This window comes from Collinsella sp. AM12-1 (assembly GCF_003472325.1).
Classification (GTDB): Bacteria; Actinomycetota; Coriobacteriia; order Coriobacteriales; family Coriobacteriaceae; genus Collinsella.
In genome coordinates, this window is record NZ_QRLS01000001.1 from 57,672 (window position 1) to 115,342 (window position 57,671).

Sequence of the window (57,671 nt, forward strand, 5' to 3'; positions counted from 1 at the left end):
CGTGGCGCAGGCTCATGCCGTGCTGTGAGCGACCGGCGGCGTGGAAGGTGTACTCCACGGGCACGGACATCTTCTCGAGCGTGAGGACCGTGTTACGACGCAGGTCGCGAGCGGCATCGCTCACCGAAAGATCGAAGTAGCCCACGTTGTCGAGCGGCTCGGGCGTGTGCTCGTCGGGGAAGTAGTAATACTCCAGCTCAGCGCCCACGTTGAGCAGATAGCCAGCCTTCTCGGCCTTGCGGAACATGCGGCGCAGGGCATCGCGCGGGTCGCCGGCAAACGGCTTGCGATCGGGAGTGCACACGTCGCAGAACACGCGGGCGACGCCGTTGTGGCTCGGGCGCCACGGCAGAATCTGGAAGGTCGAGGCATCGGGGAACGCCAGCATATCGGCTTCCTCGGGCGTGGCAAAGCCCTCGATGGCCGAGCCGTCAAAGCCAATGCCCTCCTCAAATGCGACCTCGAGGTCCTCGGGGCTAATAGCAAAGTTTTTGAGGCGGCCGAGAATGTCGACAAACCACAGACGCACAAAGCGGATATCACGCTGCTCTACGGAGCGGAGTACGTAATCGATGTTCTGCTGGTTCATGTCGCTCCCCTTTCTTTCGGGCGGGTTTCGACTGGTCTATATCGCAGATACTATCGCAGAAAAATGTTTCCGCAGGGTTAAAGCGTATCAAGCGCTCAAAAAACGTGTGTGAACAGGCTGGTATGACAAGTGATTATCGCTCGGATTCGGAAACAATTTGCCTACACGCTCGTTCCAGCGCCGGAAACTCCATCGTCACCGCATCCCAAACAACCGATCGGTCGACATTGCCGTAATCATGCGCGAGGTAATTTCTCATGCCGATAATTCCACGCCACTCAATTTCGGGATGAAGCCGCTGCGAGCGTTCCGACAACTTGCCCGCTTCTTCCGTCACCCTAAGCGCGCACATCAAAAGGGAGTCCGCCAACGCCCTCGTCCGCACGTCATTCGCATGCAGAAACTGGTCCTCGGTGATATCAAAAGCCTTGATGCGCTCGTTCGTTTCAGCGATGGCCTCCAAGACCTCTTGGGCGCGGAGGCCGTCTGACTTACGCGCGATCATAAAGGATCACTCCTTCGCGCTCGATTACCGCGGCAAGATCGTCATCAAGATAATCGCTCGAGACAAGGTCCACCTGCCTTCCGGTTTCCTTGCGCACTGCCTCGCCAAACGCCGACAACGCAAAAAGACCAAAGCCCTGCTCGCGATCGACTTCGAGGCGCAAGTCGATATCACTATCTGCACGCGCCTCGCCACGGGCATACGATCCAAATAGGATCACGGTTTTGATGGCGGGAATCGGGCTGGCTGCCTCGCGGACGGCGGACTCAATCTGAGCGGTATCCAAAATGCCCGCTGCGGCGCTTTCGCTCGCAGAGCTTTTACCGAGTGAAGGCACAAACGGCAGCGAGCGCTCGCGCAACATCTGCCTCATGAACATATTGACCGCAACGGACGAAGTCATGCCGAGTTCTTCGCACAGCTCGGCAAATGAATCTTTAATTGACGAGTCCACTCGAACACTCAGCACAGACGCAGCCATGGATACCTCCTGTATGACATTGTCTATATAATATCACACAGACTAGCGCGAGGTCGAAGCGCGGTGTTCGATGTGACCGGGGATCTCGATGCGCTTGGGGGCGAGCTTTGCGGCGTCGCCCACCGTAGTGGTAACGACGTCGATGCGCTCGGACAGACGCTCGATTACGCGCTCGGCGATGGTGTGGGTGTCTTGCGCGGCCGTGGTCACACCGCCAAAGAGCACGTGGTTCCAGGGGTAATCGTCAAACGTTGCGATCTTAAGGCCCGCCGGCAGCGAGGGACCCAGCTGCGCCAGTGCCTCGGTCAGGCGCAGGAAGACCAGGCCGTTGACGGCAATGAGGCCGAGCTTTTTACCCGCATAGCCGCGGATGGTCTCGTCCAGGCGACTGACACCCTCGGCACCACCGTCCGCCAAGGTGACGACCTCGCCGGCCAGGCCGCGGCGCGAGAGCTCGTCGGCAAACGCCTCAGCGCGCTCACGACGCACGGGGCTGTCATCGCTTGCCTCGGTAAGCAGGCACAGACGCTCGCTGCCCGCAGCAGCCAAGGCGTCTACCAGGCCGGCGACCAGCTCACGGTTGTTAGATGTCACCAGATCGATGCCGCCATCGGCAACATCGCGGTCGAGCAGCACAACGGGTAGGCGTCCCGCTGCCGCGGCGATCGCCTCGTCATTGCCTCCGCAGGTGTTGACGACCAGGCCGTCCACGCCGGCATCGATAAGTCTGGTGAGCGACTCCGCTTCCTTGGCGGGGTCGTTGCCGCTAATGGCCGTCATGAGCGAGCAGCCGCGCGCGGCGGCGCTGGCGGAAAGCCCTTCGAGCATGGCGCTGGAGAACGGGTTGGCGATGTCGGCCAAGATTACGCCGATGAGGTTGGCGCGCGAGCTGCGCAGATTGCGTGCGGCGGCACGTGGGCGATAGCCGGTGCGCTCGATAACCGCCGCGATGCGGGCGCGGGTCTCCTCGGTCATCTGCCCGGGGCGGTTATTGAGATAGCGCGAGACCGTGGCCGGGCTCACGCCCGCCTCGGCGGCAATGTCCTTAATCCTCATCTGCGCCATAGCGCACCCCGTTTCCCAATTGTCAGCAATCTGAGCCATTTTAGGCATTTTTTAAAAATCTCGGTTGCAAAACGCTGTAGGTGAGCAGCATCGTTTTTGTGTCTCGAGCAGATGCGGCGATGGGCTAGATTGACGAGTCTTTCGACAGCTCAAAGTAGTCGGGATGCAAGGCGATAACCGGGCCCTGTTCCTCGGGCATCAGATGCAGGTGCGTCTCTGCCAGGTAGCTCGCCGCGTCGGTATCGCCCTTCTTAATGGCCTCGAGAATTCGGCGATGCTGCCGACGAATCGGCTCCCAATCCAGATCCTGCGACACCATACGCAACCAGTTGTATCGCTCAAAATGTGTGTTGACGCTCTTCATCCAATCCCACAACATGTGGCGGCCGGCAATCTCAAAACACGTCTCATGGAACAGGTTGTCCAGATCGAAAAAGCGACGCGTTTCGCTATGGTCGAGCGACTCGGACTCGGCAAGAATCCGCTCGAGCCGCTGCTTTTGCTCGGGCGTGACGGCAGAGCAGCATTTAATGAGCACGCTTCTCTCGAGTTTCTCGCGCAAGAAACAGGCGTTCTCGGCGCGCTCCATGCTGATTTTTGAGACATAGGTGCCGCTTTTGGGACGCGTTTCCACCAGCTCCTGCTCACGCAAGCGCACAAAAGACTCGCGAATGGGCGTGCGCCCGATTCCCGTCTCCTTTTCCAGACCAATCGCCGAAAGGCGCGTGCCGGGCTTGAGCTCGGCATAGATGATCTTGGAGCGCAATGCGTTGTATGCCTGATCTTGCAGGCTCTGATTATGCTGGTGTTGTTCCATAAAGCCCTCGGATGAAGCTCACGGTTTGTCGAATTTCACCACGTAATACTATCGCATCGACACGCCCCAGCTCCCAATCAGTCTTTTTGGGACGGGGCTCTTTTAGCTACCCTGGCCCGCAGATCGGCCCCCCTTGCCACAAAAGTGGCCCATCTATTACGTTAACACGGATAGCCTCGGCCATACCGAAAACCGTGAAAACAAAACCGCAGGTAGACAGCTTGTCGATTTTCGAAAAAACCGACTATGGTTGACCCCTGCGGCTTAAACGTAGTAGATAGGCCCTTTTCGTGGCGCAGCACTACTGCACCCCAAATTGGCACCCCGAGCCTGTTATAAGTTGCTGTGAAATACGGACGGTTGATAATCAAGGGTTGAAAATCAAGGCGCGCTATACGGCTTGCTATATCTCACTATACTTTGCTGTACGTCGCTGTACTTTGCTATAACTTGACAATAATCGGCCCATTACCATCCGGGATATAACGGACCCCAAGCCAACGCTGGCTTGGGGTCCGTCTTGTACCATGGCTCTTTTGGACTATGAGCGCTCGTATTTCGTGGCCCGCCCGGTTCCCTGCCTTACGATTGCATTCCGTTCAAGCAGAGATTCGAGTGCCGCCAACGTCCGCATGCGGCTCAGCCCCGTCTGTTTTTCAATCTCGCTTCGCGACATAATTCGCCCGCCCGACAAGGCCTTGAGAACCTGGACCTCTTCCTCGGACCCTTCAAAGGCATCGGTAACGGGCAATGTGACGGCCACCATGCCGCCGCGAACATCAAAAATTGGTTGATTGATCGAATCGCGATAGGCACGTCTAATGCGCGCAATTCCCGTACCAAATTTCTCGATGTAATCCAGCTTTAAGAAGGCCTCTGCAACGATGGGGTTTCTGAGCACGGATATCTGCCCATACAGGTATTGTTCCGTCGTCAAACCGGCGGGCAGCGATCCGGGGGAGGTCACAACGACGCGATCATCGTACAGGGCAATTTGAACGTTCGCTCGAACGTCCCACGTCCGATGCACTAAAGCGTTTGCAACAGCTTCGCGGAATGCCTCAAGAGGAATTCGATCGGTTTGGACGCGCTCCATCCCTTCGATACGCTCATAACGGTAGTAGCGTGCAAACATAGCCACCGCCCTGTCCGCCTGCTCAATTGCGGATACATTTGTCGCCGCCTCGCGATCCAAGATCACATCCTCGGTATCGCCAAAACGGACGCAGTCGATGCCTGGAAAATCATTCTTATCCGCTAAAATCGCCGCGGCATTGGTATAGCCATCCTTGCCGAGCAAGCGGAGCGTACGCAAGATATCCGACGTTAGCTCGGAAATGCCGAGGTGTTCAACACACTTATGCTCGAGCGTATGAAAGCTCAAGTCCTGGCGAGCCGACGTGAGCGCGTCGAACGTTACGTTGCTGCCTTCGAGCGTCAGCCTGCCATACTCAAACCGGTCGACCTCCACCGTTGCCGAATCGTTTCGCCTGTAGGCCTTTCCCTTGCTTCGATAGGGTTTGTCCTGTCCCTCATAAACCGTAAGGATTACGGTCCCGTGTTTCTCATCGGGCTCGAGCGTGTAACGGGGAGCGGGGTCCAAGCTGTCATTAATCATGTTCTCGATGCGGAGACACTCTGCGACCGGATCTGCAAGGCCGACAACCACGCCCTCGTCATCAACGCCAAACTCAATCTTGCCCGTCCCATAGTTTGCATAGGCGCTCACCGTTTTAAGAAACGTCGGCGTAACGCTTTCCTTGTATTCGACTGTAGGGCTCTCTCTAACAACCATATGCACAACCCCCTCGTTTCGTACCATTCATAACCGTATTATAAGACGAAAACCGTTTGCGTACTGATTTATATAAGACGCAAACTGTTTTCGTCTTGATTTGCGTACGGAATTAAGACGCATAATTTCGCTTTCGTATGGCTCAATACCGGACGCAGACTGTTTTCGTCTGTCAATACGTCTGAAATCCAAACGAAAAGAGCCCCGAGCTCGTATGAACTCGGGGCTCTTTGTGCCGCACATCTATGAGAGGAAAAATTCGATGCGTACGGGCGCTACCCCATGAAGCCGCCCTGGGATGGCGGCAACCTCGCCGTTACCCGTCTGATGGGTGTGCTCAAGGCATCCGTTCCCCTCTTTATCGACGTAACGGGCAAAAAAGTTCGTCGAGGAGACCATCCGCACGCACCACGGTGTGGCCGACGCCATTGAGACGCGCAACCCCACCGCCGCTCACGATGCGATGTATCTGCACCTGGTCTACAACCGCAATATGATTGCGGAAGGCACACAAACAAAAGGCATTTAAGGCTCGACAATAATCTTTCTTTGATAAAACGCAGGCAGCGAGCGCTTGCGTTTTATCAAATGGTGCAATGGGGTCAGGTTTACATGCATCAACTTAGCGCAAAGTAACCTGGCCCCCACGCAACAAAGGGTTAACTAGAGCTCACAGGCAACCTTGTAGCCATCGCCGATGGCGTCGCGAATGTTACCGCACTTGTTGGCATCGCCCAGCACGTGGGTGGCAACACCGGCTGCAGCCAGGTCGTCTGCCAGCTTGGTATTGGGACGATAGCCCATGGCAAGCACCAGCGTATCGGCACCGGTGATGGTGTGGACCTCGCCGTCCTTCTCGTAGCTGATAGCATCCTCGGTAATCTCGGTCACCTTGGCCTCAGTCAGCACGTGGACACCCTTGGAGAGCATGCGCGTGATGAGCACCGCGCGGCCGGCACCGCCCTCGTTGGCGGCGAGCGTCTTGGTCATCTCGATGACGGTGACATCGCGATTGGCCGGCGACAGGTCGTTGACCAACGGGGCCAGGTAATCGGCCGTCTCGCAGCCGACGGTGCCGCCGCCCACGATGACGATCTTCTTGCCCGGAAAAGCCTTGCCGCCCAACAGGTCGTCAGCCGTCATAACCTGCTTAAAGCCCTGCATGAAGGCCGGAGCGATGGGCTCGGCGCCATAAGCTAGGACGACCTCGTAGCCGGCGTAGTCACGCTGAATGTCCTCGGCAGTAAGCTCAGTGCCAAATACGCACGTGACGCCGGCCTCGGCCAGGCGACGGTACTGGTACTTGATCACACGAGTGAGCTCCTGCTTTGCCGGCGGAACGGCCGCGATGCGCATCTCGCCGCCCGGTTCGTCCTGCTTATCCACGAGCACCACGTTATGGCCGCGCTTGGCGGCAATGTAGGCCGCCTCCATGCCAGCGGGACCGGCGCCCACGACGAGCACGTTCTTGGCCTCGGCGGCAGGCTCGTAGCCGGCCTCGTCGCGCTCGACGTCCGGGTTGACGGTGCAGGAGATGCGCTTGCCAAACATGATGCCGTTCAGGCAGCGCAGGCAGCCGATGCAGGGACGGATCTCGTCGGCGTTGCCGGCAGCCGCCTTATTGCAGAACTCGGCATCGCACAGATTGGCGCGGCCCATCATGCAGATGTCGGCGGCGCCGTCCTCGATCAGCTCCTCGGCGATCCAGGCCTCGTTGATGCGGCCGACCGTGGCAACGGGAATGTTGACGTGCTTCTTAATCTCGCGCGAGCAGGCGGCATGCGAGGCCTGCTGCGTACCGGCGGCGGGAATTGCGGAGCCACGCTTGATGGTGGTGCCGCCCGACACATGAATCATGTCGACGCCGGCCTTCTCCAGGCGACGCGAGACGTAGATCATGTCGTTGAGGGTCAGGCCGCCATCGGTGTACTCGTCGCCCGAGATACGGACGTCGATAATGAAGTCCTTGCCGCAGCGCTCGCGAATCTCGGCGATGACCTCGAGCAGGAAGCGCATGCGGGCGTCGAGCGAGCCGCCGTACTCGTCGGTACGCTTGTTGTAGAGCGGAGTCAAAAAGCCGCCGAGCATACCGTGGGCGTGCGCCGCATGGACCTCGACGCCATCGACGCCGGCCTTCTGCATACGCACGGCAGCGTCGCCGAACTGATGCGTGAGCTCGTGGATCTCGTCAACCGTGATGGGACGCGGTGCCTCGCGGGCATAGGACGGGCCCACAAAGGACGGGGCGATCAGGCGCGGCGTGCCTGGAATGTTAAAGGCCATGTAGGCGGGGTGGAAGAGCTGCGGCATGATCTTGCAGCCGTACTCGTGGACGGCCGCGGCGAGCTTTTCCCAGCCGGGGATAAACGTGTCGTCGTAGCAGCACATGTCACCCGGCAGATAGGTATAGGTGGGCTCGACCGTCACGACCTCGGTGATGATGAGGCCCACGCCGCCCTTGGCGCGGGCGCGGTAATGATCGACCAAGTCGTCGGTCACATAGCCATGATCGGCCAGGTTGGTTGACACTGGCGGCATAAAGACGCGGTTCTTGACCTCGGTCGTACCGACCTTGATCGGGCTAAAGAGCATTGGATAGGCAGAAGACTCCATGCAGGCTTCCTTTCGTTTGAGCCGCTCGGCGGCAGTTACTAACGTACTTATCGTATCAGTATCCGCCGCATTCGCACTCGCTCGCACTCCCCACCTTCAATCCCGACCCTCACAAAAAAGTTGCGGTGGAATACGGAGTAGATGAGACTTTTGACAGCCAAAACAGTCCGTATTTCACCGCAACCGATGGGCGGGGTGGAATTGAGGGCTCAGATAGTCAGTCATGCCCTCATCCGCCACTCCCTCACTTACAGCGCGCCGTCCAGCATAAGGTTCACCTTGAGCACGTTAACCGTGGGCTCGCCGAACACGCCGAGGAAACGGCCCTTGGTGCACTGGGCGATGATCTCGCGCACCTCGTCTTCGCTCTTGCCCGTGGCCTTGGCAAGGCGCGGGACCTGGTACTCGGCGGCATCCGGAGAGATCTCCGGGTCGAGGCCGGACCCCGAACACGTCACCAGGTCGACGGGCACAGCGTCCATATCGGCATCGGAGTTGGCGGCGCGAATCTTCTTCACGCGCGCATCCACAAGCTGCCGATACTTCTCACTCGCCGGGGACAGGTTGGACGGGGCACCATACGCCATGAGCTCGCCGTCTTCGCCTTCGACAATTGACACGTTCTGGATACGACCCCACATGTGGGCTTCGTCATCGAAGTTCTGGCCGATGAGCTCGGAACCCACAACCTTGCCGTCGACCGTAATAAGCGATCCGTTCGCCTGGTACGGAAACGCAAGCTGCACGACGCCGGTCACCACGAGCGTGTATCCCAGGCCGCAGACGATGGTAAACAGCGCGAACACGCCAAGTGCGCGCGATGCGATACCTTTGAACATACAAACCTCCGTCTACATCATGCCAATGCCGAACAAGGCCAGCAGCATGTCGATAATCTTGATGAATACGAACGGCGCCACGATGCCGCCCAGACCCCACACCAGCAGGTTATGGGTCAACAGCTGGCCGGATGGAACCTCGCGGTACTTGACGCCCTTGAGAGCCGCCGGAATTAGCGCGACGATGACCAGCGCGTTGTAGATGATGGCGGACAGCACGGCCGTCAACGGGTTGGTGAGGCTCAGGATGTTGAGGGCGCCCAGTCCCGAATAGATCGGCGAGAACAGGGCCGGGATGATAGCGAAGTACTTCGCCACGTCGTTGGCCACCGAGAAGGTCGTGAGCGAGCCGCGGGTCATGAGCAGCTGCTTGCCAATACGCACGACCTCGATGAGCTTGGTGGGGCTGGAGTCGAGGTCGACCATGTTGCCGGCCTCCTTGGCAGCCTGGGTGCCCGTGTTCATGGCCACGGCGACGTCGGCCTGGGCCAGAGCGGGCGCGTCGTTGGTGCCGTCGCCGGTCATGGCGACCAGGTGACCCTCACGCTGGAACTCGCGGATCTTCTCGAGTTTGCCTTCAGGGGTGGCCTCGGCCAGGAAGTCGTCAACGCCGGCCTCGGCGGCGATTGCCGCGGCGGTGAGCGGATTGTCGCCCGTCACCATGATGGTCTTGATGCCCATCTTGCGCAGGTCGGCGAACTTCTCCTTAACGCCGGACTTGATGATGTCCTTGAGGTACACAACGCCCAGCACGCGGCAGTTCTTGGTCACGACCAGCGGGGTGCCGCCGGCCTTGGCGATGCGTTCGACGGCCTCTTCGCACTCCTGGGAGAACACGCCGCCGGCTGCCTCCAGATAGGTGCGCACGGAATCGGCAGCGCCCTTGCGGATCTCATTGCCCTCGTAGTTCACGCCGGACATACGCGTTGCCGCGGTGAACGGGATGAACTCCATGCCCTTATCCTCGAGCGTGCGGCCGCGCAGACCGAACTGCTCCTTGGCGAGCACGACGATGGAACGGCCCTCGGGGGTCTCGTCGGCCAGCGAGGAAAGCTGGGCGGCATCGGCCAGCTCCGCGGGATCGACGCCGTCGACCGGGATGAACTCGGCGGCTTGGCGGTTACCCAGGGTGATGGTGCCGGTCTTGTCGAGCATGAGGATGTCGACGTCGCCGGCGGCCTCGATGGCGCGGCCGGACATGGCCAGCACGTTGGCCTCGTTCAGACGGCTCATGCCGGCGATGCCGATGGCGGACAGAAGGGCGCCGATGGTAGTGGGAGCCAGGCACACGAGCAGCGCCACGAGCGTGGTCACGGCCGTGGGGTTGACCATGTCGTTAAGACCGACCGAGAAGCAGGAGTAACAATACAGGGCCAGCGTGACCAGAATAAAGACGATGGAAAGGGCCACCAGGAAGATCTCCAGAGCGATCTCGTTAGGGGTCTTCTTGCGCGCGGCACCCTCGACCATCGCGATCATCTTGTCCAGGAAGCTCTGGCCGGGCTCACTGGAGATCTTGACGATGATCCAGTCGGACAGCACCGTGGTACCGCCGGTAACGGCAGAGCGGTCGCCGCCGGCCTCGCGGACCACGGGGGCGGACTCGCCGGTGATGGCGGACTCGTCAACGGAGGCAGCGCCCTCGATGACGTCGCCGTCGCCGGGAATCTGCTCGCCGGCGCGTACGATCACCAGGTCGCCGCGCGTGAGCTCGGTGCCGGGAACGACGGTGAAGTGCTCCTTGTCCTCAACGGACTCGATGCGATGGGCCTCGACATCCTTCTTGGCCGCACGCAGAGAATCAGCCTGAGCCTTACCGCGGCCCTCGGCAAGCGCCTCGGCGAAGTTCGAGAACAGGTCGGTGAGCCACAGGATGACCGCGATGGCGACCACATAGTAGGTGGGCACACCCGCGTCCCGCACACCGAAGATGGAAGCGACGACCAGGACGGAGGTCATGACGGCTGAAAGCCACACCAGGAACATGACCGGGTTTTGAATCTGGACGCGAGGGTCCAGCTTGGCAAACGAGTCGCGGACCGCGCGGCCCATCATGTCTTTTTGCATAGTCATAAATCTGCGCCCTCCTTTACGCAATCATCTGGAAGAACTCGGCAACGGGGCCAAGCGCCAGGGCCGGGAAGAAGCTCAGGGCACCGATCAGCAGAACGATGAACACGAGCAGGAATACGAACATGCCGTTGGTGGTAGACAGGGTACCGGCGCTCTCGGCGACCTTACCCTTCTTGGCCAGCGAGCCGGCGATAGCCAGCGTACCGATGATGGGCATGAAGCGGGCGAACAGCATCTCGAGGCCGAGCATGACGTTGATCCAGGGAATGTTGCAGTTCATACCTGCAAACGCCGAGCCGTTGTTGCCGCCGCATGAGGTGAAGGCATACAGCACCTCGGAGAAGCCGTGCGCGCCACCATTGTTGAGCTGGTCGGCAAGACCGGGCACCATGCAGGCGATGGCCGAGCACACCAGAATGGCAAACGGAGTTGCCAGGCACAGGACAACTGCCCAGCGCATCTCGCCCGGCTCGATCTTCTTGCCCAGGAACTCGGGCGTGCGGCCGACCATAAGGCCGGCGATGAACACTGTGAGGATGGCGAAGCCGATCATGCCGTACAGGCCGCAGCCCACGCCGCCGAAGACAACCTCGCCCAGAGCCATCTGGAGCATCTGGACAAAACCGCCCAGCGGGGTGTAGGAGTCGTGCATGGAGTTAACCGAGCCGTTGGAAGCGGCGGTGGTGTAAGCCGACCACGTGGAGGAGGTGACGATACCGAAGCGGCTCTCCTTGCCCTCCATGTTGCCGCCGGCTTGGCCGTCGGTCATCTCGATATTGACCGCTCCGCCATCGGCCAGCTGCGGGGTGCCCGCATGCTCGTTGACGGCGATGATGCCGGTGAAGATCACCAGCAGGATGAACATGGCGGCAAAGATGGCCTTGCCCTGCTTGGTGTTCTTGACGCCGATACCGAAGGTGAAGCAGCAGGCAGCCGGGATCAGCAGCAGGCTGGTCATCTCGATGATGTTGGTGAAGGCACTGGGGTTCTCATACGGATGGGCGGAGTTCACGCCGAAGAAGCCGCCGCCGTTGGTTCCGGACTGCTTGATGGCGACCTGAGGAGCCGCAGGACCCTGGGGCAGGAACTGCTCGGTGACCACGCGCGCGCCCTCGACAACCTTGCCGTCGACCTTGACCGTGTCGCCCTCGATCTGGGCGCCGTCGAGGACGCTCCAGCCGCCGTCTGCATTAGGCTGGACGGCGACGGGCTCTACGAGCTCAGCCTTCTGAGCCGGCTGGAAGTTGGAGATGACGCCACCGGCAGCCAGGCAGATGCCGAACACGAGGTTCAGCGGGATGAGCACATACAGGACGGTGCGGGTGAGGTCGACCCAGAAGGAACCCAAGCTCTGCTCCTTGACCTGACGGAAGCCACGAATCAGCGCGAACATGACCGCGATACCGGTGCCAGCGGAAACGAAGTTCTGCACGGTGAGACCCATGAACTGCACAAGGTAGGACAGGGTGGTCTCGCCGGAGTAGGACTGCCAGTTGGTGTTGGTTATGAAGGAAGCAGCCGTATTGAACGACAGGTCCCATGGCACACCCGGCAGGTGCTGGGGATTGCCTGGCAAGAAGGACTGAAGCGCTTGAAGTGCCACAAGGACCACGAGGCCGATCCCCGAAAAGACCAGCACGCTCGCCAGGTAGCGCCTACACCCCATCTGCTCTGCCGCGTCGATGCGAAGCAGACGATAGACGCCACGCTCCACAGGAGCAATCACAGGCGACAGGAACGTATGCTCACCATCCATGATATGGGCCATGAACCGACCGAGCGGAACGGCCAGGACGACGAGCACGGCAAAGTACAAGATGTACTGAATCGCAGCGTCCATAGTTTACGAATCACTCCTCATCAGAATGTAGATGTAATAGATAAGGAGTCCAATGCAGACGACTCCGATGATGGGAATGAGGATGTTCATTTACCGCCCCTTTCACGCGCGGTCCGATGTCTCGGACGCCTGCTCTCGCAAGCGCCTGGGGACAGTAAACGCTTCTAGAGATTAAAGAGGCGTGAGGGCCGGGGCTCACGACCTTAAGATGCCGTAAAGATGCAGGTAGAAAGCACTATTGCGGCTGCAGTGCGCCTATACTCGACCTCGCGAGCATACAGTGGCGTCCTCACCGCGTATGCACGCATGGGCAACGTTTCAGAAAGGCTACGCTATGCAGCGCGACGCATCGGACACTCGCGTCAATCCAGACCTCATCCTCAAGGCAATTGAGAAAGACGAGGCCGCCGATGACGCTCGAACCAGCCGGGGACACCTCAAGATTTTCTTTGGCTACGCTGCTGGTGCAGGCAAAACCTATGCGATGCTTCAAGCCGCCCACGCCGCCAAGCGGCGAGGTGTCGACGTCGTCGCGGGATACATCGAGCCGCACGAACGTCCGGCAACTGCCCATCTTGCACAAGGGCTTGAGAACGTGCCCTGTAAACTCGCTGAGCACAACGGCATTGCGCTCAGCGAGTTCGATCTAGATGCGGCTATCGAACGCGCCCCTCAGCTCATCCTTGTCGACGAGCTCGCCCATACGAATGCGCCGGGGTCTCGCCACGACAAACGTTATCAAGACGTCGAGGAACTTCTACATGCAGGCATCGACGTCTATACGACTGTGAACGTTCAGCATATCGAGAGCCTAAACGACATGGTTGCATCCATCACCGGCGTTGTCGTGAGCGAACGAATCCCCGACCGCATCTTCGATGATGCCGACCAGGTCGAGCTCGTTGACATAGAGCCCGAAGACCTACTTGAGCGCCTTCGCGCCGGCCTCGTCTACCGTCCCGCACAAGCCGAGCGAGCGCAACAGCATTTTTTTACCGTCGAGAACCTCACCGCACTCCGAGAAATCGCGCTGCGCCGCTGCGCCGATCGCACCGGCCACCTCACAGACGCCGCACGCGTGCTGGGAAACCGTGACTACTACACCAGGGAGCGTATCTTAGTCTGTGTCTCCCCGGCGCCGACCAATCCCCGCATCGTCCGTGCCGCCGCACGCATGGCGAAAGCGTTTCGCAGCGAGCTCGTCGCCCTGTTCGTAGAGAGCCCGCGCACGCAAGCCATGAGCGATGATGAGCGCGCCAAGCTTGCAGACAATATCGCCCTAGCCGAGCAGCTCGGAGCACATATGGAAACCGTCTATGGCGACGACGTCGCGTTTCAGATCTCCGAGTTCGCACGCCTGTCGGGTATTTCGAAGATCGTCATGGGGCGCACGGGCGAGCACAGCAGCGTCCGTCAGGCCCTCTTTGGCCGCAAATCTCTCGTAGAACAGCTCATAACATTCGCCCCGAACCTCGACATTTACATCATTCCAGACCAGTCGACTCCGCCCTCCCGACCCAAAGGACGCCGCCATGCGCTCGCCCTGCAGCCGCCCAGCAGCCGAAACGTGCTTCGCACGCTGGCCCTCTCTCTTGTCGCCACAGCGATCGGCACGGCTTTCCGCCATCTGGGATTTGCCGATTCCAGCATCATATCCCTCTATATCCTCACGGCCCTGCTGACCGCCGTCACCACGACGGGGCGTATCTGCACGATCGTATCGAGCGTGCTCTCTGTAGTGCTTTACAACTTCTGCTTCGTAACGCCTCTGTTTTCGCTCGCCAGCTACGACCGAAGCTATCTGGTCACGTTCGGCATCATGTTCGCTACCGCTATGGTCGCCGGCGAGTTAACTGCGCGCATCGCCGACAACGCCCGTACCTCCGCCGAGAACGCATTCAAAACGCGCGTACTCCTCGAAACGAACCAGCTCTTGCAGCAAGCCCATAGCGCGGAGGAGTGTGCCCGCGTCGCCATGAACCAACTCATCAAACTGCTAAAACTCGACGTGGTCTTCTACACCGCCGAACACGGCACGCTCGGCAAGACGCTCTATGAGTCCGCTGGCACCGAAAACCGATCCGCGTCGCTGCTCACCGACTACGAGCGCGCTGTTGCAACCTGGACCTACACCAACAACAAACGCGCGGGCGCAAGCACGCGGACCCTGCCCGAGGCGCGCTGCCTCTACCTCGCGGTTCGCACCGGCGACAAGGTATTCGGTGTCATCGGCATCGACCTGGAGGGGCGCGAGATCGAAGCCTTCGAGCATTCGATCGTCCTATCTATCGTAGGCGAATGCGCCTTGGCGCTCGAAAGCGACCGGGCGGCGCAAGAGCGCGAAGAGGCTGCGGTCTTGGCGAAAAACGAGCAGCTGCGCGCCAACCTTTTGCGCTCCATCGGCCACGATTTGAGGACACCACTCACGGCTATATCCGGATCTGCGGCAATCCTTCGGAAGAGCGACGAGAAGCTCAGCCTCGAACAACGCTGCGATCTTGCCGATGCCATCTACGACGACTCCCTCTGGCTTATCGATACCGTGGAGAACCTCCTCGCCATCACACGCGTCGAGGATGGCACCATTTGCCTCAACTTCACATCCGAGCTCATCGACGAGGTCATCGAGGCCGCCCTCAGCCATGTCGCCCAAGCATCGCATGGACGTACCGTCACCATCGAGCACACTGACGACATCCTGCTGGTACGCATCGACGTCCATCTCATCATGCAGGTGCTTACGAATCTCATCATGAACGCCTTCAAATACACGCCCGAGGACTCGACTGTCACCATCAGCGCACGTCGCGAGGGTGCGTTCGTCGTGGTGGACGTCGCAGACGATGGGCCGGGTGTGGCAGACTGCGACAAGCCTCATATCTTTGAGCGCTTCTTCACCTCACGCAATACGCGGCCCGTGGATTCGCGTCGAAGCATCGGCCTTGGGCTGTCGCTCTGCCGCTCCATCGTGGAGGCGCATGGCGGCGTCATCGAAGCTCGCGACAACCACCCCCATGGGGCCGTCTTCCGTTTTACCCTGCCCGCCGAGGAGATCGAGATTCATGAATAATGCCGCTAAGCCACGCATCCTCCTGGTCGAAGATGACCTGACCGTTCAAAACCTCGTTTCGACCGCGCTTGACCTCCACGGCTATGTCGTGAGCAAGGTTTGCAACGGCCAGGCCGCCATCATGGATGCGGTGTCGCACGGCCCCAGCCTCATCATGCTCGACCTCGGCCTTCCCGACATTGACGGTATCGAGGTCATCACGAAGATCCGAAGCTGGTCGGCAGTCCCCATTATCGTCATTTCGGCGCGCACCGAAGATTCCGACAAGATTGCAGCACTTGACGCAGGGGCAGACGACTACCTCACCAAGCCCTTTTCTGTGGATGAGTTGCTCGCGCGCGTCCGTGCGAATTTGAGGCGCTCCTCGATGGCGTCAAGCGAATCGACAGAAGCGAGCACGTTCGACAACGGTCCGCTGCATATCGACTACGCCGCGGGATACGCGACGAAAGACGGACGCGAGCTCTCGCTCACCCCAACCGAGTACAAATTGCTCGTCCTTCTGGCGAAAAACGTCGACAAGGTGCTCACCCACACCTTCATCACCCGCGAGATATGGGGCACGAGCTGGGACAGCGATCTGGCGAGCCTGCGCGTGTTCATGCGCACCCTGCGCAAGAAGATCGAGGCAGACCCCTCTCACCCCAAGATGATTCAGACGCACATGGGTGTCGGGTACCGCATGCAGCGTCTCTAGCCCACCCCACAAAAAAGTTGCGGTGGAATACGGAGTAGATAAGGCCTTTGACGGCCAAAACAGTCTGTATTTCACCGCAACTGATGGGCGGGATGGAGTTAGAGGCCCAGGTAGTTGGTCATGCCTTCGACGGCGAGATTGGCGCTCGCTACGGCATGGACCACGGTGAGCGGGCCGTTGACCACATAGTTAGCGATACCCAAAAATACTCTTCAACTCGCCACACTCTCCCCCAAATGTGCAAAGCGCCCCGCGAACGGATGCTCGCGAGGCGCTTGGGTGCCTGGACCTTTATTTGATACCGCGGCCCAAGTCTTCGGCGATTTTGTCTACGCCCTTAAGTGCGGCGCAGGTCTTTTTGTTGGAGCAATGCCCCGTACAAACGCCACCCTGGGCGCAGTCGGCGCAGGTGCCCTTTCGGTAGATACGCACGCACACGGCGACAAACGCAATGCCGATAACAGCCAACACAACAATATCGATAGGTGCCATAGTAAGCCTCCTCTAGTTAACCACCACTTACTTTACCCCATCTTCCACCTGCCAAAAAGGGACAGGTTTGTTTTGGTCGGTTTTATCTGCGGAAACGCCACATCTTACTTCTGGAGCAAAGCAATCTGTCCCCCATTGCACCAAAAAGCCCGAGTGTCGCTGGGACACCCGGGCTCATGGAAAGGGGCTAATCCTTATTCGGACTTAAGCGGAAACTGCGGCGGAAGCAGTGTTGGTCTCGTCCTCGTCGGTCCAAGCATGTTTAGGCATGGGACGGAAGATCTGGAAGAGCATCGCAACCAGCAGCACGATGGCCACAACCGTCCAGATACCAAACTGTCCAAGAACGAACAGGTTGTAGAACTGGTTGATGAACAGACCAATGACCCAAGCAAAGGCGCACTCGTAACCGATCGCGATGGCGGTCCACTTGCCGGAATCCATCTGGTTGCGGATAGTGCCCATGGCGGCAAAGCACGGAGCGCACAGCAGGTTGAACGCACCAAAGGCAACGCAAGCGCCCATAGTCGGGAACATGCCGGCGAACGCGGTCCACAGGCTCGGGTCGGTCTCGCCGGCGTCGGCGACGGACAGCAGCGAACCGGCGGTGGCGACGACGTTCTCCTTAGCGACAAGGCCCGAGACGGTCAGCGCAGTTGCCTGCCAGGTGCTAAAGCCGAGCGGGGCGAAGATCCAGGCGACCAGGTTGCCCAGCATGGCAAGCACGGAGTAGTCCATGAACTCCTCGGGGATGCCCTCCATAGCAGGCAGGAAGCCAAACGTGCCGTTGTAGCTACCAAAGTTGGACAGGAACCAAACAACGACGGTGGACGCGAAGATGACCGTGCCGGCCTTCTTGATAAAGGCCCAGCAGCGCTCCCACACGTGCAGCGCCCAAGAGCGGATCGCCGGGAAGTGGTAGGCGGGAAGCTCCATAACGAACGGCGTCGGGCGGCCGGCGAAGAGCTTGGTCTTCTTGAGCATGAGGCCCGAAGCGATGACGGCAAAGACGCCCAGGAAGTAGAAGAGCGGGCTGATCCACGCGGCGGTGGTGGAAGAATCGCCGATGATGGAACCCATGAGCAGGGCGATGATCGGCAGCTTAGCGCCACAGGGAATAAACGTGGTGGTCATGACCGTCATGCGGCGGTCCTTCTCGTTCTCGATGGTCTTGGTGGCCATGACGCCGGGGACGCCGCAGCCCGAGGATACGAGCATGGGGATGAACGACTTACCGGACAGGCCAAAGCGACGGAACACGCGGTCCATGATGAAGGCGACGCGGGCCATATAGCCGCAGTCCTCCAGGAAGGACAGCATGACGAACAGCAGGAACATCTGCGGGACAAAGCCGAAGATGGCGCCCAGGCCGCCGACGATGCCGTCGCAGACCAGCGAATCGACCAGGCCACCGTCCTCGGTGCCGCCCGCCACAAGGGCGTCGTGGACCATGGTGGTAATACCAGGAACATAGGGGCCGTACTGTGCCGGGTCGACCGAGTCGGCATTGTCGCCCGCAGCCTCGACGGCCGCGTCGTAGGCGTCGCGGCCCTGACCGAGCACGTACCAACCGTCGGTACCGAAGAGCTGGTCGTTGGTGAAGTCGGTCACCGTGCCGCCCAAGGTAGAAACGGCGATGTAGTACACGCAGAACATGATGACCACAAAGATCGGCAGGCCCAGGATACGGTTGGTAACCACGCGGTCGATCTTCTCGGAGGTGCTCATCTTTGCCGGAGCCTTGGTGAGGCACTCGTCAATGATGTGGGCAATCACGCCGTAACGCTCGCCGGTGATGATGGACTCGGCGTCATCGTCGCAGTCCTGCTCGCACTGAGCGACCAGACCTTCGACGCGAGCGGCCTTCTCCTTGGTGAGGTTGATGAGCTTGCAGGCGTCCGCATCGCGCTCGAACAGCTTGACAGCGTAGTAGCGGCGCTTGTTGGCGGGAACGCTCGCCGGCAGATTGTTCTCGATGTGGTCCAGAACGTCCTCGATGGAGGAATCGAACTTGTGCTCCGGCACCTGGCCCTTGGAAGCAGCGGACTTCTTGACCTGCTCGAACAGCTCCTTGATGCCCTTGTTCTTAAGGGCCGAGATCATCATGACCGGACAACCGAGCTTCTTGGAGAGCTTGTCCGTGTCGATCTTATCGCCGTTCTTCTCGACCAGGTCGGCCATGTTGAGGGCAACGACCACGGGCAGGCCGGTCTCGATAACCTGAAGCGCCAGGTACAGGTTACGCTCGAGGTTGGTGGCGTCGACCACCTGGACGACGACATCGGGCTCGCCGCTCATGAGGTAATCGCGCGAGCACTGCTCCTCAGGGCTGTAGGGGGAAAGCGAGTAGATGCCAGGGAGGTCCGTGATGGTAACGTTCTTGTCGCTTAGGAGCTTGGCCTCCTTTTTCTCAACCGTGACGCCGGGCCAGTTGCCAACGTAGCCGTTGGCGCCGGTGATCAGGTTGAAAAGCGTGGTCTTGCCGCAGTTGGGGTTACCCGCCAGCGCGACATGGATCTGAGAATCCGCCATTCAATCCTTCTTCCTTGTGTGCCTGCGCTGCTTTCTCCGCGCAGGCTGGATAATGTGCTTCAAAGATGCTGCATTAAGTTAGAAAAACCTAACTTTATCTGCAGATATATGCGCCGCGAGCCCTTACTGGACCTCGACGACGGCAGCCTCCTCCTTGCGGATGGAAAGCTCGTAGCCGCGCACGTTGATCTCGACCGGATCACCGAGCGGTGCAACCTTCACGACCTTGAACGAAGTGCCCTTGATGAGCCCCAGGTCCATAAGGTGACGGCGAAGCGCACCCTCACCGTGAAGCTTGACGATGGTAGAGCTCTCGCCCACCTTAACGTCACCCAACGTCTTCATCCTCTTGTCCCCCTTTCAGTTTTTATGAAATGCTGCGGACTAACCGACGGTCATGATGTGCATGGCAACCTTGGAATCGATGCCAAAGCGTGCGCCCAGCACCGTGACGATGATATTGGCGCCACTCGAGCTCACCACGTGGATTTCGTTGCCCTCGACAAAGCCGAGGTCCTTGAGGTGGTGCTTCATGTCCTCATTGCCCTTTACACGAGACACGCGCACGGTTTCGCCCGCTTTTACCATCGAAAGCGGCATGGCCGGCATCTGCGGTCCGCAAGACATGAGTGGCTCCTAACGTCAGTTCGTCCTCAACATCGACGCGATAAAAGTTAACCACGTCTATGTTCGCTTTAGTAAACTAGCACGTGGTTAACTTTTTGGAAAGGGTCCCTATTCAGATTTCGAAAAAGTTTCCTATATGAAACAAAAAGGCGCGGCAAAGAGCTGTCCTTTGCCGCGCCCTGTCATGCTTAGAGCGAGAGGTTTCTGATCGACGTAACGCAGGAAGCCTCGTCTACGCCCGAAACGCGAAAGATGATGTCCTCGCCGCACTCGCCGTAGAGAGCCATGAGGCCCATGACATCGCGACCGTCGGTATGGCGGTCGCCGATGCTGACCGACACGTCGCTACGGTGCTTGGCAATGATGTCATAGAGCAGCGCAACCGGGCGGGCGTGTAGTCCCAACGGATCTTTAATCGTCTTTGTAAACTCGACCATGTCCCCTCCCACGACATCACACATTCGGCCGGCAAACCCAGCCACGTGGTAGTTATTGTAGCGTTAGATGCTTATCGAGGGCCCCTCCGGATACCCCGTGGTCAAAAAGTGGCAAATATGAGTACTGTCACAAATTTAGTAGCAGCAAAATCGAGAGCAAATTGCCTAGCTTGAGCGATTCGAAGAGGTTGAAAGCCGTCAAACGCCCTTTAAAGGGAGTTAGATAAATCGATTTTGAGCCCATTTTCGCTCAGAGCAGGCCGAAAAATATGGCACTTCTTTTGCAACAGTACTCATATTTGGCATTTTTTGACCACGGGGGCCAAAACCATGCCCCAAAACACAAAAGGAGGGGCCTCGTAAGGCCCCTCCTTAGGAAAGGGAATCGATTTATTCCACAGCCGTAGATTAATCCTAGCCGCTACTCCATCATATCGAGGACGGAAGGGCGAAGCTCGTTCTCGGCGGCCTCGGGATCGGTCTCGCGCAGGCGGTTGATGTAGCGGTTGTACCACATCACGGCAAGGCCCAAGAAGACAACCACGCCGCCAACGTTGTAGACCAGCGTCAGCCACAGCGGCTGATCGAGCGGAATGGTGCCGCAGATAAGCACGAAGCAGAAGACCACAAGCAGGAATGCGGCAACGACCAGGCCAAAGCGGCGCGAACCCATGCGGAAGCCACGGGGAGCGGCGTCAAAGTTCTTGCGCAGCATAAAGTAGGCAAGCAAAATCAGCAGCGGTGGGAGCAGAGCGGTGGCAGCAGTCATGTTGGTAACGATCATGAGCAGGTCGTCGAGGTTACCGGAGCCCAGGGCCGGAATGATCAGGATGGGGACGACGATGGCGAACTGCAGCCAAGCAGCGCGGGCAGGAATGCCATGCTCGTTGAGCTCGACGATCTTGCTACCAAAGACGCCCTTGGGGATCTCGGTGAAGAAAACCTTGATGGGAGCAGAGGTCCACATCATGAGGGAGCCCAGCGTGGCGGCGAGAAGGATCAAGCCGATGGCGCGCGTAGACACTTCCATGGGAATGCCAAAGTGGGCAAAGACAGCGCCGAATACGTCGAAGATACCGGTGGAGATGGCAACGCCGCCCTCGGGGATGAACAGGTTAACCAGCAGCGAAGCGCCTGCATACAGAAGGCCGATGGTCAGGCCGGCGATAACGACGGTGCGCACGAAGGCCTTGACGCCACCCTTAAGGTCGTTAAGGAACACGCCGACAGACTCAGCGCCGCCAACGCCCTGGATGATCCAGGCAAGCGTACCGAAGAAGCCCCACGCAGTTGCGAAGTTGCTCATGTCGGGAGCCATGTTAGCGGGAGTAGGAGCCGTAGCGAACTCAACGCCGCCAAAGGCAGCAGCCAGGGACAGCAGGATGAACACGGCGGTCAGGCCGAGAGCCGCGGTCGAACCGAAGGAGGAAATGGAGCCGATCCACTTAGCGCCCTTGGTCGAAACCCACGTGGCGATAGCAAAGACGACGATCTCGATAATGGTGATCCACAGCTGCGAAAGCTCGGCGTTGGCACCAAAGAACACGTAGCTCGCGTAGATGATGACGTTGGGCAGGACGGACGCAAAGAAGAACAGGTTAACGAACCAGTAGCTAAATGCCGTCAGGAACGCCCAGCGACCACCCATCGAGGTCTTAACCCATGCGTACACGCCAGACTCGGAGTCCTTGTTGAGGCCGACGAACTCGGCGGTAACCAGGGTATAGGGGACAAAGTACAAAAGCGTGGCGAAGAAGAACGACGGCGCAGCTGCCAAGCCGATGGCCGCGTTGTTGTTGATGATGTTCTTGATACCGAACACGGCGGCGACCGTCATGCCCAGCAGAGCGAACGAACCAATCGTTCCTCGTTTTTCAGAGCTCATAAGCCCTCCCAATCATCTGTTAAATGTCATCTAAAACCGTCCGAGCTGCAAGTGCAAACACGGACGGCGCACCTGCTAAGGGGAATGGGGAAAAGGGAGTCAACAAAGCCATCCCCCTTAACGGCGCGAAGCAAACGTCCAGGCGGACGAATACTACTTGTTGGGGAAGGAATAACCTTCGACTGTCACGTGCAGCACCACGACGCGGGGATCCGCGGCATCGGCCACGACACGGTAGGCCTCGTCAATTTCGACGACGGCAACGCCGCCGGTGGGAATCGTCACGGTCTCCCCCGTACCCTCAAAGCGCTCGCGATCATCGATATCGCTGTAGGCGCGCGTACAGGTAAGATCGGCCTTGGAAGCCACCTCAACGGTCAGATTGCCGTCGAGCGGGGCGAGCACGGCATGGTAGCGACGGTGACCGACCAGATCGGCAGTAGCCGCCTCGTGGGCGTTCACCCACCAATACACCAGCGAGTCGCCGATAGAGTACGCCACATCGTGCTGCAGTTCAGAAACGCCGTCGAGTGCCTGACCGGTACGCATCCACTTCTTGACGGACTTCATCTGGGCGTCGAAATCGGCACGCGAGTTAAAGATATGCATGACTTATGCCTCCTTAATGGGTGCCAGCGCCTGAGCCAGATCGGCAGACGTCAGCGGTCGCAGGGACACCTCAAAGCTGAAGCTCTCAAAACGGGTGCGATAGGAATCGAGCACCTCGGAACCCCAAGAGTTCGAGCCAAGGCCGAGCAGCTGGTCGTTGATGTTGACCGTAACCGTGTCGCCCGGGACAAGATCGTAGACATGCTTGGCATTATCGATAGCCTCGCAGCTATAGGGCCATGCGGAGAACGAGAACGGATTGGAAGCGGCGTCGCTCGGACGCGTCACGACCAGACCGTCACCGTGGCTGGAGCGCAGGGCGACCCAGCGGGTACCCTCGCGGTTGGCGCAGTCCTGGGGCATAACGTAGGGCGTGAACATGTCGTCGACCGTAGTGCGGTAATGACCGACCGGGTTGGCGCGCAGCGAGTCCGGATAGTTCTCGCCCGGGCCGTGGCCATACCACTCGACGGCACGATCACAACCGGGGACCTCGAAGGAGATGCCGATGCGCGGGATAATGTCCGAATAGTCGCCGTAGGGCTCGCCGGAAACCTTGAGGTCGACGCGGCCACTCGGAAGCACGGTATAGACGAGCTCGACGCGCATGCCGAACGCGCGGACGGGAGGAGCGATACGCTGGCTCACGGTAACGACAACCGCATTGTCGTCCTGCTTCCAAGAAACATTGCGGGTAGACGTCTGCATCACATCGATGAAGTTATCCTTCCACAGGGAGTCGTACTCCTGGGCGTGGTTATCGACGAGCGGATGCCAAAAACCAACCTGGGGACCGGAGGTCATGACGTCGCGACCGGATGCCTTCCACTCGCTCACGGTACCGTTGACCTTGCTGAAGGTCAGCTCGCCGTTGAGGGAGCGAATACGAATCTCCTGCTCGGTCTCCTCGACCGTAAGCTCAGGACGAGTGGGGGCGGCAATTGCCGGCGCCGGATGGTTTGCGATGGCAAACTGGCTTGCACCCAGTTGGAACATCGGCTCGCACCAGGCGTGAGCCGCCATGGTGTAGGCGTGCACGGTCAGCAGGGTCTCGCCCACTGCGGCCTCGCGAATCACCAGCGGAAGCTGGACGGACTCGCCGGGGGCAACCGCACCGGGCATGAGCGTCTTGCGGCAGACCACGTCGCCGTCCACCAGGGTCTCCGCCGACAGGCAGACATCCTCGAGGGTGGTAAACCAACGCTTGTTGGTGACGGTCAGCTCGCCCGCCTCGGCATCGTAGGCCATGCGAACCGGGCAGATGACCTGGCCGTACTCGGTAAGGCCCGGGCTCGGCTGCTGCCAGGGGAACACCATGCCGTCGATGCAGAAGTTGCTGTTGTTGGGGTAATCGCCGTTGTCGCCGCCATACATGTCGTAGGCAACGCCGTCCTCGGTCACAGCAGCCAAACCGTGGTCGCACCATTCCCAAATAAACTGGCCTTGGATGCAATCCCAGCGATCGAAGACCTCCTGGTACTCGGACAGGCCTCCGGGACCATTACCCATGGAGTGGCCGTACTCGCAGTTGATGCGCGGCTTGGGGAACGGATGCTCGCCAAAGTCGTTCATCTGCGACACGCGGGAGTACATGGTGGAAATGACGTCGACGGTATCGGCGTTGCGATCCTCCTCGTAGTGGACCGGACGACCGTCGAGCTCGTGAGCTTTGGCGTACATCGCGCGGATGTTGCAGCCATAGCCGCTCTCGTTGCCCATCGACCACATGATGATGCACGCGTGGTTGCGTTCCTGCATCACCAGGCGCTCAACACGGTCAACGTAAGCCGGCTCCCAGGCAGGGTCGTCGGTGACCAGGGCGATATTGCCGATATTCTCGAAGCCGTGGCTCTCCATATCGGTCTCGGCGACCAGCATGATGCCGTACTCGTCGCACAGCTCGTAGAAGCGCGGATCGTTGGCGTAGTGGGACGTGCGCACCGCGTTGATGTTGTGCTGCTTCATGAGCTCCAGGTCGCGGCGCATGCGCTCGAGACCCACGGCGCGGCCCTTGTGATCGTCGTGGTCGTGGCGGTTGACGCCATGCATCTTAAAGTAGGTGCCGTTGAGGTAGATATGATTGCCCTCGACCGTCACCTCGGCAAGGCCTTGGCGATGCGGAACGTACTCGCTGACCTCGTCGCCGTCGTAGACCTCAAGCGTAAGGTCATAGAGGAAGGGGTCCTCGGGGTTCCAGAAGTGGGCATCGGCAACGCTGCACTCGGCATGGCCGTCGACGCACTCGCCCGTAGCGACCACATTCTGGCCATCGCTGAGCGTATACACGACGCGACTTGCGCCCTCGGCAACCGTATCGAGCGTGATCAGAGCGGCATCGCCCTCGCGGTGCGTGCGGAACCTAAAGTCGACCAGATGCGCGGCGGGACGCTGCATGAGGTACACATCGCGGAAGATGCCCGATGCCCACCACATGTCCTGGTCCTCGATGTAGCTACCATCGCTGTACTGCAGAACCTTGACCGCAAACAGGTTGTCGCCCTCGACGAGCGCGTCGGTCACGTCAAACTCGGCGGACAGGCGCGAACCCTTGGTCATGCCGATAAACTTGCCGTTGACATACAGCTCGCCGTAGCTCTCGATACCGTCGAAGCGAATAATCTCGCGAGCGCCGGCAGGCACGGCGGGAAGTTTGACGATGCGCTGGTAGACGCCCGTAGGGTCGTCGGAGGGAACGAACGGCTGATCCACCGGGAACGGAAAACCCTCGTCGGTGTAGGCAAGGTTGCCATAGCCGTCTACCTGCCACAGGTGCGGAACCTCCACGTGATCCCACTCGGGCTTGTACGTGCAAAGTGCTTCGTTGGAGACGGCCGCGGGGCCCTCAAAAAGGCGGAACTGCCACGAGCCGGACAGCTGGACAAATCCGCGCGACAGCTCGCGGCTGTACGTAGCGGCGAGATCGGCGGCCTCATAACCCATAAAGTACGCATGGGGTGCCAGGCGGTTCCTGTGGGTGAGCGCTTGGTTTTCCCAATCGTTAATGGCGTCCATGGTGATGCTCCTTCGTCATCGTAGTGCTTCTTTGTGCAACCGGTTGTCCTTATCTTACGGGCGGTACAAAAATCTGTGCAACCGGTTGTCCGCCGAACGGTCGATTTTGTCGGATTAACGGTGCAACCGGTTGTACAACCACGACACTTATGTCACCCTGAGTATCGAAACTCAGCGCAAAACAGCATTCCCAGGCGGCTGACAACGGCCGCGCCCATCTATGCCCCACCCGTGCAAGCCATGTTCAACAGCAGCTTGAACGTGAAATGCCACCAGTGGCCGGATATCATGAACGCTGTTCAGGCGCACTATAGTAAGCTGTATCCGCACCAGCCCGTATCAATGACAACATCGACCGCATTTTCCAGGAGACGCCATGACCCAACCAGTTCGCACCGCACCTACGCTTGCCGAGGTTGCCGCAGCTGCCGGCGTGTCGCGCTCCACGGCATCGCGCGCCCTCAACGATTCGCCCCGCATTAGCGAGGAAACCAAAAAGCGCGTCCGCGCAGCGGCCAAGGAAGTCAATTTTGTCCCCAACGCTCGTGGCCGAGCGCTCGCTGTCGGACGCACGGAAATCATCGCCGTGCTCGTGACCGAGCCCCTGAGTGAACTCTTCAGCGACCCCACCTATAGCGAGTTTTTGAGCGGCATTACCGAAGAACTGTCGGAGTCATCCTATCTGCCCGTTATCTTGCAGGCGTCTTCTACGCATGAGCGCAACCGCGCACGCGAGCACTTTGAGCGCCGCTCGTTCGACGCCGTAATCAACGTCTCCCCCTACAAGGGCAGCGAACTGCTCGAGGTACTGCGCGAGCTGGGCGTGCCCACCGTGTTGTGCGGCCAGCTCGAGGGTCACCCCTATCGCGATGTGTTCTCGACGGTCTACTCTGACGACGAAGAGGGCGGACGCTTTGCGGCACTCGCCATGAAGGAGCGCGGGCGCAAAGATATCGTCGCCGTGTTGGGACCGCAAGACAACCCCGCTGTTGTCGACCGCCTGCGCGGCTACCGCGCCGTCTTGGGCGAAGACCTCCCAGACGCAAACGTTATCTATACCGGCTGGAACAGCGGAGACGGCTATCAGGCCATGCACCAGATCCTCGCGCGCGAGATTGCTTTCGATGGCGTGCTCTGCGGATCGGACCGTATCGCGGCTGGCGTCATCACCGCACTCAACGAGGCAGGCCTATCCGTTCCGGCGGACGTTTCTGTCGTCGGCTTCGACGATCACGAGATTGCGGCGCGCTGCGTCCCCGCACTCACGACCGTCCGCCAGCCCCTGCGCGAAGAAGGCCACATGGCCGCCAACATTGCGCTCGACATGATCAAGGGCGCCGAGCCCACCACCTCCGTGATGCACATGCAGCTCGTTCAGAGAGACTCGCTGTAGGAAACTGGGCCGGGCTTTTCGCCAGACAGTTGTTGCGGAAAGCCTGCCCCGTTTTGAGCGCTCATTCTGGGGCACAGTTTCCGTTAGACCGCTCAAGCGGAAACTGTGCCCCATTATTTTGCCGAATTCTGGGTCGCGCTTTCCCAGAGGACCCCCTTTGGGAAAGCGCGACCCGTTCTGGACGCAGATTCCGGGACGCACTTTCCGCAACGCCCGGTCATCCCATGCCCTCACAATCTCGACGTATAAAAAACGAGGGAAGGCACGTGTCCTTCCCTCGTTACGGGCAATATGTAGCCGCTTGCCTACATCAGGCGCAGGCTGACGTCCTTGAGCTGGGCGCCGGAAACGGCACTCGGGGCGCCCGACATGAGGTCGGAGCCGCTGGCCGTCTTGGGGAACGCCATGACGTCGCGGATGGAGTCGGAGCCGGTGAGCAGCATGCACACGCGGTCCAGGCCCAGGGCGAAGCCGCCCATCGGGGGCGCACCAAACTTGAGAGCCTCCATGAGGAAGCCGAACTGCGACTCGGCGCGCTCCTCGGTAAAGCCCAGGAGCTTGAGCATGGACATCTGCATTTCGGCGTTGTGGATACGCATACCGCCGCCGCCGGCCTCAAAGCCGTCCATGACAAAGTCGTAGGTGCAGGAACCGGCTGCCAGCGGGTCGGCCTCGATCTTGGCGATGTCGGTCTCGGTCGGCAGGGTGAAGGGCTGGTGCTCGGCAGCGTAAGCCTTGCGGTCCTCGTCCCAGTGGAACAGCGGGAAGTTGACGACCCACAAGAAGTCGTGGCCCTCGCGCTTGATCTCGAGCGCGTTAGCCATGTGGGAACGCATGCCGCCCAGGATCTCGTCGGAGAGCAGGCGCGGGCCGGCGGCGAACATCACAAGGTCGCCGGGCTCGACGTCCATGCGCTCGCGCAGGGCAGCCATCTCCTCGTCCGAGAAGAACTTGACGATGGGGCTGTTGATGGAGCCGTCCTCGCGGAAGGCGATCCAGGCAAGGCCCTTGGCGCCAAACGTGGAAGCCACGCCGGCAAGCTTATCGATCTTGGCGCGAGCCCAGGCACCGGCGCCCTTGGCGTTGATGGCCTTGACGACAGAGCCCTCCTCGTTCGCGGCAGTCGCAAAGACCTTGAACTTGGAGTTGGCGAAGATGTCGGTCAGGTCGACCAAGTGCATGCCATAGCGGGTATCGGGCTTGTCGGAGCCATAGGTGTCCATGGCCTCCCAGTAGTTCATGCGACGCAGCGGCGTGGGCATCTCGACACCCATGCGGCCGAAGGCATCGGCAAGAACCTCTTCGAGCGCGCTCATAACGTCGTTCTGGTCCACGAAGGACATCTCGATATCGACCTGGGTGAACTCGGGCTGACGGTCGGCACGCAAGTCCTCGTCGCGGAAGCACTTGGCAACCTGATAGTAGCGCTCGACGCCACCGACCATAAGCAGCTGCTTCAGGAGCTGCGGGGACTGCGGCAGGGCGTAGAAGTTGCCCGGCTGGATGCGGCTGGGGACGATGAAGTCGCGGGCGCCCTCGGGCGTGGACTTGAACAGGGAGGGCGTCTCGACCTCCATGAACTCACGGTTGTGCAGCGCCTCGCGAATGGCAAAGGTAAAGTCGGAGCGCAGCTTGAGGTTGGCCATCATCTCGGGACGACGAAGGTCCAGATAGCGATAGCGCAGGCGGGTGTCCTCGCTGGTCTCGATGCCGTCCTCGATCTGGAACGGCGGGGTGACGGACGTGTTGAGCACCTCGGCGTGGTCGGTCAGGACCTCGATCTCGCCAGTCGCGAGCTTGGTGTTGGTGGTCTCCTCGCCACGGGCGCGCACGACGCCGTGAATCTTGATGGGCCACTCGGGACGCATGGTCTCGGCGATCTTAAAGGCGTCGCCGTCGGAGTGCTCGGGGTCGAAGGTGAGCTGCGTGATGCCCTCACGGTCGCGAAGGTCGCAGAAGATAAGGCCGCCGTGGTCGCGGCGACGGCTCACCCAACCGGTGAGGGTGACCTCTTCGCCCACGTTCTCGAAGCGAAGCTCGCCGCAGGTACGGGTGTGCATGGAATGCTCATCGATGGGACGGGTCTGGCTCATACCAGTGATCCTCCTTTATGGATCTGTGCCGCCCCGTGTCGTTCCGGGCGGCGTCGTACAGATTTGCCCAGCCTGCGTAAACCGCGCAGCCAGACATGGCGTTCTATCTTATCGCACTCGCGTCGATGTGCCGCGAAAAAGTGGCTCCTGCCCAAAGACTTGACGGAGACGAAACAATTGACGCGCCGTGACACCCGCCCGCGCTCGTCACGTGCGACAATGTGCCCCAATACAACTGCACTTGGAAAGGCCCGCCATGACTGCACGCCTCATCGTTATGGATATCGACTCCACGCTCATCAACCAGGAGGTCATCGACCTGTTGGGCGAGGAAGCCGGCGTGGGCAAGCAAGTGGCGCAGATCACCGAGCGCGCCATGCGCGGCGAGCTTGACTTTAAGCAAGCGCTCGAGGAGCGCGTGGGGCTGCTTGCCGGCTTGGACGAGAGCGTGTTCGAGCGCACCTTTGAGCGCGTGACGTTTACCCCCGGCGCGCTGGAGCTTGTGCGCTCGGCGCACAGCAAGGGCTGGAAGGTCGGCGTCGTAAGTGGCGGCTTCCACGAGGTTGCCGACAAGATCGTGGCCGCCGCGGGAATCGACTTTTGCCTGGCCAACCGTCTGGAGGTCGTAGGCGGCAAGCTCACCGGTAAGTTGGCTGCCGACATTGTGACCAAGGAGTCCAAGCTCATCCAGCTGCTGGACTGGGCAGTTGAGTGCGGCGTCGACATGGCCCACACCGTCGCGATCGGCGACGGTGCCAACGACATCCCCATGATTCAGGCCGCGGGCACGGGCATCGCGTTTTGTGCCAAGCCCAAGACGCGCGAGGCCGCCCCGTTTGCCATCGACGAGCGCAATCTGATGCTCGCCATGGACATCATCCTGCGTGACTAGTCGATCCGTCTAACAATTGAATCAGTCTGTCCTATAGTTTCCGAACAATTTTGTCTTAATGTTCGGAAACATACCCTTTGAGTGCTAGACTTTGCGCCGTCGAAGGGAACATATATGGATAAGCGAGATCTTGAGCAGTTACTGAGCGATGTTGCCGGCGGGGCAGTCACCCCGGCCGTCGCCCTCACGCGCATCCAGACGGCTCCGACCGCCGATTTGGGCTTTGCGCAGCTCGATCTTTCGCGCGGGGTGCGCCAGGGAGCCGGCGAGGTTGTCTACGGTGCCGGTAAAACCGCCGATCAGATTGCCGCCATTATCAAAGCGCTGCGCGATGCCGGCCAGGAGCGCATCCTGGTCACGCGCCTGGACGCCAAAAAGGCCGCCCGCACCTCGGAGCTTCTCGGCAACGGCATCGACCTGGGATATGTCCCGGACGCGCAGCTCGCCCTCGTGGGCGGCAAGCCCTCCCCTACCGGCAACGGACGCATCGTTGTCGCCTGCGCCGGCACGAGCGACCTGCCCGTCGCCGAGGAAGCCGCGTTGACGGCCGAGTTCTATGGCAACGAAGTCGATCGCCTTTACGACGTGGGCGTCGCCGGGCTGCACCGCCTGCTTGCGCATGCCGAGGAACTTGCCCAGGCGCAGGTGGTCATCGCCATCGCCGGCATGGAAGGCGCCCTGGCGAGCGTCATCGGCGGCCTGGTGAGTTGCCCGGTCATCGCCGTTCCCACCAGCGTGGGCTACGGCGCGAACTTTGGTGGCGTGGCCGCGCTGCTCGCCATGCTCAACTCCTGCGCCAGCGGCGTCTCGGTCGTCAATATCGACAACGGCTTTGGTGCCGCCTACCAGGCAAGTCTTATCAATCATCTGAGCGCCGGCACGCCCTGCGCCCGCTAAGGAGCATCCCATGTCCAACCATCAGCACACGCTTATCATCGACGGCACCTCGGGCATCAGCGGCGATATGACCGTTGCGGCCCTGCTCGACCTGGATGCCAGTGAGGAGCAGCTGCGCGAACAGCTCGCCACGCTGCCGGTCGATGGCTTTTCGATCGCCGTCACGCGCGTAAACAAGCACGGCATCGACGCCTGCGACTTTGACGTTCAGCTGGCAGAGGAGCTCGAGAACCACGACCACGATATGGCCTGGCTCTACGGCAACGAAGCAGCTGTCGAGCATATGCATGAGCATGAGCACCACCATCATCATGACCATGACGAGCATGAGCACGAGCACACACACGACCATGACCATGAGATCCACGGCCATGGCCACGAGGGGCATCATCACGCCCACCACCATCACCACCGGTCTTTGGCGGACGTCACCGCCATTATCGATGGCTCGCAGCTAAGCGATGGCGCCAAGCGTCGCGCCCTCGCCATCTTTACCGCACTCGCCGCTGCCGAGGCCAAGGCTCACGGCAAAACGCCCGAGACCGTCATGTTCCACGAGGTGGGCGCCATCGACTCCATCGTCGACGTCTGCTCTGTCGCCATCTGCCTCGATGACCTGGGCATTGAGGACATCGTGGTCGAGTCGCTCTCCGAGGGCCACGGAACCATCCGCTGTGCACACGGCCTCATGCCCATTCCCGTCCCCGCTGTCGTCAACCTGTGCCAGGCGGGCAATATCGCTCTCACGCCTGCACCGGTCGCTGGCGAGCTCGTAACGCCCACAGGCGCCGCCATCGTCACCGCCCTGCGTACGTCCGACCAACTGCCCTCACGCTACCGCATCGAAGCTGTCGGCTACGGCGCCGGCAAACGCCCCTACGAGGGTTGCTCCGGCACGCTCCGCTGCCTGCTCGTTCACGCGGACGCATAGCCATGGATGCCCGCAAGGCAAAAAGCCGCGCCGCCATCGTTGCGGCGTTCTCCGAGCTCCTGCGCGAGGAAGATTACGGCAAGATCACCGTCGGCGACATCATCGCTCGCGCTCACGTAGGCCGCGCGACATTCTACGGTCTCTTTAAGAGCAAAGACGACCTACTGTCCGAACTCGTGAGCGACATCTGCACCCACGCTCTTGACGACGATGGCACACCGCTCGACGACCCACTCGTGCAGGTCGAGCATATCCTCAACAATCTCTGGGAACGCCGCCAGGGCGTTCGAGCCCTCGTAGCCGGCGCCGGCTCACGCGTCTTCGCCGACTGTCTCCGCAAGACCATCATGTCGCGCGCAGCCGAAACCGTCCCCGTCGACCCCGCAGGCCCCGCCGGCACCATGGACCGCAGTTTCCTACTACACCACATAGCCTCAAGCTTCGTAGGAATGGTCCAATGGTGGGCCTGGCACAACTTCCAAGCAGACAAAGCCGACGTAGCCAAAGACTACCTATCAGCCATACAGCCCCTCTTCACCTAAGTTAGCCTCTCATTCCAAAGTCTCGCCCCCATCTCAGGGCACTAAAAAGCAAAGTGCCCATCCCATCCCCAAGTCACGCTTTCTTGTAAGGGCACCCAAAAACAAAGCGCCCCTCACATCCAAATTCAGATATATATGTTGGGTTGCTTGTTCGAACACAGCCAAGAATGCCCAGGGCTCGGCAAGGGTTTACTTTCCAACGCATTCCGCAGGACGCAAAAAGGCTCGCCGCACAAAGTGCGCAGCGAGCCTTTTTGCATGTCCGAGGACGCGTTGGAAAGTAAACCCTTGCCGAGCCCGAACCTTATAGAGCCGTCCTTCGACTAGAACATGCCCAAGAAACCGTGCACAAACAGCGCGGCGACAATAGCACCGACAAACGGCGCGATGCCAGGAACAAGCAGACCATACTTCCAGTTGTTGTCAGCCTTGTTCTTAATCGGCAGCACCTGATAAGCAAGGCGGGGACCAAGGTCACGTGCCTGGTTCATAGCGAAGCCGGTGATGCCGCCCATGCCCATGCCAACGGCCCAGACAATCAGGCCGACGCAGATGGCGAGCATCAAAACGTCCTCACCAGCACGGCTAGCAGCAGCAAGGATGGCGCTAATGAACACAAAGGTGCAGATTGCCTCGCAGAAGAAGTTGCGGGCATAGTTCGTACCCTCGGTGGTGGGGTTGGTCGAGAAGATGTTGCGCTGGGCAATGGGATCGACGACACCCTCGGAAGCCTTGAACTCATCGGCATACATAAACCAAGCGATCACGGCACCCACAAAGCCGCCGAGCATATCGGCAAGCATGAAGGGGATGCAGTTGCCCCACGGCACCAGACCGACGATGCACTGGGCAAGCACCATAGCGGGGTTCATGCACACGGCGCCGCCAAAGACAAACAGGCAGACCGAGATGCCAAAAGACCAGGTGGTGATGGCAAACATATGGCCGGAGCCCTGATACTTGGTGCCTTTGAGCACGGTATCGCAGTGCACGCCCACGCCAAAGACGATCATGAGGGCCGTCGCGCCGAATTCGCAGAGGAGTTTGGTAAGCATAAAACCTTATCTTTCTTGTCGGTTATAAACGATTCGTTTAAGCCGCGCACTAGTGCTGCGCGACGACAACACCCAGGCCATCGGGGATGACGGCGACCTTGGCGTCGGCACCCTTCATCTCAAAGGCGAGCTTGAGCGCCTCCTCGAGGGTGTTGACCGGCGTCATGTGCATATCCTTGAGCATCTGGTGATCGCACAGGTCGGTGACCATGATCACGGGGTGATGCGCCAGGATGCGGGCAAAGATCTGGCTCGTCCACTGATCGGGCAGGGTCTCGTCCTTAGGACGATCGATACAGGCGCGCTCAAACTCTGCCGGATCGTTGTCGGCGATGTTGTGATAGAAGCCCTCGCCGCCGTGACCGTCGGCACAACCGGCGACGTCGATGATCACGCCGCCCTCGGGAAGCGTGGCCTCGGCAGCGCACATGCCCTTCACAGCCTGATAGATGTTCTGATCGAGGGGGTAGCCGCCGTTAGTGGTAATGGCGATCTCGCACTCGACGGGCTCAACGCCGGCAAGGCTCTTCACGAACTCGCAGCCAGCCTCGTGCGCCTTGTGGATGTCGCCGGCAAAGGAGCCAATGACCTCGTGCTTGCCGTTGAGCACCACGTTGAGCACAAAGGCAAGGTGAGCCATCTCGGCGGCGGCAAACATGTCCTCGCTCACGTGGTTGTGGCACAGGTTGCCGGCACGCGAGTGGGAATCGTTCACAAACTGACCGTTGTGGTTGTACATGATGGTCTTGTAGCTGGCGATGCCAGGCAGGACGGACTTGCGGCTACCAGAGAAACCGGCAAAGAAGTGCGGCTCAATAAAGCCCTCGGCAAGCAGCAGATCGCAATCGGCCGCAATCTTGTTGATGATGCACTCGCCACCAGAAGGCAGGGTGCCGATCTTTTTCATCATGCTGTCGTCGGTCGCGACATGCATAACGATTTCCTCGTTGGCAACGATGTCCTCGCCATACTTATTGACGAGCTCCTCGTGCGTCGACGGACGGTGCATACCCGTAGCAACCAAAATACGCACACGGGCCTCGGGCGCAGCGGCATGAATGTGATGCAGCAGAATAGGCATCGTCACACGCGAAGGAACGGGACGCGTATGGTCAGAGCTGATAATTACGATATCCTTTTTGCCAGCACAAAGCTCCTCGAGCGAAGGCGAGCCATAAGGGTTGGCAAGCGACTCCTCTACCAGCTCTTCCTGCGATTTTGTAGTCTTAAACTCGTTTTGATGACCTTCCATCACACCCGCGAAGTTCTTGTCCTCGAGCTCCAGATGCAACGTCTTGTGGTCAAACGGTAGTTCACATTCAAACATTGACGAGCGCCCTCTTCCTTTCAACTGACACACTAGTCAAACCGTTGGAAGGATACGCCGCTCACCGAAAAACACCACCGTCCACCGACTCATTAACACAACGTTCATATTTGACCCATAACAAAACGGCCGTGGTCCCAATGAGGACCGCGGGCGCTACAGTCGCAAGGCGAGAAGCGCCAAACGCGCCGCCGAGACAGACCCCATCCAAAACGCGCGAAGCGCGCTATCTTTTCCCCAGCAGTAATCCGCCGAAGACCGGACATCGTAGGGCCCCATCAGTTTACTTTTAGGCACACTCCGCAGGACGCAAGAAGCCCTCGCCGCACGAAGTGCGCAGCGAGGGCTTCTTGCATGTCCGAGGACGTGCCTAAAAGTAAACTGATGGCGGACCCGGACGACTACAGGGTTATCGATTACCCCGTGTTCTGCAATCCTGCCGAGACGCCGGTCACAGTCGAAAGAATCAGGCTCATGTACTCGGCCTTCTTCTCCTCGGCCATCTCGTCCTGGTTCATACGCACCTCGCGAAGGGCGCGGACCTGAGCGATGGACAGGGCGTCGACATAGGGGTTACGCACGCGAACGGCGCAGCCAAGCACGCGACGGCGCTGTAGCGGCCACTCGTCACCGACGATGGCAAGGACCCACTTACGCGTGAGCTGCATCTCGGTGAAGACCTTCTTGGACAGATCCTGGCGATCGCCCAGGTGCAGATACATCTTGGCGATGCGCTGGTCGGTCTTAGCGATCGACATCTCGATGTTGTCGATGAACGTGCGGAAGAACGGCCACTCCTGGTAGGCAGCCTTGAGCTGGTCAAGATCGCCCAGCTGCTCGCAGGCGGTACCCAGACCGTACCAAGCGGCCAGGTTAATGCGAGCCTGGCTCCAGCTGAAAATCCACGGAATGGTACGCAGGTCGTCGAGCGACTTGGCACCCAGACCGCGCTTGGCCGGGCGCGAGCCGATCGGCAGCAGACCGACCTCGGTCAGCGGCGTCACGGTCGAGAACCACGGTGTAAAGTCCTCGGTGTTCAGCAGATCCAGATAGCGCTCGTGGCTTGCAGCGTTGAGCTTCTCGGCCATATCCCAGAACTTCTGCGTGGTCTCGGTGTTGGTCTTCTCGACGCTCGGGGCCGACTGCAAAAGCGTTGCAGCGGCAACGGACTCAACATGGCGCTGAGCCAGCGTGCGGTTACCGTAACGGGCAAAGATGACCTCGCCCTGCTCGGTGAGCTTAAAGAAGCAGTTGACCGAACCCTTGGGCTGCGCCAGCACGGCCTTGTTGGCCGGGCCGCCACCACGGCCCACGGCACCGCCGCGACCGTGCATGAGCACCAGATCGATATCGTTCTTCTCGGCCCACTTGGCAATACGCTCCTGTGCGGAGTGCAGCGCGAGCATAGCCGTGGTAGGACCGGCATCCTTGGAGGAGTCGGAATAGCCCAGCATGACCTCCATGCGACGGTTGGTCTGGGCAAGGCGCTTTTGCACCACGGGCAGCGTAAGCATCTGGTCGAGCACGTCGACGCAGCCCTCGAGGTCCTCGAGCTGCTCGAACAGCGGGATCACGTCGAGCTCGGGGACATCCTCCTCATGCGCAAAGGACAGGTGGGCAAGCTCAAAGACGTCGGCCACATGCTGGGCGCTCTTGGTGAACGAGATGATGTAGCGGTGCGCCATCTTCTTGCCGTAACGCTTTTGGATGGAGCCGATAGCGCGGAAGGTATCGATGACCTCGCGCGTCATGGGCTGCAGATCACCATGGATACCGTTCTCGTGGATATCCTTGAGGGCGCGGGCGTGCACCACGGAGTGCTGACGGAACTCCATCTCGACCATGTGGAAGCCGAAGGACTCGACCTGCCAGATGATGGTCTGGACCGGGCCGTAGGCAGCACGGACGGCACCGCAGGCGGCCAGCGAGCGCTGGACGACGCGCAGGTCCTCCAGGAACTCATCGGCGCTGTGGTACATGGTGTCGGTGATGCGACGCACGGTGGCGTTGAGTCGGTCGGCCATGACGAGCATGACGGCGCGATGCGGCTCGTGCTCGGAGATTAGTTCAGCACGTGCGGTGTACTGAGTGCTCATCTCGACCTGATGGTTCCACAGGTTGATGAGCTCGGCAGACGGCTTGCTGTAGGTGGCCTCGAGCGTGAGGTTGCGGCCGATGCGGCGGCACTTGTCCTCGAGCTTGAGCACCATATGGGTGAAATACTTGGCAGCGACCTCGCGGCTCACCTTGGCGGTGACGTTGGGGTTACCGTCGCGGTCGGAACCGATCCAGCTGCCGGGGTGGAAGAACGCCGGGCACAGCGGCGGCACGGTGCCGGCCTTATCGCCCAGCACCCAGTCATCAAAACGACGATAGATGACGGGAATAACGTCGAACAGCGTGTTATCGAAGATGTCGATGATGGTATCGGCTTCCTCGACCGGCGTGGGTTTCTTGAGCGCGATGGGGCTCGTACGCACCAGGGCGTCGATCTCCTGCAGCATATGGCGCTCGTTCTCCACCAGGTCGGAACCGCCCAGACGCGGACGCTCCTCCAGCAGGTTGGAGATACGGCGAATCTTGCCCTCGACGGCCTTACGACGGGCCTCGGTGGGATGTGCGGTAAAGACAGGGTGGAACTCGAGCTTGCCGAGCAGCTCGTTGGCGCCCTCGACACCCATCTCGTTTACCAACTGGTGATAGGCGACGGTGAGTTCGTTGGCAGGATCGACCTCGGTATCGGTCGATGCGCCGGCCTCGCGCTCGCGCAGCTGCGCCACACGGTAATTCTCCTCCGACAGGTTTGCCAGATGGAAGAAGCTCGTAAAGGCGCGGACGATAACCTGCTGTTTATCGAGCGGCAGGCTGTCGATCATATCGACAACCTCGCGAAACGCCACGGCGGTGGGCTCGTCGGCAGTGGGCACGCCCTGCTCGTCGACGGACTCGTCGGCAGCACGGCTACCGGGGTTGCCGGCATTGGCCACAATCTCGGCTGTCAAAATCTTGTCGAACAGGTCCGCGATCTCGGGATCATACTCGCTAAGCACACGGCGCTCCAGGCGCAAGAACAGCGCCAGATTGTCGCGCAGCTCCTCGGGGATCTCGATCTCGGCGAGACGCTCCTTGGACTCGGCATTCAAGCCGATTCGGTTAACGAGGCGGTTGACCACGGCAGCGACACGCGCCGCGGCTTCGGGTACAGACTGGTTGCTTGGGTTCTCAGCCACGTTTCCTCCCATTCCTCCTTCTATGCACGTAACATGCGGTATCCATTATAGGCACTCGGCAAAAACTTTCGACGCTGATTGCGCTTTACCACACAAAAGTATTTTCTGCATTGCAAGGGTTTTTGCCCTAAATGGTCGTATTTCTCGGTAGGCGGCATATACAAACGGGGGCATTCCGCATAAAAGCGAAACACCCCCGTAACAATCGTTCTCCATGAGCAGGGCACGTTAGCAGGCCCGCAGCTCAAAAAGATGCGCTACAGGCGCTCGCGAACCGCCTCGACCACATTGGCCAAATCGACGAGAACCTCGTCATGGCTCTGCATGTCGCGCACCTTAACCTTGCCGGCAGCAAGCTCGTCGCCGCCCAAGACCAAAATGAGCTTGGCGCCCACCTTGTCGGCCTGCTTAAACTGGGCCTTGAGCGAACGGCCCTGATAGTCTGCCTCGGTCACGATACCTGCGGCGCGAAGCTGCTGCGTAATGGCAAACACGTTCTGGCGCAGTTCCTTGCCGGCATTGGCGACGTAGACACACGGGGCCTCATCGGCGCCCAGGTCGCTGCCAAAGGCCTGCAGGGCCAACAGGGCGCGCTCAAAACCGACGGCGAAGCCGACGCCGGCCGTGGGCTTGCCGCCCTCGAGCTCAACCAGGCCATCGTAGCGACCGCCGCCACCGATGGAACCGACGCCGGCGCCGGGAGCCTCGACCTCAAAGACGGTACGGGTGTAGTAGTCCAGGCCGCGCACCAGGGTGGGGTCCTCGACATACTCGATGCCAGCGGCATCCAGATAGCGCTTGACCTGCTCGTAGTGCTCGCGACACTCGTCGCACAGGTTGTCACCCATCAACGGGGCCTCGGCCATGATCTCGCGGCAATGGTCGTTCTTGCAGTCGAAGGCGCGCAGCGGATTAAGCTCGGCGCGCTCGCGGCACTCGTCGCACATCTCGTCGGCGTGGTCGAGAATGAACTGCTTAACCTGCTCGCGATAGGCCGGACGGCACTGGGCATCGCCCATCGAGTTAATGAGCAGACGGAGCTTGGAAAGATCGAAGCCCAGGCGCTTGTAGAACTCCATGAGCATAATGATGCACTCGGCGTCTGCCGCCGGATCGGGAGCACCGAGCCACTCGATGCCCACCTGGTGGAACTGACGCAGGCGACCCTTCTGAGGACGCTCGCCGCGGAACATGGCCTCGGCATAGTAGGCCTTAAACGGCGTGGAGCCCTGAGGCACCAAGTTGTTCTCCACGACGGCGCGCACCACGCCGGCCGTGCCCTCGGGACGAAGCGCCAGGCGCTGCTTGGGCTTGAGCTTGCTATCGGTACCCTCGGTAAAGACGCGCTCCAGGTTGGCGCCGCTAAACACGCGGAACATCTCCTTGCGCACGACGTCGGTCGACTGGCCGATGCCGTGGACAAACACGTCCACCTGCTCGATGGCGGGCGTCTCGATGGGCTTAAAGCCAAACGGCTCGAATACGCCGGCCGCAATCTGCTGCATTTTTTGCCAAGCGCGCATCTCGGCGCCGATAAGGTCGCGGGTTCCCTCCGCCTTCTGTGCCTGCATGGGCAAACACCTTTCTTTTGTATCGCGTCATAGGTACAGGACATTATACGGCACAAAGCAGCAACGCGGCGGCGCGTCTGACCGAACGAGGGTATGGGGACTCGTTCGGCCAGACGCGCCGCCGCTGTTTGTGATCCGTTTTCCTCCGTCCCCTTCGGATCACGTGATCTGTTGGGGACGGAGGAAAACGGATCATTTCGTAGGCCCGTGGCGACCTTGGAAACCGAATGATGGTACGAGCATCCATTCGGCTCCCAAGACCGCCGCGGACAGAGCAGGGTGAGCCGGCAAACGCGGCAGCGTGCTTACTCCCCCGCCACGCTCGCGCGCAGCTTGGCGGCGATGGGCTCGGATGCCAGCAGGAACACGAGCATGACCACGGAGCACGCCAGGCACACAATCCAGGTGCTCGCAAAAGAGCCCGTGGCATCGAACAGCACGCCCGAAACGATGGCGCCCACGGTGCCGCCGACCATCTCGAGCGAGGTAATGGTGCCCGTGACCTTGCCGAGGTCGGCCATGCCAAACTGCTTTGACGCGGCAATGGTGGGCGTGATGGTGCCCATGCACGTTCCGATACCAAAGCTCACAGCGGCCACAATAGGACCAAGGTCCGTCGTCGGGAAGCACAGCGCCACACAGGCGACAATACACGCAACGGAACCCAGCACGTTGCCAAAGCGCAAACCAAAGCGATCGTAGATGGCGCCGAGCGAAATCTTGGCGATAACAACCGTGACCATGTAGGCAGAAAGCACCGTACCGGCCCACATGGGGTCGTGGCCGCCCGTAACGATCTTGGCGCCGTTGACGGTAACGCTCGTCATGTTGGTGACCTGGTTGGGCAAGATGGCGCCGTTAACGAGTCCCATAAAGAGGAAGGCGACGACAAGCAGCCAAAACGCCGGGCTCTTCTTGATGCGAGACCAGCCAACGTTAACCTCAGGCGCCGTGTGCTCATCCTTGTCGCCAGCCGTCGAGACGGACGGATCGCCCGGGTTCTCGCCGAGCGGCTTAAGGCCGATCTCGGAAGGCTTGGTGCGGAAGGAATAGGCCGTGATGGGCAGCGCCGCCACCATGCAGATAGCCGCGAGCACTAGGAAGGCGGAACGCCAGCCAACGCTCACGATAAGCGAGCTCACGATGGGAGACAGAATAGCGCCGCCAAAGCCCGAGCCCGAAAGTGCGATGGAGATGGCAAGGCCTCGCTTGGCCGTAAACCAGTTGGCGGTCACAAGGCTAATGAGCAGGCGGGTCGAGGCGACGGCAAAGCAGCCCGAGACGGCAAAGAGCACGTAGACCTGCCACAGCTCACCGACAAAACTCATGCCGGCAAGAACGGCAGAGGTGGCGATAACAGTGAGGGAGCCCAAAACGCGACCGCTCACTTTATCGGCCACATGACCGATCACAAGTGAGCCGATAACGCTCACCACGGTGGAGATGGCGTTGGAGATGTTGTACTGCGCAAGAGAAATGCCCAAGTCGCTGACGATGAGCGGCTGGAACAGACTCATGCAGTTAACGAAAATCGTGTAGCACGTGGCCATGATGACAAAGCCGGAGGCCACGACGAGCCAACCGGGGAAGAATTTATGCTGCCGGGACATACTGCTCCTTTTTAACGAACGAGTAGCAAGATTGGGTGCTACCGGTGGTCGGCGATGTAGCCCAAAGCGACGGCGGCATAAGCCGCGGCGCCAAGGGGAAGCTCGGCATCGCTAAAACGTGCCTTGGGATGATGCTGAGCAAAGTGCTCGTCCGTATCAGTCACGGCAGCGCCCACGGTAAAGTACGCACTCGGGATCTCGCTCGAGATCAACGCGAAGTCCTCGCTCGCCATGGCGTGGAACAGCGGCAGGAAGGCAGCCTTGGGCAGCACCGCGCCCACGTAGCCAAGCGACGCCTGCGTCATGCCGTCGTCGAGTACCAGCGGCGGAACATCCGAAAGCGTCTCGATAGTCGCCGGCGTGCGATACGTTGCGGCCACGCCGTTGACGACCTCGGCGATGCGGGTCTTGAGGTGCTCCATGAGCTCGACGTCGAAGCCACGCAGCGTTCCCTCAAGCACACAAGTGTCGGGAATGACATTTGCGGCCTGACCGCCGGCGAACTTGCCAATGGTAAGCGCGACCTCCTTGGCCGCCGGCACCTCGCGGGAGATGAGCTCCTGAAGCGCCAGATGCACATGGACGCCGGCCGTGATGGGGTCGATGCAGATCTCGGGGCTCGAGCCATGGCCGCCCTTGCCCTGAAGCGTGATGCGAAAACCGTACACGCCCGAGAGCGCCGGGCTGCCGTAGAGCACCAGGCCAAGCGGCGACTGGCTATTGACATGTATGGCGAAGGCGGCCTGGGGACGCGGGTTCTGCAGCAGACCGTCGGCGATGGCGGCGCGGGCACCCTCAAAGGTTTCCTCGCCCGGTTGGAACAGCAACTTAATCGTGGCGTTGGCGTCGACAAGCTCGGACTCGCGGGCCTTGAGCAGGCGCGCCGCACCAAGCAGCGCCGTCGCGTGCATATCGTGTCCGCATGCGTGCATGCAGCCGTTCGTAGAGGCGAAAGGCTCGCCTGACTCTTCAGCAACAGGTAGGGCATCCATGTCGCCACGGAGCATGATGACCGTACCGGCCTGTTTGTCCGTGCACGTACCGTTACCCCGAGCAGCAGCTGCCGCGCCGGCACCGATTAGGCCAACGACACAGGAGCCGTCAACAAGCACGGCATAGGGAATATCCATCTCGTCCAGACGCGCCTGGATAAAGGCGGACGTCTGCGGAAGGTTGTTACCGAGCTCAGGCGTTTGATGGAGATCATGGCGCCATGTGGCAAGCTCGTTGGCAAACGCCTGAGCTTCTGCAACAAGACCGTCACCGATAGCGGCCTGCGCCGCCATGGTGGCCTTGGACGCTGATTGCGGTTGAAGATCGGACTGAGCTAGTGCCATAAATGCCCTCCAGTAACGTTTTTGCAGTAAGCACTTTGATAGCGTAAAGCGCAAGGTACAACTTTAAGGGCGAGGCATAAAAAATGCCGCCCCAGGAGGGCGGCGCAACAAGTTGTTTACAATTGCGGGCGCGGCTTTCGACGCAAAAAATCGAAGTGAGTCTCGCTCAAGATAATCGACAGGAAGATAAGCACAAAGCCGGCGAGCAGGCGCGAGGTGAGCGCCTCCCCCATCAGCAGCACCGAAAACAACACGCCCGAAGGCGACTCCATCGAAAGGAGCAGCGAGCCCGTCGAAGCCGGGACATGCGCCAGGCCGACGTTTTGGATGAGCAGAGCCACGCATGTGCAGCCCACCGAGAGAAACGCCATCACACAGATAAAATTCGGCGTCCACACGGACAGAGGCGCCTGGGTCTCGAATAGCAGCGACGAGATCAGGCTCAGCACGCCATTGCCCACAAACATCCAAAACGTGATGACGTTGATGTCCATTTTGCGACCGTACTTGGCGGTCACCGCCATCTGGATGGCGAAGAAAACCGCGCCGCCCAGCGTAATGGCATCGCCGATGTTGAACTCGACGCTATCAAGCGCCACCAGGCCAATGCCCGCCAAGCACAGCAGTGCCGCGCCCAGATTATAGCGGGTGAGTTTTTCGCCGCTCAGAAAATAGCTCGCAAAGGGCACGAGGATGCAGTACGTACCCGTCAAAAACGCGTTCTTGCCCGCCGTGGTGTGCGCCAGACCGACCGTCTGCAGGACGTAGGCGGCCCACATAAGTGTGCCCATTCCAAGTCCGACGATAAGATTGCGGGCGTTGAGGTGCGCGATGATGCGCTTGTGGAAGATGACAAACATGACCAACGCCGCAGGCAGAAAGCGCACGTAGAGCAGTTCAAACACCGGAATGGTGTCGAGCGCGTCCTTCATAGTGGTAAAGGAGTAACCCCAGATAATCGCCACCGAAAGCAGTAGAACTTTCCAGAACAACGGCGAACGAGCACCGGCACCACGGGAGGTGCCGCCCGCACCCAGGTCCTCGCGAGCCACAGGGCCATCGGGCATCATTTCGATATTGTCAGTGACATGCTGGGGCATAGGGCATCCTCGCGCTCAATCTGGGCGTGGTGTCCGCACGCGCGTGACCGCATGCCGCCTCATGGTCAAATAAAAACAGGGCGCACCGGACCCCCGGCACGCCCCGCTACTGTAGCAACAACCAAGCAGCCCATGCAATTCACTCAACTAAAGCGTCGGAACAGAAATCCTCGATGTTCCGACGGCGTTTACGTTGCTGTATTAAATCAATTTGGTCGACTCCAGCTTTTCGATAATCCAGTCGTTGGCTTTGATGACCGGGCGGCGGAAGACGACGCCCAGTGCCAGCGATGGAATCAGATAGCTCGCCAGAATGCCTAGCTCAATCCAGTACTCCATATGGTAGGCGCCAGCCATGGCGGCATGCATGGCGTTGATGCCGTGGGTGAACGGCAGGAACGGATAGATCGCCTGGAACACAGGGCCGGTCATCTCGATGGGGAACGTACCGCCCGAACCGCCGACCTGCATAACCAACAGCACGACGGCGAGCGCCTTGCCGATATCGCCAAACGAAACCGTAAGCGTGTAGACGATATTGGAGAACACGAGACTCGCGACCCAACCCGCCAGCACAAATTGCAGCGGGTTGTCGCACTGAATGCCAAAGAACAGGATGTCGCCCGCGCACACGAGTGTCGCCTGCAGCAGGGCCAGACCTCCAAAGAACAGGTAGCGGCCCAGGTAGATCTCGTGCAGGCGCACGGGGATCAGCTCGTTGATGAGCTCATCGTCAACCGAGACCTTCATCATGGCCGCCAGTACAATCGAGCCCACCCACAGCGACAGAATCGTGTAGAACGGTGCCATGGCCGAACCGTAGTTGCGGATCGGATAGACCGGTTTGCGGTCGAGCGCGACGGGGCCGGAAAGCGACACGGCGAGGCCCTCGGGGTCGTTGCCAATCATTGTCTTAATCATGGCCAGGTCACCCGACATCAGAGCGCTATCAAGCTCGTCCTTAAAAGCGCTGATCTTGTCCGACGCCTCGCCCAACTGATCAGAAGCCTTGTTGACCAGCGTCGCAGCCTTGGAGAGGCCCTTTGCGAGCGAGCCAGAGGCGTCGGTCAGACCGCTCACAGCGCTATCCAAGTCACCCGAGATACCGTTCAGGGAATCCAGAACGCCCGAAATGGTCTTCTTGAGCTCCTTGGCCTTAATCGAGAACGTGGAATCGTAGTCGGACTTGGCTCCCGAGATACCCGCCTTGGCATCGGCGATGGCCTGGTCGACCTCGGCACGCGAGTTGTTGACCTCCGCCATGCCGTCCGAAAGGGACTTTGCGGTCGCCGTCAGGTCCTTCGCATTGTTGCGGTACTCCACGGCAATTCTGCCCAGCGACGTCGCAGCGGACTCGAGACCGTCTTTGAGCTTGTCATCACTCACCTGGTCGGCAAGGTTGCGGAGCTGATCGGCCATCGCATCGATATCGTCAGCACGCGTATTGAGCGCCGCTGCGGCTTCGTTGAGCTGAGACACCGTAAGGTAAACATGCTGATTCGCGGCATCGAATGCCTTCGCAAGCTCGGCGGACACGTTGTCGAACGAGCCCGCGCTTCCGTCAATCGCCGCGTCAACGGCATCGTTGGCGGCCTTGAGCGCTTCCTTGGAATCATTGATGCCGCTCTTGGCGTGCTCCATCAGCTGCTTCGTCGACTCATCAACGGTGCCCGTCTGCTTGAGCATGCCGCCCGCCGATGTCAGTGAATCGGACGTGGAGCTCAAAATGCCCGCGAGCGACGTCGCACTCGCCTGAACGTCCTGCAGGTCCTCGACCGAATCGCCCAGCGTCGAGGACAGATTGGCGATAAAGTTGCTCACCTGGTCGGTACTCATATAGTCGAGCAGGCTGGACACGGTCTTAAGGCCGATGGTCGTGATGGTCTTGGTAAAGGTCTCGTTGACCTGACTCTGGACGGCGCTCGAGCCCTTTTCAGTCACGATCTGTGCGATGGCGTTAGCCTTCTGGTTCTCGTAGAACTCGATATCGGCGTGCTTCACCTCGGTCGAGAAAAGCGTCATCATGTCGGCGCTAAACGTTTTAGGGATAACGACGGCAGCGTAGTACGCGCCCGACTTGACGCCATCGATGGCCTTATCGCGATCGTTGAGCACAACCCAGTCGAAGTTCTCGTTGCCGCGCAGGGTGGCGGTTACGTTTTCGCCCACGTTGACCTCGACGGGAATCAGATCGCTCTCGTAACCCTCATCAGTGTTGACCACGGCGATCTTAAGGTTGCCGGTGTTGCCGTACGGATCCCAGCTTCCGGCGATGTTAAACCATGCATAGAGACATGGCACGATGATCAGGCCCATCACGACGACCATGCCGATCACGGAGCGAGACACGTTTTGGACATCGCGCTTAAACAGGTGCAGGATGTTTTTCATTTATGCCTCACCTCCTTTAGAGTGCTTGCCAAGCGAGGTGGTGTCCCCGTCGTTTCCGTTTACGTTGTCAGCGCCGTCGGCATCTTGAGCCTTACGATGCGCACCGATATGCGACAGACGGCTCGTAGGCTGTTCGCCTCCCTTGGCGCCACGCTCGCTGGCGTTGAGACCAAACATGCGACGGGCGGCAGGGATGGCAGCCGTGTGCTCGCGCATCTCGCGGCGAAGGTCCTCGTCCGAAAGCGCCGAGATACGCATCTGGGTATTGAGGCTCGCACGGATGTATTCGATGTTGATGAGCCAGCCGCAGATGGCGATAACCGAAATGATCCAGATAACGAGCAGGATGATCTTGCCGTTATTGTCGATATCGAGCACCGTCGAAAGCACAAAGAGCAGAACCTGCACGCCTACCACGGCGGCAAAACCGCCCTTGATGTAGTACGGGTAGCGATGCTCAAACGCCACGGCATGATCGAGCAGCTCGCGACGGTACGAATCCGAATCGAGCATGACGCGCATGGCCGTGCGCAGCGAATAGCGCTGGCGCGGCAGGTCGTTGGACTCGCAGATCATGAGGCCCGTCGTGGAAAGCTGCTTGTCAAAGAGCAGGTTGAGGTTGAGCAGCAGCGGACGCAGCTGCAAGCCAATAAAGAGTGCGATGGCAAGGAACACGCCCAGGATGCACAGGTTGAACAGGTAGTTGAACGAATACATGCCACCGACGGTCTCGCGCAGCAGGTTGATGCCATAGGTGAAGGGCAGCAGCGGATGCAGCCATTGGAAGAAGCCGGGCATCATCTCGATGGGATACATGCCCGACGAGCCGGGGATCTGCACAATGACGAGGATGACACCAATGGCTTTACCGATATGCTTAAAGGTGGTGGACAGCGCATAGATGATGTTGACGTAGGTGAACGAGATAGCGATGCCGCCCAGCACGAACAGCAGCGGGTTAACGCACTGTACGCCAATGACCAGATCTCCCACCGTAACGATGATGGCCTGCAACGCACCCAGGATCACCAGGAGCAACCAGCGGCCAAAGTAGCCCTGACGCGCCGTAAAGCTACCGATGCCCTCGCGGTCGACCTCGAGTTTATAGATAGCGATGAGCACATAGCCGCCTACCCACAGCGCCAGATTGGTGTAGAAGGGCGCGATGCCCGAGCCAAAGCTCTTGACCGGATAGATTGACTTGGACGTCAGCTCAACCGGAGATGCCATGAAATCTGCCACGTCATTGACGTCGACGTCCATGAGGTCGGCTAACTCGCCCATAGACTCAGAGGTCTGCAGCGCCGCAATGTCATTGGCGGCGGTCGCGAGCTTGTCCTGAACCTTGGCAAGGGAGGCGTCGGTTTGGGACAGCGTGATCTTTGCCTGCTTGAGCGTGGCGTCGAGCTGCGCCAGCGTGCCGCGCGCGCTCGCTATCGTGGGGGTCATACCCGACACAATGCCGGTCAAATCGCCCGAAACGGCGGCAAAGGAGTCAAGCGCGCTCGAAGCCTTCGGAAGTGCGTTCTGACCCAGATCGGTCTGAGCCTGACCGAGGCTAGCCGTACCGGTCTGAATTGCCGCGTTGAGTGCGTTGCTCGCGTTCGAGATTGCCGTAGCGTCGTTTGCCATGGCGCTCGACTGTGCAGAAAGGCCATCCTTGATGCTCTGCAGCTTCTGGTTTTGCTCGCGAAGCGAATCGATGGTCGATACAATGCGCGCGTCAATTTCCTCGGAACCTGTCGACGTGTCATTAACGAGAATCTCCAAGTGCCCGATAACGGCCTTATTGTGATCGATCGTCGCCTGGAAAGACTCGAGCGAGTTGTCGATGCGGGTGGTCGTAGATGTGACCGTACCCGTTAGCTTGCCAATCGCAGCGTTCGCGGAGGCTGACGTCTTGGTGAGTGCAAGGCTACCTTCCGAGAGTGCCTTGGAGAGCGAGGTGATAGAGTTGCCCGCCGTGGCGCGAGCCTCGCCCAGCAGGTCGTTGCCCTGGGAGATTGCCTGCGTCAGCGACGGTGCCTGACCTTGCAAGCCGGCAAGCGCCGCATCAGCCGAGGCGATAGCGCCACTCGTCTTATCAATGGCGGCATTCATGTCGCCAATCGAATCACGCACCTCGCCCAAGGTATCGGATGCCTCGGACACCGAGGCTGCCAACGAATCCTGAGTCTGGGTTGCCTTGTCCTTAAGATCGACTCCGGCATCCTTGGCAATACCCGCGACGGTCTCGCCCACCGTGGAGACAAACTCCGAGTTTATCTGCTCCTCGATGGTATTTGCACCGGTATCGGTAACCTTGGGCGCAATAGCGCTCTTCTTCTCGTTGACGTAATAGGTGAGCTTCGGCTGATGGTAATTGCCATCGAGCATCGAAACAAGATTGTCGGAGAAGTTCTTGGGGATTACGATGGCCGCATAGTACTCACCACTCTCGACGCCCTCTTTGGCATCGGCGGCCGAATCGACGAAGGTCCAGCCCAGCTGATCGTTCTCCTTGAGCTGATCGACGACCTGGTCGCCCGCGTTGAGCTCGCCCACCAAGTCATTCTGAGTGCCCTGATCGTTGTTGGCGATGGCAATCTTGATACCTTGGGTGTTTCCGTACGGATCCCAGTTTGCCACGATGTTGTACCAGGCATACAGCGAGGGGATAACGCACACGCCCAGGGTAACCACCAAGGCGACGGGGTTCACAAGCAGTCGCTTAATGTCGCGCTTGAATATCGCAAAGGAGACCTTTGCGTTGGATAGTTTGCTGCCGAGACTCACGCTTGGACCATCCATCCTGTCGTTGAATCGAATCGTACTATCGACAACCATTGTACGTAGGCGCTTTAGTGCCTCGCGGCACAATGGTGCTGAGTTTTGCGGGTAGCAATATACTACGAAGATGAGTTAGTGTACAGTTGTACAGTATCTTTAATTTCAGCAGGTCACAAAACCACAGCCCGCACAAATTAGCAGTCCGAATAAATAGTCATTGGAACTAGTCATATGGGGACGTTCTTAAACGACTACTCAAACAAGAACGTCCCCAACGACTAATTTAAGAACGTCCCCAATGACTACTTTGGACCACGAAAGCGTCGCAGGTTGAGCATAAGTCAGCGAAAACGCCCCTAAGCGAGCAAGGTGACGTGAAAGAGGAGGGAAGCGTACTTCGGTACGCGACCGACGATTGAACGTCAGATTGCCGCTTAGGGGCGTTTGCAGCGTCGAGTAGTTACGCGGTTCGTAGAACCGCGTAACTACCAAACTACATCAAGTTGCAAACAGCTGCCGCGAAGGCAACGGGGTCCTCGGGCAAAATGCCCTCGACCAGCAGGGCCTGATCGTAGAGCAGACCGGAGTACTGCTTGATCTTGTCGGCGTCGCCTGCCTTCTGGGCAGCGACAAGCTTGGCAAAGACCGGGTGCTTGGCGTTGAGCTCGAGCACGCGCTGGCTCTTGGGCATACCATCGGGCGCTCCCTCGGGACCCTTCTGGAGCACCTTCTCCATCTCGAGCGAAAGCGGGCCCTCGGTGGTGATGCACGCGGGAGCATCGGTCAGGCGCGCAGAGACGGCGACCTTCTCGACCTTGTCGCCGAGCGCCTCCTTCATGGCGCTAAAGAGGTCCTCGTTCTCCTTGGTGGCGTCCTCGGCCTCCTTCTTTTCGTCCTCGGTCGCCAGGTCAAGATCACCGGTCGCGACGTTCTTGAGCTCCAGATGACGATCCTCGACCTCGGGCTCGGCACCGTCGGCCACAGCCTTCTCGGCAGCCTCGCGGGCAGCGTCGTCCTCGTAAATCTTGGGCATATCGGCGGCAATGTACTCACGCATGGCCTGGAAGGTGAACTCATCCACATCCTGCGTCAGTAGCAGCACGTCATAGCCGCGGTCGAGCACGCCCTTTACCACGGGCATCTTGGCCAAGCGCTCACGCGAGTCGCCGGCGGCGTAGTAGATGGCCTTCTGATCCTCGGGCATGCCCTTGGCATACTCGGCTAGGGTAATCATCTTCTGCTCCTTGGCAGACCAGAACAGCAGCAGGTCGGCGAGCTCATCGGCCTTCATGCCATAGCTCGAGTAGATGCCGTACTTAAGGCCGCGGCCAAAGTTCTCAAAGAACTTCTCGTAGGCCTCGCGGTCGTTGTCACGCATATCCTCAAGGTCAGCGGTGATCTTCTTTTCCACACGCTTGGCGATGGCCTTGAGCTGACGGTTCTGCTGCAGCGTCTCGCGCGAGATGTTGAGCGACACGTCGGCGGAATCCACGACGCCGTGGACAAAGTTGTAGTAGTCGGGCAGAAGGTCGTCGCACTTCTCCATAATCAGGACGTTGGAGCTGTAGAGCGCCAGGCCCTTCTCGTAGTCCTTGCTGTACAGATCGAACGGGGCGCGGCCCGGCACAAACAGCAGGGCGTCGTACTCGAGCGTGCCCTCGGCATGGAAGCTGATGGTGCGCGCCGGATCCTCAAAGTCGTGGAATGTGGACTTGTAGAACTCGTCGTAGTCCTTCTGCTCGACATCGGAGCTGCGTTTCTTCCAGATCGGTGTCATGGAATTGACGGTCTCGAGCTCCTGGTAGTCCTCGTACTCGGGCGTGTAATCATCGCCTGCGTCCTCGGGCTTGGGCTTTTGACGGCTCTTGGACACCATCATCTGGATCGGGTAACGCACATAGTTGCTGTACTGCTGAATCAGGCTCTTGAGACCCCACTCGGTCAGGAAGCGATCGTAGGTCTCGGCCTCGCCGTCGGCGTCGAGCTTCTCGTTCTCGCGCAGCGTCAGGATGACATCGGTACCGTGCTCGGCGCGCTCGCCATCCTCGATGGTGTAACCCTCAAGACCATCAGACTCCCACACGTGAGCGGTGTCCTCACCATAGGCGCGGCTGACGACCTTCACATGGCTGGCGACCATAAAGGCCGAGTAGAAGCCCACGCCAAACTGGCCGATGATGTCGACATCCGAACCCTGTTGCTCGGCGTTCTCGGTCTTAAACTCCTCGGAGCCGGAATGGGCGATGGTGCCCAGATTGCGCTCGAGCTCCTCGGCGGTCATGCCAATGCCGTTATCCGAGATGGTAATGGTGCGGGCGTCTTTATCAAAGGAGACGCGAATAGCCAGGTCGCCCTGGTCGAGCTTGACGCTCGGATCCTGCAGGCTCTTAAAGTTGAGCTTGTCGACGGCATCGCTCGCGTTGGAGATAAGCTCGCGCAGGAAGATTTCCTTATTGGTGTAGATGGAGTTGATCATGAGGTCGAGCAGTTTTTTGCTCTCGGTCTTAAATTGACGCATGTGCAGTCCTTTCGCGCTACCCCCGTCCGCAAAAACGGCCCGGTTGCCCGAGCCGCATCGCAGACCTGCTATGTTCAGACTTAGATTTTATAACCCATTAGCGCGCATATATACATACGGAATCGAAAAACTGCATGTCCAAACGCTCCGATGCGCCAATTGCCAAGGAGTGTCCCCAGCTGCCGGCAGAAAAGGAACGTCCCTATCTGCCATCTACGCGCTTAGCCATCCAGGCATGGGGCTGGCCTTCATCCTCATAGTCCACCGGGGCAATCTGCGTGTAACCTGCCTTGGCATAGAGTGGCAGCACGTATTCCTGCGCGTGCAGCTTAATGAGCTTGGCGCCGGCATCACGCGCACACGTATCGCTGGCCTCGACAATCTTGCTCGCCAGACCGCGACGGCGCATGCTCGGCAGTACAGCCACGCGCCCCATAATATAGGTCTCCCCCGCCGCGACGTCTTCGTCCAAATCGCACGCCGGCGACACCGGAGCCTCTGCGTCAGCCGCGCGCTCAAGCTCTTCGGGAAACACGCGCGAGCAACCGGCAAGCTCACCGTCTACATAGAGCGTCACATGGATGCAGTTCGGATCCTCGTCGATAGCGTCGAACTCATTCTCGTAGCCCTGCTCGTCCATAAAAACGACGCGGCGCACCAACGCCGCGTCATCAAAGCATCCCGTCTTAAGTTGGATATCCATGGCTGCCCTTTCATTCAACGCGAACGTTAGGGACAGATTTTAGCGAAAATGAGCTCCGCGCACGCTAAACTTCGCGCGAGCCTTCGCCAGGCAGTCGTAATGACCCACATTATGGGCATCGCTCGCGATGAAGCTGTACAGGTTCTGATCGAACAGGCGCTGTGCCGGCTTTTTCTCGCGACCAAAGCGACCGCCGGCAATAAAGTCCGCCGAAGCCTGCAGCTTGCAGCCCATATCGACCAGGCGCTCCGCCACGCTTACATCCTTTTGAACCGCACGATAGCGCTCAGGATGAGCGATGATCACCTGGTAGCCACGGCACTGCAAATCGTAAATCGTGTTCTCGTATTCTCTAAACGCATACGCATCGGCATGCGTCGAAAGCTCGAGCAGGAACTCGTTGGTCCCATCGAAATGCAAGTGCTCCGCGGCATCGATACCAAGTTCAACGAGCTTTCGATGGTTGACCTCGAAGCCCATCTGGAGCGGAAAACCGTCAGCGTTATCGCGCAGCAGCTCAAAGGCATCCCACATCTTGTCGTAATCAAAATAGGGATCACGGCAGTGAGGAGTGCAAACGATTCTGGTTACACCGGCCCGCTTGGCAGCCTCGAGCATCGCCAAGCTCTCATCGAGATCGGCGGCGCCGTCGTCTACACCCGGCAAGATATGGCAATGAATGTCACGCATAGGTCGGCCCTAATCAACTAAACGTTTGCTCGGTTGGTGAAGATGCCCTTTTTGGAAGCGCCCTGACCGTCGGAGCCCTTCTTAACCTTCTTACCGTCCTTGGTGTAGTAAGAATAGTAGTACTCGCTGGTCTCGGTCTCACAGTAATTCATGACGGTACCGATGAGCTTGACCTTCTCGGACTTCTTAAGCTGGGCGATAGCGTTGAGCGCCTCTTCGCGCTTGGTAAAGTCCTCGCGCACCACGAACAGCGTGCCGTCGGTCAGGCTGGCAATCTCGGCAGCATCGATGAAGGTGCCGACCGGGGGAACATCGAAGATGACGTACTGGAACTTAGCAGACAGCGCCTTGACCAACTTGGAAAAGCGATGGGAGACGATGATGTCGGCAGGATTGGGAATGTGCGGCTCGGCATCGAGGAAGTAGAAGTTCTTCTGACCCGTCTCGACAATTGCCTGGTCAATGGAGATCTGCTCGGAAAGGACCGCATAGAGTCCGCCGCGCGAACGAACGCCGAGCATATCGGAAAGGGACCTGCGGCGCATATCGGCCTCGACCAGGAGCACGGACTTGCCGCTCGTGGCGATTGCCTGAGCAAGGTTAATGGAAACCGTAGACTTGCCCTCGTTGGGAATCGAGGAGGTAACGGTAATGGTGCGAATGGGGTCGTCCACGCTCGCAAAGCGGATGTTGGCCAGAAGGGTCTTGGCGGCATTCTGTACAACGAGCTTATCGGTGTTCTTTGCCTTAGCCATGCCTATTTACCACCTTTCATAGCCGGAATTCGGCCAACAACGGGAATGCCCAGGAGCTCTTCTGCCTCTTCGGCACCGCGGATGCGGGTATTGAGCATGTCTGCCAAAACGACATAGGCAACTGCGATAAAGATACCGGCGAGGAACGCGACGGCAATATACAGCGTGCGCTTGGGGCCGCTGGGGGCTTCGGGGGTCTTAGCCTCGTCGATAACGTTGATGCTCTGGGCAGCGCCGACGTTCTGAGCGACCGTACTCACCGAACTGGCCATGGCCTTTGCGACCTTAGCCGTCTCCTTGGCATCGGTGCCGGTAACCGAAAGCGTAATGACACGCGTGGTGGTCTCGGAGGAAACAGACACCTTGTAGTCATCCAGATCGGTGAGGCCCAGTTCATTGGCTGCACCGCTCTTAACGCTATCGCTATCCAGCAGCGTGGCGATATCGTTGGAAAGCATCTGGCTCGCCGAGAGATCGTTGTAGCTCATCTGACCGCTATCGTCGGTCTTGGCGAGAATGTACATGCTCGTCGTCGCGGTGTAGGTGTTGTCCATCGCAACGAAGGACACGATGCCCATGGCGATCGCGCAGACCACCGGAAGGGTGATGACCAGCTTGAGGTGCTTCTTCAGCAGCTGGAACAGTTCGAGAAGGGTCATGCAGCTTGCCTTTCATTTCCCCAGTTCGGATTGACAAAACTGTCCGTATGTTATCGCATCTTTTTACCGAGACCAAACTCTATACATAAGAAACAGGCTCTCCTGTAAAAATGTCGGAAGCAATCGTAAAATTGCACAACAACGCCGCACCCGAAAGTCAAATGCGGCGTCTATATCAATATCTATGTTGTATCGCTATGCGAATGGCTCGTCCTGCTGTATGGGAAACGTCACCGTAATGGTGGTTCCCACGCCCAACTCGCTCGACAGATCAAGCGTGGCGTGATGATACAGGGCCGCATGCTTGACAATGGCAAGCCCCAGGCCGGTTCCGCCGCGTGCCTTGGACCTACTCTTGTCCACGCGATAGAACCGCTCAAATACCTTGCCCTGTTCTTCAGGCGCGATACCGATTCCCGTGTCGGCGACAGCGAGGAACGGATGGCCTTCGTCGTTGGTGCCGCACTGCAGCGTAACCGTACCGCCGGGCCGATTGTAGCGGATGGCGTTGCTTGCCAGATTATAGATGAGCTCGTCGACCAAGCGCGACACGCCTTCGATGACCACAGGCTTGGTCTCATGACTTATCGTCACATTCGCCTGACGGGCAACCTGTTCAAGACGCTGTTCAACCGCGTAGATCGCACGCGAGAGCTCAATAGGCTCCGTGGACCCAATGGGCACCGCCTCGCCCTCAGTTGCACGTTCGGCCTCGTCCAAGTTAGACAGCGTAAGGATGTCGTTGACAAGCGCTGCCAAGCGGCCCGCCTCACGATAGATGCGACCGCCAAAGTTGCGCAGGTCGTCCTCGCCCTCGACCATGCCATTTGCGATGAGCTCGGCATAGCCCGAAATCGCCGTAAGCGGCGTCTTGAGCTCATGGGTGATATTCGCCGTGAACTCGCGGCGCATACGGTCGTTGTCCGCTAGCACCGCCATTTGGCGCTTGAGTTCCTGGCGCTGCGACTCGATACGCTCAAGCATGGGGACCATCTCGGCATAGGCGTGCTCATAGCTACGGCGTGGGTGATCCAAATCCACCTCTTGCAACGGCGCGATGATGGCACGGGACTCACGGCGCGCCATAAAAAACGAGAGTACTGCACCCGCTGCTGCGATAAGCAGCATCGGCGCCAGCATCGACAGCAAAATCGCCGCAACGCCAGGCTGGGCCTGCGCCAAGCGAACGACCTGGCCGTTATCAAGGGTGACGGCGCGATACAGCATAATCTCGTCGAGTGTAGAGCTTGCGCGCTCCGCGGAACCCGAACCACTCTCAAAGGCCTCGATGACCTCGGGGCGATCGCCATGGTTGGGCAGTGTGGAAGGCGACGCCTCGTTGTCGTAGGCAACAGATCCGTCCTTATTGATCAGCGTGATACGAAGATCCTCGCGATCGAGGCTTCGCAAGAACGGAATGGGCTCCTGCTGCTCGTCGAGGGCGGCAGCAATGAGCTCGGTTTCCTGCGCCAGATTGGCACTCGTGGCATCCGCCAAAGTGTTTTGCACAAAGAACGCACCCAGCACCGTAAACGCCACGATAACCGCCATGGCGCAGACAAAGATCGTCACAAAAACGCGGTGCGACAGCGTATGTTTTCCCTGGGGGGCGAAGACCACGGGTTACCCCTCCGATGCGGTGGCCGCGGTGTCGTCGCCTTCGGCACCATCACCGGCAGAAGGCTCGGCCAGGCGATAACCCACGCCGCGCACGGTCTCGATGGCGCTGGCATGCTCGCCCAGTTTTTGGCGAAGCGTCTGCACGTGCACGTCAACGGTGCGCGAACCGCCGTCGAAGTCCCAGCCCCACACGCTCTGCAGCAACGACTCGCGGGTAAAGACCACGCCGGGCTTGCGCATGAGGTACTCGAGCAGGTCGAACTCGCGCAGGGTGAGCTTAAGCGGCTCGCCGGCAACGGTCACCTCGCGATGGCTGGGCGAAAGCACGATGTCGCCCACGCTGAGCACATCGCTCGCCTGCTTGACCATGCCGCCGCGACGCAGCAGTGCGCGGCAGCGGCTCGCAAGCTCCATGAGCGAAAACGGCTTAGTCAGGTAATCGTCGGCACCGCCATCGAGCGCCATCACCTTGTCGAGTTCGGTGTCCTTGGCGGTAAGCATCATGATGGGCACCGTCGCCGTCAGGCGATCGGCACGCAGGCGGCGCATAATCGCCAAGCCATCGGTGTCGGGCAGCATGATGTCGAGCAGGACAGCATCGGGCACCCGTCGCGCCACAGCAGCCTTAAACTCACCATCGCACGAAAAGCCCTCGGCCTCGATCCCCTGCTTGCGCAGCGCATAGACCGTCAAATCCCTGATGTTGTCATCGTCCTCGACGTAATAGATCATGTTGAACCCCTTTGCGGCCGGCATGACCGCATCTTAACCCTAAAGGTACCTTTACGAGATGGTATCAGCCAAAACGTCCCGTCAAATAATCCGCTGTGCGCGAATCGGTCGGTTTTTTGAAGAGCTGAGCGGTGGGCGCGTGCTCCACCAGCTCGCCCAGCAAGAAAAACGCGACCGAGTCGGAGATGCGCGCCGCCTGCTGCATATTGTGCGTAACGACCACCAACGTGCAGGTCTCCTTGAGCTCGCAGGCAAGCTGCTCCACCACCAGCGTCGACACGGGGTCGAGGGCGCTCGTGGGCTCATCCATCAGCAGGATGTCGGGTTGCACGGCAAGCGCGCGGGCGATGCACAGGCGCTGCTGCTGCCCGCCCGAAAGGCCCAGGCCCGACTCCTTGAGCTTGTCCTTGACCTCATCCCACAGAGCGGCTCGACGAAGGGAATCCTCGACCAGCTCATCCAGCACGGCGCGATCGCGCACGCCCATGCCACGGGGGCCGTACGCGACGTTGTCATAAATGCTCATGGGAAACGGGTTGGGGCGCTGGAACACCATGCCCACGCGCTGGCGCAAACGGCAGATGTCGTAATCGCCCAGGATATCTTGACCATCGAGCGCAATCTTGCCCTCGATGCGGCAATCCTTGATGCCGTCGTTCATGCGGTTAAAGCAGCGCAGCAACGTAGACTTTCCGCAGCCCGAAGGCCCGATGAACGAGGTGATCTGCTTATCGCGGATCTTGATATTCACGTCCTTGAGCGCATGGTGGTCGCCATAGAACAGGTCGAGGCCCTCGACGTCGATGCGCGTCGGCGAGGCGGCAAGATCCTCTGCCGTGGGGCGAGTCGCATCCCCAACCTCGCGCTCATGCGCGGCC

At 59.6% G+C, this 57,671-nt stretch carries 43 protein-coding genes (2 of these 43 cut by a window edge); 7 read left to right on the forward strand and 36 right to left on the reverse strand.

The window, feature by feature from the left end; all coding sequences use genetic code 11:
- From DW136_RS00215 to kdpA, 10 genes are all read right to left on the reverse strand, one after another.
- Window positions 1–589, reverse strand: the 5' portion of a protein-coding gene (locus DW136_RS00215) for a glutamine synthetase family protein (protein ID WP_117583362.1). Its footprint begins 749 nt before the window's first position; only the first 589 of its 1,338 coding nucleotides appear in the window; it begins with the start codon at window positions 587–589; the stop codon falls past the left edge of the window.
- Window positions 590–722: 133 nt separating this feature from the next.
- On the reverse strand, window positions 723–1,094 hold the full coding sequence (locus DW136_RS00220; protein ID WP_117628961.1) for a DUF86 domain-containing protein: 372 nt from the start codon (window positions 1,092–1,094) through the stop codon (window positions 723–725).
- Complete coding sequence (locus DW136_RS00225; protein ID WP_117583364.1) at window positions 1,081–1,575, reverse strand: type II toxin-antitoxin system RelB/DinJ family antitoxin; 495 nt, start codon at window positions 1,573–1,575, stop codon at window positions 1,081–1,083. Before DW136_RS00225 ends, DW136_RS00220 begins: the two co-directional genes overlap by 14 nt.
- A gap of 42 nt (window positions 1,576–1,617) precedes the next feature.
- Entirely contained in the window at window positions 1,618–2,640 is a 1,023-nt protein-coding gene (locus tag DW136_RS00230; protein ID WP_158549297.1) for a LacI family DNA-binding transcriptional regulator, read from the reverse strand.
- Between the two features lie 124 nt (window positions 2,641–2,764).
- Window positions 2,765–3,457, reverse strand: a complete 693-nt coding sequence (locus DW136_RS00235; protein ID WP_117583366.1) for a GntR family transcriptional regulator — start codon at window positions 3,455–3,457, stop codon at window positions 2,765–2,767.
- Between the two features lie 541 nt (window positions 3,458–3,998).
- A complete protein-coding gene (locus DW136_RS00240; protein ID WP_117583367.1) occupies window positions 3,999–5,252 on the reverse strand; it encodes an ATP-binding protein in 1,254 nt (417 codons plus the stop codon).
- 663 nt (window positions 5,253–5,915) lie between these two features.
- Complete coding sequence (locus DW136_RS00245) at window positions 5,916–7,865, reverse strand: NAD(P)/FAD-dependent oxidoreductase (RefSeq protein WP_117583368.1); 1,950 nt, start codon at window positions 7,863–7,865, stop codon at window positions 5,916–5,918.
- A 248-nt stretch (window positions 7,866–8,113) separates the two neighbouring features.
- The gene (gene kdpC, locus DW136_RS00250; RefSeq protein ID WP_117583369.1) at window positions 8,114–8,704 is read right to left on the reverse strand and encodes a potassium-transporting ATPase subunit KdpC; all 591 of its coding nucleotides are present in this window, start codon (window positions 8,702–8,704) and stop codon (window positions 8,114–8,116) included.
- A gap of 12 nt (window positions 8,705–8,716) precedes the next feature.
- On the reverse strand, window positions 8,717–10,777 hold the full coding sequence (gene kdpB, locus DW136_RS00255; RefSeq protein WP_117583370.1) for a potassium-transporting ATPase subunit KdpB: 2,061 nt from the start codon (window positions 10,775–10,777) through the stop codon (window positions 8,717–8,719).
- Window positions 10,778–10,793: 16 nt separating this feature from the next.
- Entirely contained in the window at window positions 10,794–12,617 is a 1,824-nt protein-coding gene (gene kdpA / locus DW136_RS00260) for a potassium-transporting ATPase subunit KdpA (RefSeq protein ID WP_117628962.1), read from the reverse strand.
- Window positions 12,618–12,951: 334 nt separating this feature from the next.
- Here kdpA and DW136_RS00265 point away from each other — a divergent pair, with 334 nt between their 5' ends.
- A complete protein-coding gene (locus DW136_RS00265) occupies window positions 12,952–15,687 on the forward strand; it encodes a sensor histidine kinase KdpD (RefSeq protein WP_117583372.1) in 2,736 nt (911 codons plus the stop codon).
- On the forward strand, window positions 15,680–16,384 hold the full coding sequence (locus DW136_RS00270) for a response regulator (RefSeq protein WP_117583373.1): 705 nt from the start codon (window positions 15,680–15,682) through the stop codon (window positions 16,382–16,384). Before DW136_RS00265 ends, DW136_RS00270 begins: the two co-directional genes overlap by 8 nt.
- A gap of 291 nt (window positions 16,385–16,675) precedes the next feature.
- On the opposite strand, the gene DW136_RS00275 is transcribed toward DW136_RS00270, so the two are convergent.
- The 8 genes from DW136_RS00275 to DW136_RS00310 form a co-directional block, all read right to left on the reverse strand.
- Entirely contained in the window at window positions 16,676–16,876 is a 201-nt protein-coding gene (locus DW136_RS00275; RefSeq protein ID WP_035136858.1) for a hypothetical protein, read from the reverse strand.
- A 204-nt stretch (window positions 16,877–17,080) separates the two neighbouring features.
- Window positions 17,081–19,408, reverse strand: a complete 2,328-nt coding sequence (locus DW136_RS00280; RefSeq protein ID WP_117628963.1) for a ferrous iron transporter B — start codon at window positions 19,406–19,408, stop codon at window positions 17,081–17,083.
- A 123-nt stretch (window positions 19,409–19,531) separates the two neighbouring features.
- Window positions 19,532–19,753 (reverse strand): FeoA family protein, encoded by a 222-nt coding sequence (locus DW136_RS00285; protein ID WP_006234774.1) that lies wholly within the window; start codon window positions 19,751–19,753, stop codon window positions 19,532–19,534.
- Between the two features lie 39 nt (window positions 19,754–19,792).
- Window positions 19,793–20,035: a FeoA family protein gene (locus DW136_RS00290; RefSeq protein ID WP_022094360.1), complete on the reverse strand. Its 243-nt coding sequence runs from the start codon at window positions 20,033–20,035 to the stop codon at window positions 19,793–19,795.
- 188 nt (window positions 20,036–20,223) lie between these two features.
- The gene (locus DW136_RS00295) at window positions 20,224–20,472 is read right to left on the reverse strand and encodes an HPr family phosphocarrier protein (RefSeq protein ID WP_022094361.1); all 249 of its coding nucleotides are present in this window, start codon (window positions 20,470–20,472) and stop codon (window positions 20,224–20,226) included.
- Window positions 20,473–20,893: 421 nt separating this feature from the next.
- Entirely contained in the window at window positions 20,894–22,357 is a 1,464-nt protein-coding gene (locus DW136_RS00300) for an amino acid permease (protein ID WP_117583376.1), read from the reverse strand.
- A gap of 153 nt (window positions 22,358–22,510) precedes the next feature.
- Entirely contained in the window at window positions 22,511–22,966 is a 456-nt protein-coding gene (locus tag DW136_RS00305) for a hypothetical protein (RefSeq protein WP_117563669.1), read from the reverse strand.
- Between the two features lie 3 nt (window positions 22,967–22,969).
- Entirely contained in the window at window positions 22,970–25,978 is a 3,009-nt protein-coding gene (locus DW136_RS00310; RefSeq protein WP_117583377.1) for a glycoside hydrolase family 2 TIM barrel-domain containing protein, read from the reverse strand.
- Window positions 25,979–26,354: 376 nt separating this feature from the next.
- Between DW136_RS00310 and DW136_RS00315 the strand changes: the two genes are divergently transcribed.
- A complete protein-coding gene (locus tag DW136_RS00315) occupies window positions 26,355–27,371 on the forward strand; it encodes a LacI family DNA-binding transcriptional regulator (protein ID WP_117583378.1) in 1,017 nt (338 codons plus the stop codon).
- Between the two features lie 305 nt (window positions 27,372–27,676).
- Here DW136_RS00315 and aspS read toward each other — a convergent pair whose 3' ends face one another.
- A complete protein-coding gene (gene aspS / locus DW136_RS00320; RefSeq protein WP_117583379.1) occupies window positions 27,677–29,464 on the reverse strand; it encodes an aspartate--tRNA ligase in 1,788 nt (595 codons plus the stop codon).
- A gap of 256 nt (window positions 29,465–29,720) precedes the next feature.
- On the opposite strand from aspS, the gene serB reads away from it, so the two are divergent.
- The 4 genes from serB (at window position 29,721) to DW136_RS00340 (ending at window position 32,726) form a co-directional block, all read left to right on the forward strand.
- The gene (serB, locus tag DW136_RS00325; RefSeq protein ID WP_117583380.1) at window positions 29,721–30,356 is read left to right on the forward strand and encodes a phosphoserine phosphatase SerB; all 636 of its coding nucleotides are present in this window, start codon (window positions 29,721–29,723) and stop codon (window positions 30,354–30,356) included.
- Window positions 30,357–30,470: 114 nt separating this feature from the next.
- Complete coding sequence (gene larB / locus DW136_RS00330) at window positions 30,471–31,253, forward strand: nickel pincer cofactor biosynthesis protein LarB (RefSeq protein ID WP_117583381.1); 783 nt, start codon at window positions 30,471–30,473, stop codon at window positions 31,251–31,253.
- A 10-nt stretch (window positions 31,254–31,263) separates the two neighbouring features.
- Window positions 31,264–32,184: a LarC family nickel insertion protein gene (locus tag DW136_RS00335; RefSeq protein WP_117583382.1), complete on the forward strand. Its 921-nt coding sequence runs from the start codon at window positions 31,264–31,266 to the stop codon at window positions 32,182–32,184.
- 2 nt (window positions 32,185–32,186) lie between these two features.
- Entirely contained in the window at window positions 32,187–32,726 is a 540-nt protein-coding gene (locus DW136_RS00340) for a TetR/AcrR family transcriptional regulator (protein ID WP_117628965.1), read from the forward strand.
- A 323-nt stretch (window positions 32,727–33,049) separates the two neighbouring features.
- On the opposite strand, the gene larD is transcribed toward DW136_RS00340, so the two are convergent.
- From larD to pstB, 17 genes are all read right to left on the reverse strand, one after another.
- A complete protein-coding gene (gene larD, locus DW136_RS00345; RefSeq protein WP_117583384.1) occupies window positions 33,050–33,781 on the reverse strand; it encodes a D/L-lactic acid transporter LarD in 732 nt (243 codons plus the stop codon).
- Between the two features lie 49 nt (window positions 33,782–33,830).
- A complete protein-coding gene (larA, locus tag DW136_RS00350) occupies window positions 33,831–35,108 on the reverse strand; it encodes a nickel-dependent lactate racemase (RefSeq protein ID WP_117583385.1) in 1,278 nt (425 codons plus the stop codon).
- A 416-nt stretch (window positions 35,109–35,524) separates the two neighbouring features.
- Window positions 35,525–38,281 carry a phosphoenolpyruvate carboxylase gene (locus tag DW136_RS00355; RefSeq protein WP_369831552.1) on the reverse strand — a complete coding sequence of 919 codons (2,757 nt, stop codon included), beginning with the start codon at window positions 38,279–38,281 and terminating at the stop codon, window positions 35,525–35,527.
- 314 nt (window positions 38,282–38,595) lie between these two features.
- Window positions 38,596–39,909, reverse strand: a complete 1,314-nt coding sequence (gene hisS, locus DW136_RS00360; RefSeq protein WP_117583387.1) for a histidine--tRNA ligase — start codon at window positions 39,907–39,909, stop codon at window positions 38,596–38,598.
- 305 nt (window positions 39,910–40,214) lie between these two features.
- Entirely contained in the window at window positions 40,215–41,519 is a 1,305-nt protein-coding gene (locus DW136_RS00365; protein ID WP_117583388.1) for an MFS transporter, read from the reverse strand.
- A gap of 38 nt (window positions 41,520–41,557) precedes the next feature.
- Window positions 41,558–42,856, reverse strand: coding sequence for a M20 family metallopeptidase (locus DW136_RS00370; RefSeq protein WP_199580120.1), 1,299 nt, complete (start codon window positions 42,854–42,856; stop codon window positions 41,558–41,560).
- A 116-nt stretch (window positions 42,857–42,972) separates the two neighbouring features.
- A complete protein-coding gene (locus tag DW136_RS00375) occupies window positions 42,973–43,956 on the reverse strand; it encodes a DMT family transporter (RefSeq protein ID WP_117637368.1) in 984 nt (327 codons plus the stop codon).
- A gap of 201 nt (window positions 43,957–44,157) precedes the next feature.
- Complete coding sequence (locus DW136_RS00380; RefSeq protein WP_118288823.1) at window positions 44,158–46,347, reverse strand: YhgE/Pip domain-containing protein; 2,190 nt, start codon at window positions 46,345–46,347, stop codon at window positions 44,158–44,160.
- Window positions 46,348–49,122 (reverse strand): YhgE/Pip domain-containing protein, encoded by a 2,775-nt coding sequence (locus DW136_RS00385; RefSeq protein WP_233546500.1) that lies wholly within the window; start codon window positions 49,120–49,122, stop codon window positions 46,348–46,350.
- 487 nt (window positions 49,123–49,609) lie between these two features.
- Window positions 49,610–51,634, reverse strand: a complete 2,025-nt coding sequence (gene htpG, locus DW136_RS00390; RefSeq protein WP_118288825.1) for a molecular chaperone HtpG — start codon at window positions 51,632–51,634, stop codon at window positions 49,610–49,612.
- Window positions 51,635–51,836: 202 nt separating this feature from the next.
- Entirely contained in the window at window positions 51,837–52,337 is a 501-nt protein-coding gene (locus tag DW136_RS00395) for a GNAT family N-acetyltransferase (RefSeq protein ID WP_118288826.1), read from the reverse strand.
- A gap of 39 nt (window positions 52,338–52,376) precedes the next feature.
- Window positions 52,377–53,027, reverse strand: coding sequence for a tyrosine-protein phosphatase (locus tag DW136_RS00400; RefSeq protein WP_022094060.1), 651 nt, complete (start codon window positions 53,025–53,027; stop codon window positions 52,377–52,379).
- Between the two features lie 17 nt (window positions 53,028–53,044).
- Window positions 53,045–53,782, reverse strand: a complete 738-nt coding sequence (locus DW136_RS00405; RefSeq protein WP_118288827.1) for a CpsD/CapB family tyrosine-protein kinase — start codon at window positions 53,780–53,782, stop codon at window positions 53,045–53,047.
- A 2-nt stretch (window positions 53,783–53,784) separates the two neighbouring features.
- On the reverse strand, window positions 53,785–54,441 hold the full coding sequence (locus tag DW136_RS00410) for a YveK family protein (protein WP_118288828.1): 657 nt from the start codon (window positions 54,439–54,441) through the stop codon (window positions 53,785–53,787).
- A 195-nt stretch (window positions 54,442–54,636) separates the two neighbouring features.
- Window positions 54,637–56,061: a cell wall metabolism sensor histidine kinase WalK gene (locus DW136_RS00415; RefSeq protein WP_117634258.1), complete on the reverse strand. Its 1,425-nt coding sequence runs from the start codon at window positions 56,059–56,061 to the stop codon at window positions 54,637–54,639.
- 3 nt (window positions 56,062–56,064) lie between these two features.
- On the reverse strand, window positions 56,065–56,793 hold the full coding sequence (locus DW136_RS00420; RefSeq protein ID WP_118288829.1) for a response regulator transcription factor: 729 nt from the start codon (window positions 56,791–56,793) through the stop codon (window positions 56,065–56,067).
- Between the two features lie 64 nt (window positions 56,794–56,857).
- Window positions 56,858–57,671 carry the 3' portion of a phosphate ABC transporter ATP-binding protein PstB gene (pstB, locus tag DW136_RS00425; protein WP_199412220.1) on the reverse strand. Its footprint extends 62 nt past the window's final position, so only the last 814 of its 876 coding nucleotides appear in the window; its start codon lies beyond the right edge, outside the window — the gene reads right to left on this strand; it ends in the stop codon at window positions 56,858–56,860.

Bases quoted from the DNA above. Each gene is read 5' to 3' on its own strand.
- DW136_RS00220 (WP_117628961.1), bottom strand. From the start codon at position 1,094: ATGATCGCGCGTAAGTCAGACGGCCTCCGCGCCCAAGAGGTCTTGGAG.
- DW136_RS00225 (WP_117583364.1), bottom strand. From the start codon at position 1,575: ATGGCTGCGTCTGTGCTGAGTGTTCGAGTGGACTCGTCAATTAAAGAT.
- DW136_RS00230 (WP_158549297.1), bottom strand. From the start codon at position 2,640: ATGGCGCAGATGAGGATTAAGGACATTGCCGCCGAGGCGGGCGTGAGC.
- DW136_RS00235 (WP_117583366.1), bottom strand. From the start codon at position 3,457: ATGGAACAACACCAGCATAATCAGAGCCTGCAAGATCAGGCATACAAC.
- DW136_RS00240 (WP_117583367.1), bottom strand. From the start codon at position 5,252: ATGGTTGTTAGAGAGAGCCCTACAGTCGAATACAAGGAAAGCGTTACG.
- DW136_RS00245 (WP_117583368.1), bottom strand. From the start codon at position 7,865: ATGGAGTCTTCTGCCTATCCAATGCTCTTTAGCCCGATCAAGGTCGGT.
- kdpC (WP_117583369.1), bottom strand. From the start codon at position 8,704: ATGTTCAAAGGTATCGCATCGCGCGCACTTGGCGTGTTCGCGCTGTTT.
- kdpB (WP_117583370.1), bottom strand. From the start codon at position 10,777: ATGACTATGCAAAAAGACATGATGGGCCGCGCGGTCCGCGACTCGTTT.
- kdpA (WP_117628962.1), bottom strand. From the start codon at position 12,617: ATGGACGCTGCGATTCAGTACATCTTGTACTTTGCCGTGCTCGTCGTC.
- DW136_RS00265 (WP_117583372.1), top strand. From the start codon at position 12,952: ATGCAGCGCGACGCATCGGACACTCGCGTCAATCCAGACCTCATCCTC.
- DW136_RS00270 (WP_117583373.1), top strand. From the start codon at position 15,680: ATGAATAATGCCGCTAAGCCACGCATCCTCCTGGTCGAAGATGACCTG.
- DW136_RS00275 (WP_035136858.1), bottom strand. From the start codon at position 16,876: ATGGCACCTATCGATATTGTTGTGTTGGCTGTTATCGGCATTGCGTTT.
- DW136_RS00280 (WP_117628963.1), bottom strand. From the start codon at position 19,408: ATGGCGGATTCTCAGATCCATGTCGCGCTGGCGGGTAACCCCAACTGC.
- DW136_RS00285 (WP_006234774.1), bottom strand. From the start codon at position 19,753: ATGAAGACGTTGGGTGACGTTAAGGTGGGCGAGAGCTCTACCATCGTC.
- DW136_RS00290 (WP_022094360.1), bottom strand. From the start codon at position 20,035: ATGTCTTGCGGACCGCAGATGCCGGCCATGCCGCTTTCGATGGTAAAA.
- DW136_RS00295 (WP_022094361.1), bottom strand. From the start codon at position 20,472: ATGGTCGAGTTTACAAAGACGATTAAAGATCCGTTGGGACTACACGCC.
- DW136_RS00300 (WP_117583376.1), bottom strand. From the start codon at position 22,357: ATGAGCTCTGAAAAACGAGGAACGATTGGTTCGTTCGCTCTGCTGGGC.
- DW136_RS00305 (WP_117563669.1), bottom strand. From the start codon at position 22,966: ATGCATATCTTTAACTCGCGTGCCGATTTCGACGCCCAGATGAAGTCC.
- DW136_RS00310 (WP_117583377.1), bottom strand. From the start codon at position 25,978: ATGGACGCCATTAACGATTGGGAAAACCAAGCGCTCACCCACAGGAAC.
- DW136_RS00315 (WP_117583378.1), top strand. From the start codon at position 26,355: ATGACCCAACCAGTTCGCACCGCACCTACGCTTGCCGAGGTTGCCGCA.
- aspS (WP_117583379.1), bottom strand. From the start codon at position 29,464: ATGAGCCAGACCCGTCCCATCGATGAGCATTCCATGCACACCCGTACC.
- serB (WP_117583380.1), top strand. From the start codon at position 29,721: ATGACTGCACGCCTCATCGTTATGGATATCGACTCCACGCTCATCAAC.
- larB (WP_117583381.1), top strand. From the start codon at position 30,471: ATGGATAAGCGAGATCTTGAGCAGTTACTGAGCGATGTTGCCGGCGGG.
- DW136_RS00335 (WP_117583382.1), top strand. From the start codon at position 31,264: ATGTCCAACCATCAGCACACGCTTATCATCGACGGCACCTCGGGCATC.
- DW136_RS00340 (WP_117628965.1), top strand. From the start codon at position 32,187: ATGGATGCCCGCAAGGCAAAAAGCCGCGCCGCCATCGTTGCGGCGTTC.
- larD (WP_117583384.1), bottom strand. From the start codon at position 33,781: ATGCTTACCAAACTCCTCTGCGAATTCGGCGCGACGGCCCTCATGATC.
- larA (WP_117583385.1), bottom strand. From the start codon at position 35,108: ATGTTTGAATGTGAACTACCGTTTGACCACAAGACGTTGCATCTGGAG.
- hisS (WP_117583387.1), bottom strand. From the start codon at position 39,909: ATGCAGGCACAGAAGGCGGAGGGAACCCGCGACCTTATCGGCGCCGAG.
- DW136_RS00365 (WP_117583388.1), bottom strand. From the start codon at position 41,519: ATGTCCCGGCAGCATAAATTCTTCCCCGGTTGGCTCGTCGTGGCCTCC.
- DW136_RS00370 (WP_199580120.1), bottom strand. From the start codon at position 42,856: ATGGCACTAGCTCAGTCCGATCTTCAACCGCAATCAGCGTCCAAGGCC.
- DW136_RS00375 (WP_117637368.1), bottom strand. From the start codon at position 43,956: ATGCCCCAGCATGTCACTGACAATATCGAAATGATGCCCGATGGCCCT.
- DW136_RS00380 (WP_118288823.1), bottom strand. From the start codon at position 46,347: ATGAAAAACATCCTGCACCTGTTTAAGCGCGATGTCCAAAACGTGTCT.
- htpG (WP_118288825.1), bottom strand. From the start codon at position 51,634: ATGCGTCAATTTAAGACCGAGAGCAAAAAACTGCTCGACCTCATGATC.
- DW136_RS00395 (WP_118288826.1), bottom strand. From the start codon at position 52,337: ATGGATATCCAACTTAAGACGGGATGCTTTGATGACGCGGCGTTGGTG.
- DW136_RS00400 (WP_022094060.1), bottom strand. From the start codon at position 53,027: ATGCGTGACATTCATTGCCATATCTTGCCGGGTGTAGACGACGGCGCC.
- DW136_RS00405 (WP_118288827.1), bottom strand. From the start codon at position 53,782: ATGGCTAAGGCAAAGAACACCGATAAGCTCGTTGTACAGAATGCCGCC.
- DW136_RS00410 (WP_118288828.1), bottom strand. From the start codon at position 54,441: ATGACCCTTCTCGAACTGTTCCAGCTGCTGAAGAAGCACCTCAAGCTG.
- DW136_RS00420 (WP_118288829.1), bottom strand. From the start codon at position 56,793: ATGATCTATTACGTCGAGGACGATGACAACATCAGGGATTTGACGGTC.